This is a genomic window from Acidimicrobiales bacterium, from assembly GCA_035316325.1.
GTDB lineage: Bacteria > Actinomycetota > Acidimicrobiia > Acidimicrobiales > VFJN01 > DASXTK01.
The window spans coordinates 1-57671 of the sequence record DATHJB010000075.1 but is presented as its reverse complement, the minus strand read 5'-3'; the positions used below and the strand labels follow the sequence as shown (position 1 = coordinate 57671).

At 71.8% G+C, this 57671-nt stretch carries 55 protein-coding genes; 20 read left to right on the top strand and 35 right to left on the bottom strand.

Annotated elements, in window-relative coordinates:
- Positions 1–91: 91 nt before the first annotated feature.
- The gene (locus tag VK611_10655) at positions 92–853 is read right to left on the bottom strand and encodes an SDR family NAD(P)-dependent oxidoreductase (GenBank protein ID HMG41783.1); all 762 of its coding nucleotides are present in this window, start codon (positions 851–853) and stop codon (positions 92–94) included.
- Positions 854–1130: 277 nt separating this feature from the next.
- Between VK611_10655 and VK611_10650 the strand changes: the two genes are divergently transcribed.
- Positions 1131–1982 (top strand): helix-turn-helix domain-containing protein, encoded by an 852-nt coding sequence (locus tag VK611_10650; GenBank protein HMG41782.1) that lies wholly within the window; start codon positions 1131–1133, stop codon positions 1980–1982.
- 36 nt (positions 1983–2018) lie between these two features.
- On the opposite strand, the gene VK611_10645 is transcribed toward VK611_10650, so the two are convergent.
- From VK611_10645 to VK611_10620, 6 genes are all read right to left on the bottom strand, one after another.
- The gene (locus VK611_10645) at positions 2019–2912 is read right to left on the bottom strand and encodes a TauD/TfdA family dioxygenase (protein ID HMG41781.1); all 894 of its coding nucleotides are present in this window, start codon (positions 2910–2912) and stop codon (positions 2019–2021) included.
- Complete coding sequence (locus VK611_10640; GenBank protein HMG41780.1) at positions 2890–3414, bottom strand: nuclear transport factor 2 family protein; 525 nt, start codon at positions 3412–3414, stop codon at positions 2890–2892. Before VK611_10640 ends, VK611_10645 begins: the two co-directional genes overlap by 23 nt.
- Positions 3411–4535, bottom strand: coding sequence for a hypothetical protein (locus VK611_10635; protein HMG41779.1), 1125 nt, complete (start codon positions 4533–4535; stop codon positions 3411–3413). The genes VK611_10640 and VK611_10635 overlap by 4 nt, the downstream gene beginning before the upstream one ends.
- Before the next feature lie 83 nt (positions 4536–4618).
- Entirely contained in the window at positions 4619–5350 is a 732-nt protein-coding gene (locus VK611_10630) for a class II aldolase/adducin family protein (GenBank protein HMG41778.1), read from the bottom strand.
- On the bottom strand, positions 5338–6771 hold the full coding sequence (locus tag VK611_10625; GenBank protein HMG41777.1) for an aldehyde dehydrogenase family protein: 1434 nt from the start codon (positions 6769–6771) through the stop codon (positions 5338–5340). Before VK611_10625 ends, VK611_10630 begins: the two co-directional genes overlap by 13 nt.
- Positions 6772–6867: 96 nt before the next feature.
- Positions 6868–8145 (bottom strand): amidohydrolase family protein, encoded by a 1278-nt coding sequence (locus VK611_10620; GenBank protein ID HMG41776.1) that lies wholly within the window; start codon positions 8143–8145, stop codon positions 6868–6870.
- A 70-nt stretch (positions 8146–8215) separates the two neighbouring features.
- Between VK611_10620 and VK611_10615 the strand changes: the two genes are divergently transcribed.
- Positions 8216–9223 carry a ketoacyl-ACP synthase III family protein gene (locus tag VK611_10615; GenBank protein ID HMG41775.1) on the top strand — a complete coding sequence of 336 codons (1008 nt, stop codon included), beginning with the start codon at positions 8216–8218 and terminating at the stop codon, positions 9221–9223.
- Between the two features lie 53 nt (positions 9224–9276).
- On the opposite strand, the gene VK611_10610 is transcribed toward VK611_10615, so the two are convergent.
- From VK611_10610 to rsmD, 11 genes are all read right to left on the bottom strand, one after another.
- On the bottom strand, positions 9277–9975 hold the full coding sequence (locus VK611_10610) for a GH25 family lysozyme (protein ID HMG41774.1): 699 nt from the start codon (positions 9973–9975) through the stop codon (positions 9277–9279).
- 1 nt (position 9976) lies between these two features.
- The gene (locus tag VK611_10605) at positions 9977–13690 is read right to left on the bottom strand and encodes an AAA family ATPase (protein HMG41773.1); all 3714 of its coding nucleotides are present in this window, start codon (positions 13688–13690) and stop codon (positions 9977–9979) included.
- Positions 13691–13762: 72 nt separating this feature from the next.
- On the bottom strand, positions 13763–14605 hold the full coding sequence (gene mutM / locus VK611_10600; GenBank protein HMG41772.1) for a bifunctional DNA-formamidopyrimidine glycosylase/DNA-(apurinic or apyrimidinic site) lyase: 843 nt from the start codon (positions 14603–14605) through the stop codon (positions 13763–13765).
- The gene (gene rnc / locus VK611_10595; protein ID HMG41771.1) at positions 14598–15314 is read right to left on the bottom strand and encodes a ribonuclease III; all 717 of its coding nucleotides are present in this window, start codon (positions 15312–15314) and stop codon (positions 14598–14600) included. The genes mutM and rnc overlap by 8 nt, the downstream gene beginning before the upstream one ends.
- Positions 15315–15325: 11 nt before the next feature.
- Positions 15326–15613 (bottom strand): phosphopantetheine-binding protein, encoded by a 288-nt coding sequence (locus VK611_10590; protein ID HMG41770.1) that lies wholly within the window; start codon positions 15611–15613, stop codon positions 15326–15328.
- 92 nt (positions 15614–15705) lie between these two features.
- A complete protein-coding gene (gene plsX, locus VK611_10585; protein ID HMG41769.1) occupies positions 15706–16692 on the bottom strand; it encodes a phosphate acyltransferase PlsX in 987 nt (328 codons plus the stop codon).
- A gap of 42 nt (positions 16693–16734) precedes the next feature.
- The gene (gene rpmF, locus VK611_10580) at positions 16735–16914 is read right to left on the bottom strand and encodes a 50S ribosomal protein L32 (protein ID HMG41768.1); all 180 of its coding nucleotides are present in this window, start codon (positions 16912–16914) and stop codon (positions 16735–16737) included.
- A 96-nt stretch (positions 16915–17010) separates the two neighbouring features.
- Positions 17011–17514, bottom strand: a complete 504-nt coding sequence (locus tag VK611_10575; protein HMG41767.1) for a YceD family protein — start codon at positions 17512–17514, stop codon at positions 17011–17013.
- Positions 17511–18164, bottom strand: coding sequence for a hypothetical protein (locus VK611_10570; GenBank protein HMG41766.1), 654 nt, complete (start codon positions 18162–18164; stop codon positions 17511–17513). The genes VK611_10575 and VK611_10570 overlap by 4 nt, the downstream gene beginning before the upstream one ends.
- 17 nt (positions 18165–18181) lie before the next feature.
- The gene (gene coaD, locus VK611_10565) at positions 18182–18658 is read right to left on the bottom strand and encodes a pantetheine-phosphate adenylyltransferase (protein HMG41765.1); all 477 of its coding nucleotides are present in this window, start codon (positions 18656–18658) and stop codon (positions 18182–18184) included.
- 10 nt (positions 18659–18668) lie between these two features.
- The gene (rsmD, locus tag VK611_10560) at positions 18669–19208 is read right to left on the bottom strand and encodes a 16S rRNA (guanine(966)-N(2))-methyltransferase RsmD (GenBank protein ID HMG41764.1); all 540 of its coding nucleotides are present in this window, start codon (positions 19206–19208) and stop codon (positions 18669–18671) included.
- Positions 19209–19250: 42 nt separating this feature from the next.
- On the opposite strand from rsmD, the gene VK611_10555 reads away from it, so the two are divergent.
- Entirely contained in the window at positions 19251–20768 is a 1518-nt protein-coding gene (locus VK611_10555) for a carotenoid oxygenase family protein (protein HMG41763.1), read from the top strand.
- Positions 20769–20788: 20 nt separating this feature from the next.
- On the opposite strand, the gene VK611_10550 is transcribed toward VK611_10555, so the two are convergent.
- On the bottom strand, positions 20789–21637 hold the full coding sequence (locus tag VK611_10550) for an NAD(P)H-binding protein (protein HMG41762.1): 849 nt from the start codon (positions 21635–21637) through the stop codon (positions 20789–20791).
- A 114-nt stretch (positions 21638–21751) separates the two neighbouring features.
- Between VK611_10550 and VK611_10545 the strand changes: the two genes are divergently transcribed.
- Positions 21752–21943, top strand: a complete 192-nt coding sequence (locus VK611_10545; protein ID HMG41761.1) for a hypothetical protein — start codon at positions 21752–21754, stop codon at positions 21941–21943.
- A gap of 63 nt (positions 21944–22006) precedes the next feature.
- Here VK611_10545 and recG read toward each other — a convergent pair whose 3' ends face one another.
- Positions 22007–24136 carry an ATP-dependent DNA helicase RecG gene (recG, locus tag VK611_10540; protein HMG41760.1) on the bottom strand — a complete coding sequence of 710 codons (2130 nt, stop codon included), beginning with the start codon at positions 24134–24136 and terminating at the stop codon, positions 22007–22009.
- A 10-nt stretch (positions 24137–24146) separates the two neighbouring features.
- Complete coding sequence (locus tag VK611_10535; protein HMG41759.1) at positions 24147–25826, bottom strand: DAK2 domain-containing protein; 1680 nt, start codon at positions 25824–25826, stop codon at positions 24147–24149.
- A gap of 196 nt (positions 25827–26022) precedes the next feature.
- Between VK611_10535 and rpmB the strand changes: the two genes are divergently transcribed.
- The 5 genes from rpmB to VK611_10510 all read left to right on the top strand — a co-directional run bounded on the left by rpmB (position 26023) and on the right by VK611_10510 (position 30962).
- Positions 26023–26217, top strand: a complete 195-nt coding sequence (gene rpmB, locus VK611_10530) for a 50S ribosomal protein L28 (protein HMG41758.1) — start codon at positions 26023–26025, stop codon at positions 26215–26217.
- Between the two features lie 181 nt (positions 26218–26398).
- On the top strand, positions 26399–26665 hold the full coding sequence (locus VK611_10525) for a hypothetical protein (GenBank protein HMG41757.1): 267 nt from the start codon (positions 26399–26401) through the stop codon (positions 26663–26665).
- 36 nt (positions 26666–26701) lie between these two features.
- Positions 26702–28510 carry a phosphoenolpyruvate carboxykinase (GTP) gene (locus VK611_10520; protein HMG41756.1) on the top strand — a complete coding sequence of 603 codons (1809 nt, stop codon included), beginning with the start codon at positions 26702–26704 and terminating at the stop codon, positions 28508–28510.
- 100 nt (positions 28511–28610) lie between these two features.
- Positions 28611–30716, top strand: coding sequence for a hypothetical protein (locus tag VK611_10515; protein HMG41755.1), 2106 nt, complete (start codon positions 28611–28613; stop codon positions 30714–30716).
- A gap of 9 nt (positions 30717–30725) precedes the next feature.
- Complete coding sequence (locus VK611_10510) at positions 30726–30962, top strand: Lrp/AsnC ligand binding domain-containing protein (protein HMG41754.1); 237 nt, start codon at positions 30726–30728, stop codon at positions 30960–30962.
- Here VK611_10510 and VK611_10505 read toward each other — a convergent pair whose 3' ends face one another.
- Genes VK611_10505 through VK611_10490 form a run of 4 tightly spaced genes read right to left on the bottom strand, consistent with a single transcriptional unit; the run spans position 30963 to position 33798 of the window.
- Positions 30963–31334, bottom strand: a complete 372-nt coding sequence (locus VK611_10505) for a hypothetical protein (protein HMG41753.1) — start codon at positions 31332–31334, stop codon at positions 30963–30965. It abuts the gene before it with no gap.
- Positions 31331–31672 carry an antibiotic biosynthesis monooxygenase gene (locus tag VK611_10500; GenBank protein HMG41752.1) on the bottom strand — a complete coding sequence of 114 codons (342 nt, stop codon included), beginning with the start codon at positions 31670–31672 and terminating at the stop codon, positions 31331–31333. Before VK611_10500 ends, VK611_10505 begins: the two co-directional genes overlap by 4 nt.
- A 30-nt stretch (positions 31673–31702) precedes the next feature.
- Positions 31703–32845, bottom strand: coding sequence for a CaiB/BaiF CoA-transferase family protein (locus tag VK611_10495; protein HMG41751.1), 1143 nt, complete (start codon positions 32843–32845; stop codon positions 31703–31705).
- Positions 32846–32901: 56 nt separating this feature from the next.
- Positions 32902–33798, bottom strand: coding sequence for an alpha/beta hydrolase (locus VK611_10490; protein ID HMG41750.1), 897 nt, complete (start codon positions 33796–33798; stop codon positions 32902–32904).
- A 90-nt stretch (positions 33799–33888) separates the two neighbouring features.
- Here VK611_10490 and VK611_10485 point away from each other — a divergent pair, with 90 nt between their 5' ends.
- Positions 33889–34806: a TIGR03560 family F420-dependent LLM class oxidoreductase gene (locus tag VK611_10485; protein ID HMG41749.1), complete on the top strand. Its 918-nt coding sequence runs from the start codon at positions 33889–33891 to the stop codon at positions 34804–34806.
- Positions 34803–35816, top strand: coding sequence for a galactokinase family protein (locus tag VK611_10480; GenBank protein ID HMG41748.1), 1014 nt, complete (start codon positions 34803–34805; stop codon positions 35814–35816). The genes VK611_10485 and VK611_10480 overlap by 4 nt, the downstream gene beginning before the upstream one ends.
- 12 nt (positions 35817–35828) lie before the next feature.
- Here VK611_10480 and VK611_10475 read toward each other — a convergent pair whose 3' ends face one another.
- Positions 35829–36470 (bottom strand): TetR/AcrR family transcriptional regulator, encoded by a 642-nt coding sequence (locus VK611_10475; protein ID HMG41747.1) that lies wholly within the window; start codon positions 36468–36470, stop codon positions 35829–35831.
- 125 nt (positions 36471–36595) lie between these two features.
- Between VK611_10475 and VK611_10470 the strand changes: the two genes are divergently transcribed.
- The 3 genes from VK611_10470 (at position 36596) to VK611_10460 (ending at position 41124) form a co-directional block, all read left to right on the top strand.
- Positions 36596–38368, top strand: a complete 1773-nt coding sequence (locus tag VK611_10470) for an ATP-binding protein (GenBank protein HMG41746.1) — start codon at positions 36596–36598, stop codon at positions 38366–38368.
- Positions 38369–38563: 195 nt separating this feature from the next.
- Positions 38564–39805: a DUF6801 domain-containing protein gene (locus tag VK611_10465; GenBank protein ID HMG41745.1), complete on the top strand. Its 1242-nt coding sequence runs from the start codon at positions 38564–38566 to the stop codon at positions 39803–39805.
- A 77-nt stretch (positions 39806–39882) separates the two neighbouring features.
- Positions 39883–41124 (top strand): lipase family protein, encoded by a 1242-nt coding sequence (locus tag VK611_10460; GenBank protein HMG41744.1) that lies wholly within the window; start codon positions 39883–39885, stop codon positions 41122–41124.
- 65 nt (positions 41125–41189) lie between these two features.
- Here VK611_10460 and VK611_10455 read toward each other — a convergent pair whose 3' ends face one another.
- Both VK611_10455 and VK611_10450 read right to left on the bottom strand, forming a co-directional pair.
- Complete coding sequence (locus VK611_10455; protein HMG41743.1) at positions 41190–41843, bottom strand: PH domain-containing protein; 654 nt, start codon at positions 41841–41843, stop codon at positions 41190–41192.
- A gap of 41 nt (positions 41844–41884) precedes the next feature.
- On the bottom strand, positions 41885–42238 hold the full coding sequence (locus tag VK611_10450) for a metallopeptidase family protein (protein ID HMG41742.1): 354 nt from the start codon (positions 42236–42238) through the stop codon (positions 41885–41887).
- 30 nt (positions 42239–42268) lie between these two features.
- Between VK611_10450 and VK611_10445 the strand changes: the two genes are divergently transcribed.
- From VK611_10445 to VK611_10435, 3 genes are all read left to right on the top strand, one after another.
- Complete coding sequence (locus tag VK611_10445; protein ID HMG41741.1) at positions 42269–44302, top strand: ATP-dependent DNA helicase UvrD2; 2034 nt, start codon at positions 42269–42271, stop codon at positions 44300–44302.
- A gap of 31 nt (positions 44303–44333) precedes the next feature.
- Positions 44334–44648, top strand: a complete 315-nt coding sequence (locus tag VK611_10440) for a sigma factor-like helix-turn-helix DNA-binding protein (protein HMG41740.1) — start codon at positions 44334–44336, stop codon at positions 44646–44648.
- A 63-nt stretch (positions 44649–44711) separates the two neighbouring features.
- A complete protein-coding gene (locus VK611_10435) occupies positions 44712–45806 on the top strand; it encodes an S-(hydroxymethyl)mycothiol dehydrogenase (protein ID HMG41739.1) in 1095 nt (364 codons plus the stop codon).
- Between the two features lie 25 nt (positions 45807–45831).
- Here the strand turns inward: VK611_10435 and VK611_10430 are convergent, their stop codons facing one another.
- The 4 genes from VK611_10430 to VK611_10415 form a co-directional block, all read right to left on the bottom strand.
- Positions 45832–48846 carry a BTAD domain-containing putative transcriptional regulator gene (locus VK611_10430; protein HMG41738.1) on the bottom strand — a complete coding sequence of 1005 codons (3015 nt, stop codon included), beginning with the start codon at positions 48844–48846 and terminating at the stop codon, positions 45832–45834.
- A 125-nt stretch (positions 48847–48971) separates the two neighbouring features.
- Positions 48972–49682 (bottom strand): hotdog domain-containing protein, encoded by a 711-nt coding sequence (locus tag VK611_10425; GenBank protein HMG41737.1) that lies wholly within the window; start codon positions 49680–49682, stop codon positions 48972–48974.
- Positions 49683–49692: 10 nt separating this feature from the next.
- A complete protein-coding gene (locus tag VK611_10420) occupies positions 49693–50508 on the bottom strand; it encodes an exodeoxyribonuclease III (protein HMG41736.1) in 816 nt (271 codons plus the stop codon).
- Between the two features lie 6 nt (positions 50509–50514).
- Positions 50515–51657, bottom strand: coding sequence for a S1 RNA-binding domain-containing protein (locus VK611_10415; GenBank protein ID HMG41735.1), 1143 nt, complete (start codon positions 51655–51657; stop codon positions 50515–50517).
- Positions 51658–51776: 119 nt separating this feature from the next.
- On the opposite strand from VK611_10415, the gene VK611_10410 reads away from it, so the two are divergent.
- The gene (locus tag VK611_10410; GenBank protein HMG41734.1) at positions 51777–53126 is read left to right on the top strand and encodes a M20/M25/M40 family metallo-hydrolase; all 1350 of its coding nucleotides are present in this window, start codon (positions 51777–51779) and stop codon (positions 53124–53126) included.
- Positions 53127–53152: 26 nt separating this feature from the next.
- Here the strand turns inward: VK611_10410 and VK611_10405 are convergent, their stop codons facing one another.
- Entirely contained in the window at positions 53153–54037 is an 885-nt protein-coding gene (locus VK611_10405) for a hypothetical protein (protein ID HMG41733.1), read from the bottom strand.
- A gap of 40 nt (positions 54038–54077) precedes the next feature.
- Here VK611_10405 and VK611_10400 point away from each other — a divergent pair, with 40 nt between their 5' ends.
- Complete coding sequence (locus tag VK611_10400; GenBank protein ID HMG41732.1) at positions 54078–54704, top strand: HAD-IA family hydrolase; 627 nt, start codon at positions 54078–54080, stop codon at positions 54702–54704.
- 7 nt (positions 54705–54711) lie between these two features.
- Here VK611_10400 and VK611_10395 read toward each other — a convergent pair whose 3' ends face one another.
- Together VK611_10395 and VK611_10390 are read right to left on the bottom strand one after the other, a co-directional pair.
- Positions 54712–55830, bottom strand: coding sequence for a ferritin-like domain-containing protein (locus VK611_10395; protein HMG41731.1), 1119 nt, complete (start codon positions 55828–55830; stop codon positions 54712–54714).
- Between the two features lie 97 nt (positions 55831–55927).
- On the bottom strand, positions 55928–56995 hold the full coding sequence (locus tag VK611_10390; GenBank protein ID HMG41730.1) for a 4Fe-4S binding protein: 1068 nt from the start codon (positions 56993–56995) through the stop codon (positions 55928–55930).
- Positions 56996–57021: 26 nt separating this feature from the next.
- On the opposite strand from VK611_10390, the gene VK611_10385 reads away from it, so the two are divergent.
- A complete protein-coding gene (locus tag VK611_10385) occupies positions 57022–57498 on the top strand; it encodes a helix-turn-helix domain-containing protein (GenBank protein ID HMG41729.1) in 477 nt (158 codons plus the stop codon).
- Positions 57499–57671 lie beyond the last annotated feature (173 nt).

The window sequence follows — 57671 nt, the reverse complement described above, 5'->3', positions numbered from 1 at the left end:
CCCGGGTTCTGACACATCGTCAGATCTGAAGATGCCCCCCATCTGACAGGTCGTCAAGCCGGAGGTGTGATGACCCCGTCAGGTTCTGGTGTCAGGGCCGTGCATCGCCCGTCGGTCGGAGCAGGGTCTGGCTGTAGGACGCGTGTCGAGGGGCCGTCACCGCCGTTGCGACCGCGTCGGCCACGTCGGCGGGACGCAGCGGTTCCCACGGGCCTGCGTCCCTCTTCAGCTCCTGCAGGACCGCGGGCCGCGTGTGCCGGTTCAACGTGGTGTCCACGGCACCGGCTTCGATCGTGGAGATGCGCACGCTGCGGCCCGACACCTCCTGCCGGAGTGCTTCGAAGAAGGCGTTGACCCCGGCCTTGGTCGCGCTGTAGGCGGCTGCGTACTTGCGCGGCCGACGGGCTGCCACCGAGCTGATGGCCACGACGTCGGCCACCCTGCGGCTGCCGGTGGTGGCCGCGAGGAGCAGATGTGGGAGCGCGGCGTGTGTGCACTCCATGGCCGCCCCCAGGTTCGTCTCCAGCATCGTCCGCCACGCCGCCGGGTCCCCGTCCTCGACGGGTTCCAGGACGGACACACCGGCGTTGTTGACGAGGATGTCGACACCGCCTCGATGCTGCACGACCTGGTCGATGACGGCGGCTCCTGCGCCAGGCGCCGACAGGTCGGCGACGAGCGACGAACAGCACGATCCGAGGCTCGCCTCGACGCGACCGAGCGCGTCAGCGTCTCGGCCGACGAGGACGACGTGAGATCCCAGGCCGTGGAGCCGGACGGCCGTCGCCGCCCCGATCCCCCGGGAGGCGCCGGTGACCACCGCCAGCGTCCCGGTCAGCGGCAAGGTGCTCACCGCCGACGCCGCCCGACGCCGCGGTCCCCGCCCGGACGTGCCGGACCTCGCTCACTCACGTCAACACTCCCCCCTCGGTCGATTATTTGACCGGGTGTACGTATAACACTCCGACGAAGCTGCGGTCAACGAGTACGGGGATGTCCGCTGGCCTGCGGTGATCGGCGGATCGCGGCAGTACGATCGCCAAATCGCCATGGATGTGAAGCGCCAAACCCCGACGACCGAAGCCACACAGTGGTGGGCCGACTCACCGTCGAACCCGACCGTCCGGGTGGTGACGATCATCGAGCACCTCGCCCGGTACCCGGACCGGAGCTTCGGCGCCTCGGAGCTGGCTCGGACGCTCGCGATGACGAAGAGCACCTGCCTGGCGATCCTCATCACGCTGACCCAGGCCGGCTACCTCATCCAGCATCCGACCCGGAGGGACTTCCGATTGGGGCCGGCCTTCGTGACCGCGAGCCGGGCGGCTCAGGCCCGCTTCCCCGATCTCGAACCTGCCCACGACACCATCCGTCGCGTAGCGGCGCAGATCGGATCCCCCATCAACGTGACGACGGTGATCGAGGACCAGATCGTCATCCTCGACGTGATCGGACAGACCAACCTGTTCGGCGGCGTCCTGCGCGTGGGCGTGCGGGTGCCCTTCAACCCCCCGTACGGGGCAGTGCACGTGGCCTGGACCGACGCCTCGCAGTGGGACGCCTGGCTCCGATCGGCCAACCCGCCCCTCACGCCGGATGCGCTCCGCACCATGCAGCGCGTCGTGGAAGGTGCACGCCGACGCGGGTACATCGTGACGCTCGATCTCCCGAGCGGCCACGAGCTGGAACCCGTCCAGAACAAGCTGCGCGGGTCCGCACGGGTGGTCGATCCGACCGACCACAAGCGCCTGGCAGCGGCCCGACTCAACGACGTGCCGTACTTCCTCGAGGAGGTGAAGCCCCGGCACCGGTACCAGGTCGGGCAGATCCAGGCGCCGGTCCTCTCGGCGCCGCTGCGCGAACCGCTGGCCCTCTCCGCGAACTGGACGGGCGACACGCTCACCGGCGCCGAGGTGGTGGAGGCCGCGGAGTGCCTCCAGTCAGCCGCCGCGGCGGTCGCCACCGAGGTGCGCCGCCGCTGAACCGGGGCAGCGTCGTGCGGCTGCCGCCGGTGGCTCTCAGGGCGTTCCACCACCGATCACGGCCTTGGCGCCGAACCCGTCAGGGACGACGATGTCGGCCATGATCTCGGCGAACGTCAGCGGCGAGCAGGTGACTCGCCGGAGGAGGCGGTGCCGGGCGACGGGAAAGGCGGCCCGTCCGTGCTGGACCGCCAGGTTGTCCCAGATCACCAGGTCGTCGGGCTCCCAGCGGTGGACGTAGGTGAACCGATCGCTGTACATGTGCTCGAACAGCTCGGCGATGACGGCTTCGCTCTCGCACTCGTCGAGCCCGTCGATGTGGCTCGACTGCTGCTCGGAGACCCGGAGGTAGGCGACCTCGAGCCGGGGGTGCCGACCCAGCACCGGGTACGACCCCCGTGGGTAGGTGGACGGATCGGCGTCCTCCCCGATGTCGGCCAGCCGCAGCCGGTGGTCGCGGTCGTAGGAGATGTCGAAGCTGTACATCTGGGTCACGGTGAGCTCGGCCACCTTGGCGCGCGTCGGCTCGTCGAGGGCGGCGGCCGCGGCGACGGTGTCGGCGAAGAACGTGTCGGCCCCGGGAACGACGTGGATGCCGTACAGGGAGAGGGCCCAGAGGGGCTCCGGGGTGAAGCCGAAGTCGGAGTGGAACGGGAAGCGGTTGTCGCCCCGCACGAGAGCATCGGGGTCGGCGTTGGACACGAAGCTGTGGAGGCTGCCGTCGGCGCGCTCGTCGAGCACCGGGCCCGATGCGGCCTCCATGATCCGGACCTGGTCCGCGGGCTGGAGGCCCTGGCCACGCAGCACCAGCAGGTGGTGGGTGCCGAGCGCATCGCGCAGGGCCTCGGCGGTCGGGACGTCGAGCGGGCCTCGGAGGTCGGCGTCGACGATCTGGGCCCCGAAGGCCTCACCGATGGGGACGAAGTGCATGAGCGCTCCAAGGTCGGGGCCCGTCCGGGTCGGGCCGATCGGGTGGGCTGGTCAGGCGGTACTCGGTCCAGTCGGTGACGAGGTGTCGACGGCGGATCCGCCACCGGTCCGTGCGCTCGAAGCGGTCCAGGTAGCGCAGCACCATCACCCGGGCGACGCCGGGAGCGTCGACGTCGAGGTGGTGGGCGTGGCAGTAGGACTCGGCCGTCGCCACGTCGCCGTCGCCGTCGACGTCGATCGAGATCTGCCCGAGCAGGTGTGAGGTGGCGACGCATCTCCGGTGGCCTGCTCGGATGGCGTCGGTGATCCGATCGGCTCCGGCGATGGTGACCAGTGGTGCCCCGGCCACCTCCACGACGAGCTCCGCTTCGTCGCTGAGCAGGGTGCCCAGGTGGTCGTAGTCACGCCGGTCGACATCGTGGGCGTAGGCCCGGATGATGCGGGCGATCTCTCTCCGGTGGCGGTGTGCGATCTCGAGCGCGGGATCGTCGGTGGCGTTCATCGCCGGCCTCGGGTGACCGTCACGATGGGTTGCATCGCCCGGGTGCCGATCGCGTTCGGCGACAGGGGCGGATCGCCGACGAAGTCGATCTGCCAGGCGCCGCCGAGCAGGAACTGCAGGCTCGCCTCCACTTCGGCGGCACCCAGGAACCGACCGACGCAGCGGTGGTGCCCACCCCCGAAGACGGTGTGGCTCGACAGCGGCAGGTTCCGGCCGTCCGGCACCGGCACGGCGAGGTACACGAGGGTGCCCTGCTCGACGTCGATCTCACCCAGCTGGACGGACGTCGACGCGTACCGGAACGCTCCGGCCAGGGGCGGCTCGGCGCTGACCGCCGCGGCGATCTCATCGACCGTCGGCGGCACCCGCCGGGAGCTGTCCGGGCTGGTTCGCAGGACGGCCCAGGCGTTGGTGATGCCCGCCGCGGTCGTCTCGAACCCGCCGAGGAGCACCTGTTCGAGGACCGTGTGCTCGACCTCGGAGCCCATGGCCGCCACCAGCTCGTGGTAGCGCCGGATGCCGGCACTGATGGCCTCGTGCTCCCTGCCCACCCGAAACGTGAAGGAGGCGTTGAGCCACGGCATCACGTCCGCGAGCCCGTCGGCGTGGCCCGTGTCGAGGACCAGGAACCGGCAGGCGGCGGCAGCCACGGAAGGGAGCACGACCTCGGGGTAGAGGCCGATGGGCTGCGACGAGTCGGCGGCGGACGAGAGCCGTTGGTCCAGCTCGTCCACGATGGCGTCCACACCGCCGGCCGCCATGTCGGCCACGACCTTCGAGAGCTTGGAGCGGCCTGCACGGTGCACGCTGCCCGACCGCGGGGAGATGAGGGAGTCGTGGAAGGCCGTGATCGTGTCGAACTGGTGGCCGACGAAGCCGAGATCGGGGAGGCTCGGAACCCGGAGGCGCTCGTCCCGGAAGCCGGCCGCGATCAGGTCCTCGTCGAACACGGCCAGCCAGCCCCGGCCGACGGCGTAGCGCCCCCCGAGTGAGCGGACCTGCCCGAGCACCCGCATCGGATCCGACAGGTAGGTGGAGCCGTAGAGGTCGAACCCGGCGGTCAAGCCGTCGTGGTCGACGTCGAGCTCACCGAGAACGGATGACGGACCCTTGGTGGACATTCGCGAACCGCCTCTGGTCGACTATTAGTCCATGCAGGCGAATAGCCGCCCTAGGGCGATAGTGCTCGGCGGAGCAGGTCGTGTCAAGGGAGGCCGTCGCCGAACAGGTCCGGATCGGTCCGGCGGAGGCGTCGCAGGTTCGCCGCCCACATGTGCGGCAGGTAGTAGCGCTCGTACTCCGGTCGGGTGAGCGCCACGTAGGCGGACGTGAGCTCCTCACCGCCCACCGACCTCGCTTCGAGGTCATAGCGCGCGGTCTCCTCGAGTGTGATCGCCTCGATCGCGGCTCGCTCGACCGACTGCGAGGCGATAATCGCCCCGTGGTTGCGGATGATCAGCACCCGCCGGTCACCGAGCAGCTTCGCGAGTCGCGGCCCGTGGACCGGTGGCGTCGAGCCGTCGTCCTCGACGAAGACCTGGTCGTCATCGAAGAGGACGGCCCCGACGTTGTAGAGGCCGACCGTCCGCCCGGTCGTCGCCAGCACCGACACCCAATGGGAGTGGGTGTGGATGACGGACCGGACGTCGGGACGGGCCCGGTAGATCGCGGCGTGGAACTCGACGGCAGGCGACGGATCCCGATCGCCGGCGACCCTCTCGAGGTCGAAGGACGACTTCACGAGGGTCTCGGGGCGCGTCTCGTCGCAGTACTCGAAGGCCGAGACCCAGAAGGCATCCTCTCCGTCGACGCGGGCCGACACGTGGCCTGCCACCCCGCTGTCGCACCCGGAACGGCCCAGCATCCTCCGGGCGGCGGCGACCGTGAACCGGAGCGACTCCTCGTCGGCGGGCGCCTGCACCGTCACGACACCCACGTGAGCGACTGCAGCTCGCTGTAGGCCGTCATCGCGAAGTCGCCGCAGTCGCGCCCGATCCCCGAGCGCTTGAACCCGCCGAAAGGCGCCTCCATGTGCCGGACCGCACTGTTGATCTGCACCCCGCCGGCGCGCAGCCGACGGCCGATCCGCTGCGCCCGTCGGACGTCGGCGCTCCACACGTAGTCGATCAACCCGTAGTCGGAGTCGTTGGCGACGCCGATCGCCTCCTCGTCGCCGTCCACGGCGATGACGACGACGACGGGCCCGAAGACCTCTTCCCGAGCGATCGCCATGTCGTTCGTGACGTCCACGAACAGCGTCGGCGCCACGTAGAAGCCCCGCTCGAGCTGGGGACGGGCACCGCCGGCGACGAGGCTCGCCCCTTCCTCGCGGCCGAGCCGGACGAAGCGCTCCACCCGCTCACGATGAGCAGCCGAGATGACCGGCCCGACGTCGTTCGCCGAGTCGCGGGGGTCGCCGACACCGAGCTCGGCCGCCCGCTTCGCCAGCCGCTCGACGAGCTCGCCGGCCACGGCCCTGTCCGCCACCACCCGGGTCGGTGCCGTGCAGATCTGCCCGCTGTAGAACGTCCACACCGTCTCGATGCCCCGCACAGCCGAGGCCAGGTCGGCGTCGTCGGTGACGATGGCCGCCCCCTTCCCGCCGAGCTCCATGAGCTGCCGCTTCATCTGGGGCCCGGCGTTCCCGGCGATGCGGGCGCCCACCTCGGAGCTGCCGGTGAAGGAGACCATGTCCACGTCGGCGTCCACGAGTGCGGCGCCCACCTCCGGCCCGGAGCCCGTGACGACGCTGCAGACCCCGGCGGGGAGTCCGGCCTCGGCAAGGAGGTCGGCGAGCATGAGCACGCACAGCGGATCCTGGGGAGCCGGCTTGACCACGACGGTGTTGCCCATCGCCAGCGCCGGCGCCAGCTTCCCCGCCGTGTTGGCCAGGGGGTTGTTGTACGAGGTGATCGCCCCGACGACGCCGACCGGCTGGCGCACCGTCACCGCCGACACGTAGCCGCCGGGACCGAGGATCGTGTCGGGCATCGAGATCGGATCGAGCACCCCGTCGAGCGGTTGGGTCGCGGCCCGGGCGTAGCGCCGGAAGCGGGCCGCTGTCGCCGCGACGTGCATGCCCCGGAACACCGGCTCGGTCGCGCCGGTCTCGGCACAGCCGAGCTCGACCAGCTCGTCCGTCCGCTCGACGAGCAGGTCCGCCGTCCGCTTCAGGATCCGGGATCGCTCGCCGGGTGACGTCGACGACCATGCACCCAACGCCTCCCGGGCGGCACCCACCGACTGGCGGACCTGGGTGGCGGAGGCCTCCGGCGCGTAGGCGAGGACCTCTTCGGTGGCGGGGTTCACCAGGGGGTAGTGCCCGTCGTCGGGCGCCACCCGCGATCCAGCGATCACCAAGTCGTGTCGGGGTGCTCCAGATCGGCTCATTGCCGGGCTCCTTGTCGTTGGGTCGGTCACAACGGGCCGACTGGACCGGTGTGGGGACGCACGTCAGGTGAGGAAGGCGTCGACCTGCGCCGGCGTCACCTCGTGCCGGAAGAGCGCGGCGGCGTTGCGCCAGGCGATCGCCTCCCTGGCATCGGGAGCGAGCCGACCCAGCTGGCCCCACATCACCGGCTGGGTGTCGGGCCACGTCGAGTCGAGGTGCGGGTAGTCCGACTCGACGAGGATCCGGTCCACGCCGACCGAGTCGGCTATCCGCAGGGTCATCGCGTCCTCGATGACGCAGAAGTAGAAGTTGCGCCGGAGGACCTCGAGGGGTGTCGGGCCGCGCCGGTCCCAGGACCCGAAGATCTGCTGGTAGCGCTCCATGTGCACCAGGCGGTCCATCAGCCCCGGCACCCAACCGAGGCCACCCTCCGCCATCACGATCCGCAGCCCCGGGAACCGGATGGGCACCTGCGAGAACAACCAGTCGACGGTGAAGAACATCGAGTAGCCGAAGAACAGCGCGGCGATGGTGTCGCCGGGTGCGTCCGGGGCGGTCGTGGGGATGGTCGACGACGACCCCACGTGGAGGCACACGACGGTCCCCGTCTCCTCACACGCCTCGAAGAACGGGTCCCAGTGCCCGCTGTGCAGGCTGGGCAGACCGAGCTCGTGCGGCCCTTCGGTGAAAGCGACGGCCTTGTAGCCCCGCGCCGCGTTGGCCCGGATCTCACTCGCGGCCACGTCGGGATCACCCAGCCACGGGAGCTGGCACGGGATGAACCGATCGGGGTGGCTCCCCGACCACTCCTCCAGGAACCAGCTGTTCCAGGCGCGCAGCACGGCCAGGCCCAATTCGGCATCGACCCCCAGCTGGAGGCGTTGGCCGGCGAAGCCGCACAGGGCCGACGCGAAGTTGACCGAGGCGTAGACCCCGTCGGTGTCCATGTCCGCCACGCGAGCAGTCGGATCCCACGCACCTCGGCGCATGTGCTCGAACCGGGTCGGCTCGTTGGTGCACTCCGAGATCGGGCGACCGGCGACCGCCGAGAGGCCCATCTGCGACTGCCGCGACCCCTCGTAGACCCACTCCTGATCCCCGGTATCGGTCTCCACGATCCGCGGCGCCCGGTCCGCCAGCGCCCGGGGCACACGCCCCTCGAAGAGGTGCGCCGGCTCGACGACGTGATCGTCGGCCGAGATCAACAGGTGCCACCGCTCCCGGCGCGCCGGCTCCGGGAGGAACGTCACCGACGTCCGCGAGTTGCCCGCCGCGATGTCGCGGATCGCCGCATCCGACGAACCGCCGTTCCTCAGCCCTGGTCGATTATTCGTCTGCATTCGTGATTATCCTTCCGGTCGATGGAGCATCGACGGAGACGGCCGCTGGTGTCAAGGGGACGGGAGCACAGTGCGCTGGGGTGACGTCTTCATCGCCGGCGCGGGGTCCTGGTTCCCTCCGCGGCGTCCCGTGGAGGAGGCGGTGGAGGCCGGGGTCGTGCAGCGGGCCCGCGCGGAGATCCTCGGCGTCACCCACCTCCCGGTCGCCGAGCACGAGCACCCACCCGAGATGGCGGTGGCCGCCGGGCTCGACGCCATCGACGACGCCGGGATCGACCCGACCTGCATCGACGTCGTCCTCCACGCGAGCGTGTGGTTCCAGGGTCACGACATGTGGACCCCTGCGGCCTACATCGGTTCACGGACGGCAGGGCCCTCCGCCGTGACCTTCGATGTCGACCAGCGATCCAACGGCGGGCTCGGAACCCTGCACCTGGCCGCCGCCCATGTGCGCGCCGCATCTCGACCGGCCTGGGTGCTGGTGACGACCGCGGACCGGTTTGCCGGCCCCCACATCGATCGATGGCACACCGAGCCCCAGTGCGTCCTCGGCGACGGAGCGTCGGCGCTCGTGGTGACCAACCAGCCGGCGAAGTGCCGCCTCCGGTCGAGCGCCTTTCGCTCCGACACCAGCTTCGAGTGGCTCGGCCGAGGATCGTCACCCTTCTCCGACGGACCAGCGCTGCGGCGACCGGCCCCCGGACTCGACCGCTACCAGGCCGCCATGGAGCTCCGACCCGAGGCCGACTTCGACGTGCTGTCCGAGCACGTCCGAGCGGTCCTGAGCGAAGCCCTCGACGACGCCGACGCTGCGCTCGACGACCTCGCCAAGGTGTCCCTCCCCTTCATGCAACGAGGCGGCGGCCAGGAGGAGATGTTCGACATGATCGGGGTGGAGCGGGAGCGCACCACCTGGGACGATCTCGGCCGGGTGACCGGCCACCTCGGGGCCGGCGACCAGGCCGCCGGCCTCGACCACCTGCTCAGAACCGGCCAGATCGGACCCGGGGACCTCGTCCTGCTCATCGCTGCCGGCGTCGGCTACACCTTCTCCGCTGCCGTGGTCGAATGCTGCTGAAGCCCAGCGGGTCGCCTCGCTCAGCCCTGCCCTCTCGTCCGGCTACACCCGCATCAGGGACGCTCGCCGCGCATGACGTTGAGGTCGGCGTCGCCGCCGATGCCGTCGATCGACGCCCGGTCGTGGAACTGCCAGATCCACCAGTCGGCGACGTCGGGGCGGAGGAGGATCCGGCGATGCCACACCGGGCGCGCCAGCTCGTCGCGGAGGTGGTAGCGGCCCTCGAAGTCGGCGCCGACGTAGAGGACGACCTCCTCGCCGGTCTCCGACTCGACGGCGCGCAGGAAGGTCCTCAGCTCCCGCTCGACCTCGGTCGAGGCCTGCCGCTCCGAGCAGTTGCCGGCCAGCTCCAGGTCGACCACCGGCGGCAGCGCCTCGGGGTCCGAAGGCACCGTGGCCAGGAAGTTCTCGGCCTGCTCGTCGCCCGGCCGGCACAAGGTGAAGAAGTGGTACGCCCCCCGGTCGAGCCCCGCCGCGTCGGCGCCGTGCCAGTTCCGCTCGAACGAGGCGTCGACGAAGTCACCGCCCTCGGTCGCCTTGATGTAGGCGAACCCGATGTCGTCGTCGGCCACCCGGGCCCAGTCGATCTCGCCCTGGTGGTGCGAGACGTCGACGCCGTAGCGCTCGCCGTCGCGCAGCGCCGGGCGGTACTCGGGTAGCCACCGGTACCGGCCCACGAGACCGACGACCAGCAGCACGGCCAGCACACCGGCCGCGACGAACAGCCAGCGACGACGACGAGGCCACGCCACGTCAGGCGCCGGCGGTGACCTTTTCGCTGATGACCTTGGAGGAACCCGCGGGCTGCATCGTGACGCCGTAGAGGCAGTCGGCGGCTTCCATCGTGCGCTTCTGGTGGCTGACGACCACCAGCTGCGCCTCCTGGCGGAACTCGGCGATGAGGTCGAGGAAGCGGTGCAGGTTGACGTCGTCGAGGGCGGCCTCGACCTCGTCCATCACGTAGAAGGGCGACGGGCGGCTGCGGAACACGGCGAACAGGAACGCCAGCGCCGTCAGCGACCGCTCGCCACCGGAGAGCAGCGACAGCTTCTTCACGTTCTTGCCCGACGGCTTGGCCTCGATCTCGATGCCGCAGTTGAGCAGGTCGTCCGGGTTGGTGAGCCGCAGCCCGCCCTGGCCCCCCGGGAACAGCATCTGGAACAGCTGCACGAAGTTCTCGCTCACGTCGGCGTAGGCGGCGGCGAAGACCCGCACGATCTCCTCGTCGACCGCCCGGATGACCTTCGCCAGCTCCCGCCGCGACGACTTCACGTCGTCGAGCTGCTCCTGCAGGAAGCCGTAGCGCTCCTGCAGAGCGTCGAACTCCTCCAGGGCCAGCGGGTTGATCGGGCCCATGAGCTTGAGGTCGCGCTCCAGCTCGCGGATGCGGGCCGCGGCGGGCACGCCGTCGGGCAGCTCGGGCGGCTCGGCGTTGATGGCGGCGTGGGGCTCGACGTCGAGCTGGGTGCGGCACAGCTCGGTGGCCTGCTCCAGCCGCAGCCGCACCTCGGCCTCCTCCAGCTCGGCTCGACGGCCCCGCTCCCGGGCGTTCTCGAGCGTGCGCTCCGACTCGATCCGCTGCCGGCGCGCGCCGTCGAGATGCGTCGTGAGGACCCGGTGGGCGTCGGTCTGCTTGCGGCGGCGCTCCTGCAGGTCGACGTGGTGCTCCTGCACCAGGGCGGCCCGCTCGGCGACGAAGGCGCTCAGCCGCTCCAGCACGGCCTGCGTGCGGTCCAGCTCGACCCGGCGCTCCTTGGCCTCGTTCCACGCCTCCGACGTGCGGGCCAGCCGCTCGCGCACCTCGGTGAGCCGCTGGCCCAGGAAGCCGCGGCGGTCGGTGATGGCAGCCCGGCGCACCTCGATGTCCTGGCGACGGGCGCCGAGCGCCGTGACCCGCTCCTCGAGCTGGCGCCGGGCCTGCGCCATGGCCTGGGCCCGCTGGGTGAGATCGGCCTCCTCGGCTTCCAGCGCCGGGAGCAGCAGCTCCAGCTCGCCGACGCGGCCGCCCTCGCGGGCGATCCGCTCGGTGGCTTCCTCCAGCTGGGACGACACCGACGCGGCCTCGGCACGGGCCTCGTCGCGGTCCTTGGTGGAGCGGGCGATCGTGTCGTTGTTCGTGGCCAGCTGGCGGCGGAGGTCCTCGAGCCGGCGGCGGGCGACGTCGTCGGCCTTGCGGGCCGCGTCCCGGGCGGCGTCGGCCTCCCTGCGGGCCGCGTCGCGGGCGGCGGTGGCGTCCTTGCGAACCTGATCGCGGGCGGCTTCGGCGTCCTTGCGGGCCGCGTCGCGGGCGGCGGTGGCCTCGCGCCGGCGGGCGGTGGCCTCGGCGGCGACGGCCCGGGTCTCCTCGGCCACGGCCCGCGCCGCCTCGGCCTTGGCGGTGGCCTCGTCGAGCGCGGCGCCCGTGGCGCCGGTGGTGGCGGTGACGGCCCGCCAGCCCTCGGCGGCGAAGCGGCCGCCCTCGCGGGTGACGACCACGGCGTCGGGGTGGGCCACGGCGGTCTCGATGGCACCCGCCCAGCCGCCGTCGACCACGACCGCCGTGCCCACCAGGGCGTCGAGCAGCGGAGCCACCTCGGGGCGACGGGGGTGCACGTGCGTACGGACCCGCTCGCCTCCCGCCGGGAGGTCGGCGCCGCGGGTGGGGCGGGCGGCCTCCAGCGCCAGCACGGCGCCCGGCAGGTCGCCCTGGGCCAGGATCTCGACAGCGGCGCGCCCGGCATCCACCGAGCCGACCACCACGGCGGCCAGGGCCTCACCGCAGGCGGCCTCGAAGGCGGGCTCCCAGCCCGGGTCGATCTCGACCAGGTCGAGCAGGGTGCCGACGACGCCGTCGACGCCGGCCAGGCGCTCGACACCGGCCCGGGTACGGGCGTCGTCGAGTGCCAGCGACAGGGCCTCGACCTTGGCCTCCCACTGGGTGCGCTCGGCCTGGGCGGCCCGGTCGGCCTCATCGGCGCCGGCCACCACCTCCTCGGCGGCGACGCAGGCCTGTTCGGCGCCGGCCACCGCCATCTCAGCGGCCTCCCCGGCGCCGGCCACGGCCATCTCGACGGCCTCCTCGGCGCCGGCCACTGCGTTCTCGGCGGCCTCCTCGGCCGTGGCGAGGGCCTTCTCGGCGGCCTCCCGAGCCACGACGACGTCGCCCTCGGAGGCCTCGGCCTCGGCGTTCTCACCGGTCAGGCGCTCGACCTCGGCGTCGAGGCGCTCGACCTTCTCGGCCAGGCGGTCGAGGCGCTGGCGGGCCCGGTCGAGCTCGGCCGTGCCCCGCTGGTGGGTCTTCCCGAGGGCGGTCAGCTCACCGCGGACCTCGGCCGCCTTGCCCGACGGGGTCGGGACGCCCTCGGCCCACGTCTCTTCGAACGTGCGGCGGGCCTCGTCCAGCGCGGTCTCGTCGCTCGCCAGCTCGTCGGCCTCGGGGGCGAGCTGCTGCTCGGTGCCGTCGAGGGCGCCCAGCTCGCCCTCCAGCCGGGCCGCGTCGGCCTCCAGGCTGGCGATCACGCCCTGGTCGACGAACGCCTCGCGCTCGCGCTCCAGACCCTTGAGCCGCTCGCCCAGCAGCGCCGTGAGGCCATGGGCCTTCTCCCGCAGCGCCTCCACCCGCGCCAGAGCGTCGCCCAGGTCGTCGCCGCCCAGCGCCGACAGCTCGGCCTCGGCGGCCAGCACCGTGGCGTCGAGCTCGCCGAGGCGCTGGCGGACCATGCGGTCCTCCCCCGCGGCCTCGGCCTTCGCCGCGGTCGCCTCGGCCAGGCGCCGTCGCAGCGTGGCCAGGTCGCGACCGGCGGCGTAGACCTGCAGCGCCCGCAGCTCGGTCACCACCGAACCGTGGCGGCGGGCCGCGTCGGCCTGCTTCTCCAGCGGGCGGAGCTGGCGGCGCACCTCGCGCTGCAGGTCCTGCAGGCGGACGAGGTTGCCCTCGGTGGCGGTGAGCCGGCGCTCGGAGCGCTCCTTGCGGCGCCGGTGCTTGAGCACGCCGGCAGCCTCCTCGATGACCGTGCGCCGGTCCTCGGGGCGGGCGTTGAGCACCGCGTCGATCTGGCCCTGCCCGACGATCACGTGCTGCTGGCGGCCCACGCCGGTGTCGCTGAACAGCTCCTGCACGTCGAGGAGACGGCAGGGCACGTTGTTGATGGCGTACTCGCTGTCGCCCGAGCGCCACAGCGTGCGGGTGACGGTGACCTCGTTGAAGTCGATCGGCAGCAGGCCGGCGGTGTTGTCGATGGTGATCGACACCTCGGCCCGGCCCAGCGCCGGTCGCTTGGTGGTGCCGGCGAAGATGACGTCGTCCATCTTCTGACTGCGCACGGCGGACGGCGCCTGGGCGCCCAGCACCCAGCCGATGGCGTCGACCACGTTCGACTTGCCCGATCCGTTGGGCCCCACGACGACGGTGACGCCGGGCTCGAAATCGAGAGTCGTGTTGTCGGCGAAGGACTTGAAGCCCTTGAGCGTCAGCGCCTTGAGGAACATCGCATGCAGGTTACGTAGGCCCGGCCGCCAGCACGGGGACTACCAGGCAGGAACCCAGAAACCCGGAAGAAGTCAGACCTGGCAGCTCGGACAGGCGAACGTCGTCCGACCGCCTACCCGGGACTTGCCCACGGTACCCCGACATCTCCGGCAGGCTTCGCCGGTCCGGCCCCAGACCTCGAGCTCGTCCTGGAACGAGCCCGGCTTGCCGTGGATGTCGACGAACGGGTGCAGGTCGTCGATCGACGTGCCGTGGTGCTTGGTCGCCTCGTGCAGGATCTCGACCAGCGACCGGTACAGGCGGCGGATCTCCATCGTCGACAGCGTCGCCACCTCGCGGTCGGCCCGCAGGCCGGCGTCGTAGAGGATCTCGTCGGTGTAGACCTCGCCCAGCCCGACCACGAAGCTCTGGTCCATCAGCAGGCCCTTGAGCTTGTCGCCGCGGCGGTTCACCAGGGCCTGGGCGAACGAGGTCCACGACACCGGCGACGCCACCGGGTCGAGGCCCAGGTCGCGCAGCTCGGGCACCTCGTCGAGCAGCCCGCCGGCGTCGACCACGAACACCTCGCTGAGGCCCTCCGGATCGATCACCCGCAGCTGCCCGCCCTGCGTGAACGACACGACCAGCTCGGTGCCGGGCTCCACCGGCTCCTTCGGCGCGGCCCGCAGTATCTGGCCCGACTCGCCCAGGTCGAACACCAGCAGGTCGGAGCTGTCGAGGTTGGCGACCAGCAACGAGCCCTTGCGGTCGACGCTCTTGAACTTCGTGCCCTCGAGGCGCGCCTGGAAGTTCTTCTTGGGCCCGTTGCGACGCACCAACTTGGTGGTGCGCACGTCGGCCGTCTTGACCCGTCGACCGACGGTCTCGCGTTCGAGGCCGCGGCGCACGGTCTCGATCTCGGGCAACTCAGGCATCTTGCTCCTCAAGCTCGGCCACGAGCGTGGCGTAGGCGTCCCGCGCTGCGACCTGCTCGGCCTGCTTCTTGGATCGTCCGTCGCCGCTGCCGCGGGGCAGCCCCACGACGGACACAGTGGTGTGGAACCGCCGGGCGTGATCGGGGCCCTCGGCATCGGTGTGGTAGCGGGGCGGTTCGTCGAAGTGCCGGGCCACCAGCTCCTGGAGGCGGCTCTTGTAGTCCTGGCCGCCGGGACCGCCGGCGTGCGCCTCGGCGACGCGGCTGCCCAGCAGCCGCAGCACCAGGCTGTTGGCCTCGGGCATGCCGGCGGCGATGTAGACGACGCCGATCACGGCTTCGAGGGCGTCGGCCAGGATCGACGGCTTCTCCCGTCCCCCCGACTGCTCCTCGCCCTTCCCCAGCAGCAGGTGGTCACCCAGGCTGAGCTCGTCGGCCACCTCGGCCAACGTCACCGCGTTGACGACGGCCTTGCGCACGTCGGTCAGCTCGCCCTCGCTCAGCTCCGGGTACTCCCGGAACGAGAAGTCGGTGATGATCACGCCCAGCACGGCGTCGCCGAGGAACTCGAGACGCTCGTTGGAGTCGTGGCCGGGGTTCTCCGCGCACCACGACCGATGGACGAGCGCGGTCGCCAAGGTCTCCGTCGCAGGTAGTTCTACACCGAGGCGCGCTGCGAGCTTGTCGAGCGCTGGGACTGGGAGCTGGATGATCTAATCCTTCAAACGCGAGCGAGCACGTAGTCGACCGCGTCACGGACGGTCTTGATGTCTTCGAGATCCTCGTCTTCGATGCGGAAGCCGACGGTCCGCTCGCTGAGCTCCTCCTCCAAGGCCTCGGCCAACTCGATCAGAGCGAGTGAATCGGCCTCGAGGTCGTCGCTGAACGAATCGCCCTCGTTGATGGCCGTGGGCTCGACTTCGAGGATGTCGGCCAAACGATCGCGGATCAGCTCGAACACCTGCTGGCGGTCGAGCGGACCACGTTCGACATGGGTCTCGGCGGGCACGCTTTTTCTCCTGTTGTCGGCAGAACCGGCCGCAGTGTACCGGGGAGCGCGATTGTGCGCTTGTGAACGCGGGCGGTGGTGGATGGTGCGGCTCAGCCGGCCGCCACGACCGCCCGCAGGTGCTCCACGAGACCGGCTTCCACCAGATCACGGGCCACCCGTACTGCGTTCACGATCGCCGTCGCCGACGACGAGCCGTGGCTGATGATGCACACGCCGTTCACGCCCAGCAACATCGCCCCGCCGTGCTGCTCGGGATCGACCTGCTGGTAGAGCGGCAGCAGGCCGTTGAGCGCCTTGTCGGCGCCCTCGGTGGTGCTCAGCGCCCCGACGACGGCGGTGACGAGGGCCTTCATCCCACCCTCGAGGGTCTTGAGGGCGACGTTGCCGGTGAAGCCGTCGGTGACGACCACGTCGACGTCGGAGGTCATGAGGTCGCGGCCCTCGACGTTGCCGACGAACCGCGCCCCGGCGTTGGCCAGGGCACCGTCGGCGACGAGCAGCTCGTGGGTCTCCTTCACCAGCGGGGTGCCCTTGGTCGACTCCTCGCCGATCGACAGCAGGCCCACCCGCGGCTCGGCGATGCCGTAGCGCTCCCGGGCGTACACCGCTCCCATCTGGGCGAACTGCACCAGCCACGCCGGCTGGCACTCGGCGTTGGCGCCCGCGTCCAGCAGGATCGTCGGCGTGGAGCCGAACACCGGGATCGGCGTGGCGATCGCCGGGCGGGCGACGCCCTTGATGCGGCCCATGCGCAGCAGCGCCGAGGCCATCGTCGCCCCGGTGTTGCCGGCCGAGACCATCGCCGACGCCTTGCCGTCGCGCACCAGCTCGGCGGAGCGCACCAGCGACGAGTCCTTCATGGTGCGCACGCTCGACGCCGGGTCGGCGTCCATGGCGATCACCTGGGAGGCGGGGAACAGCTCCAACCCGCCCCGCAGCCGCTCGACCACCTCGGGCTGGCCCACCAGCGTGATCGTGACACCCAGCTCGTGCACCGCCCGCTGGGCGCCGTCCACGATGGCGTCAGGGGCGTTGTCGCCCCCCATGGCATCGAGCGCGATCGGCAGCGTCGACATCGCCTGTCCCCCTCAGACTCTTGTTGTACAGGCCGGCGAACGTCAGTCGACGTCGATGGCCTGGCGACCGCCGTACCAACCGCAGTTGCCGCACACCACGTGGGGCAGCTTCACAGCGTTGCACTGCGGGCAGACGCTGCGCGACGGCTGGTCGAGGCGCCACGCGCTCGCACGGCGGCTGCGGCTCTTCGCCTTGGAGGTCTTCTTCTTGGGAACGGCCATGGCGGTGTCTTAGGTCTTCCTGGAGCAGACGGAGAGAGGGTCGCCCGGCCACGGAGGGCCGAGCGCACGAAGAGGAGAGGCTAGCGGAGGTTCGCCTCAGGAGTCGAAGCGCAGCTGGTCCAATGCGCCCCAGCGGGGGTCGGATGCCGGCGCGGTGCCGTCGGCGTCGTCCGCGGCGACCACCGGGTGGTCGTCCGGGTCGGGGCCGGGGCAGTCGTCACGGCACAGGGGCGCCAGCGGCAGGACCAGCGCCAGCAGCTCGCGGAGCACGACGCCCAGGTCGATCTGCTCGTTCTCGATGGGGTAGGTCTCGTCGTCGACGGGCGAGGGCTCGAACACCTCGCGCAGGTCGACCACCAGCTCGCCCGACGTCGCCTCCAGGCAGCGCCGGCACTCCCCCTCCCACGGCGCCCGGGCCGTGCCCTGCACCACCACCGTCTGGCCCAGCGCCTCGACGGTGCCGTCGAGGGTGACCACCGCGTCGTCCGGCACGCGGGCGCTGGACAGGGCGACCCCCGGCAGGTGGCCCTGCAGGTGCAGGTCGTGCTGGGCGCCCGGTGTCCGCAGCGCCTCCCCCAGGTGGACGACGAACGGGCTCACTCTCGATCCTGGTCGAAGAAGCCGTCTTCGGCCTCCTCGTCGCACTCGTCGTCCTCGTCGTCGTCACCACCGTCGGCCGTGCCGTCGCCGAACACGTCGCTGCCCACGTCGGCCGGCTGCGGGCGCAGCTTCTCGCGCCCCGCCGACACCGCCGCCATCGTCCGCTCCAGCACCGCCTCGAGCTGCACCAGGCGCTGGTCGCAGTAGTCGTCGCACTCGCTGCTCAGGCGCGCCGCGTCGGCCCGGGCCTGCTCGACGATGCGCCGGGCCTTCTGCTCCGCCGACCGCAACACCTCGGAGCGCTGCACCATGCGCTCCGCCTGACCGCGGGCCGCGACGAGGATCTCGTCGGCCTCGAGGTGGGTGCGCGCCAGGAACTCGTCGCGCTCCTTCAGCAGCCAGCGGGCGCCGCGGAGGTCCTCGGGCAGGCGCTCGATGGCCTGGTCGAGGATGTCGAGCACGACGTCGCGGTCGACTTTGACCGCGGTCGACAGCGGCGACGGCCGCGCCTGGTCGACCATCTCGTGCAGCTCGCGCAGCAGCATCTCGACGTCGCCCCCGGGCCTGCGCCGCGCGACGCGCTCCTCCAGGTCGCGCTCGGCATCGAGCTCGCTCTCGTAGCCCGCCTCATGGTCGACGTCCTCGATCATCAGGTCCTTCGTCAGTCCTAGTACTTCTCGCTGAGTCGCTTCGACACCGCCGCCGGCACCATCGAGCTGACATCGCCACCGAACCGGGCGATCTCCCGGATGAACTTCGACGCCACGTACGAGTGCGACGAGCCCGACGGGATGAACAGGGTGTCGACACCCGACACCTGATGGTTCATCTGGGCCTGCATCAGCTCCGACTCGAAGTCGGACACCACGCGCAGGCCCTTCACGATGAAGTCGGCCCCCACCTCGCGGGCCAGGTCGACCACGAGGCTGGAGAACGAGGTGATGCGGACGTTGTCGAGGTGCGCCGTCGACTCCTCGATCATCGCGCGGCGCTCGTCCAGGCTGAAGAGGGCCTCGCCCTTCTGCGGGTTGCGGACGGCGGCCACCACCACCTCGTCGAAGAGGCGCGACGCCACCTCGATGATCTCCAGATGACCGTTGTGGATGGGGTCGAACGATCCGGGATACAGCACCGTGGTCGTCATGTCGCCGAACTTACTCCCCACCACCCTCGCGGTTGAGACTCGCGCCGAACGTCACCCACGTCCGGCCGTACCTGGTGCACCTGATCACCTTCCAGTCCGAGGGGAGGGTCGGCTCGACGTCGGTCTCCATCACCACGAAGTCGGCGGGGAGCGCGGCGAGCAGGGCGTCCCAGCCGTCGAACGCGTAGGGCGGGTCGCAGATCGCCAGGTCGTACCGGCCCGGGTTCCGCTGGAGGAAGCGCTCGGCGCGGTCCGCCACGAGGTCGGCCCGGTCGGCCAGGCCCGTGGTGGCGAGGTTCTCGGCGATGGCCTTGCGGGCGTTGGCGTCGGTGTCGACGAAGGTGGCGTGGGCGGCGCCCCGTGACAGGGCCTCGATGCCGTTCGCCCCGCTGCCCGCGAACAGGTCGAGCACCCGGGCGTCGGCCACCAGGCCGCGGCTCCACAGGGCGTTGAAGATCGCCTCCCGCACCCGGTCGATGGTGGGCCGGGTGGTGTCACCGGGAGGGGCCACCAACCGCCGACCACGGGCGACTCCGCCGACCACACGCATCGCGGGGACGGTACCTTGCACGGAGCGAGGCGAGGGGGAGCTGTGGCTGCTGGACGTCGACCGATCCGTCATCCGGTGCTGCGGGAGATGGTGCTCGAGAGGCGGGACTTCCTCCGGGCCATGGGCGCCGCCGGGGTCACCCTCGGGTTGGCGGCGTGCAGCAGCGGCGGCAGCGACGACGACCGCGCCCGACCGCGGGCCGCCGACTCCGTCGAGCCCTACGACCCGGACCGGCGGTTCTGGGAGCAGGGCAACTACGTGTCGGTGGACGAGGCGGACCACACGTCGCTCGAGGTGACGGGCACCATCCCGTCGAGCCTCACCGGGGTGTACCTCCGCAACGGGTCGAACCCGCCGACCAGGACCGCGCCCTTCTGGTTCCTGGGCGACGGGATGATCCACGGGCTGCGCATCGAGCAGGGCAGGGCGGCCTGGTACCGCAGCCGCTACGTGCAGACCACCCCCCACCGGGAGGGCAAGATCCTCGGCGACTACGTGACCCCCGGCGGCGACGTCAACCAGTCGAACGTCGCCATCGCCTACCACGCCGGCAAGCTGCTGACCACGGGCGAGGTGGGCTGGCCGTACGAGCTGTCCGTCGACGACCTGTCGACCGTCGGGCCCTACGACTTCGCCGGGAAGCTCCGGACCTGGATGACCGCCCACCCGAAGATCGACCCGGACACCGGTCGCATGCACTTCTTCGGCTACTGGTTCGCCGACCCGTTCCTGTCGTACCACGTGGTGGAGCCCGACGGTCGCCTGGTGCACAGCGAGCCCGTCGACATCCCGGCCGCCACGATGATCCACGACTTCGCGATCACCGACCGCGACGTGATCTTCTGGCAGGCGCCGGTGATGTTCCGGCTCACCCCCGAGCTGCTGGCCACCGGGTTCCCCTTCGAGTGGGACGCCGAGGGGCCGTCGCAGGTGGGCATCATGCCGCTGGGCGGGCCGGCGTCGGAGATCCGTTGGGTCGACGTCGACCCGTTCATGGTGTTCCACGGCCTCAACGCCCACCGGGAGGGCGACGAGGTTGTGGTGCGGGTGCACAAGCAGACCTCGGCGTTCGGGCCGGAGGGCGACCTGCTGCCGTCGTTCCTGACGGAGTGGCGGATCGACACGTCCGGCCCCGACCTGCGCCTCCGGGAGACGCAGGTGAGCGACGTGTACATGGACATGCCCACCATCGACCGGCGCCGGCTGGGGCGGCCGGTGCGCCACGGCTGGTGCACCACCGTCGACGGCAAGGGGCCCTACGGCTTCGAGTTCGCGGGGCTCGACCACGTCGATCTCCAGACCGGGACGCACGACCGCTGGGAGCCCGGCGAGATGGAGCGGGCCGGCGAGGGGTTCTTCGTACCCGACAGCGATTCGGCGGGCGAGGACGAGGGCTGGGTGCTCAGCTTCCTCTACGACCGCACGACCGACCGCTCGTCGCTGGGGATCTTCGACGCGTCGGCGATCGGCGACGGCCCGGTCGCCCGCGTCCACCTGCCGGTGCGGGTGCCCTACGGCTTCCACGGCCTGTGGGTGCCCGACGGCGCCCAGGCGGTCTAGCGCCTCCCAGGGGCTGGTCCCTAGCGCCTCCAGGCCGGCGCGGCCCGGGCGGCGAAGTCGGCGAACGACGTGGCCGGGCGGCCGGTGACCTGCTCCACGTGGTCGGTGACGGTGGCGCCCTCACCGCGGCGGATCGCCGCCAGGTGGCCGAGCAGCATCGCGGCGTAGTCGTCGGGCACGCCGTCGGCGCGCAGCGCATCGGCCAGGGCGTCGGGAGCGATGTCGTGGTGCGCGACCGGTCGCCCGGCTGCCGCCGAGATCGTCGCCGCGACCTCGGCGTAGGTGAGCGCCTCGGGGCCGGTGAGCCGGTACTCGGCCTTGGCGTGGCCGTCCTCGGTGAGCGCCGCGGCGGCCACCGCGGCGATGTCGTCGGCGTCGACGAACCCGACCGCGCCCTCGCCGGTCGGGGCGACCACGGCGTCGTGGTGGAGGATCCCCGGCAGCTGGAAGCCCTCGGAGAGGTTCTGGGCGATGGCGGAGGGCCGCAGGGTGGTCCACTCCAACCCGGTGGCCATCACCTGGCGCTCCACCTTGCGGTGGCCGGGCTCGGGGCCGCCCACGTCGAGCTCGACGCCGAGGGCCGACAGCGCCACGACCCGGGATGCACCGGCGTCGACGGCCAGCTCGAGGAAGGGGCCGGCCAGCGGCGAGTGGTCCTCCACCAGCTCGGGGCCGACCAGGAACACCGCGTCGGCGCCGGCCAGGGCGGGGCGGTGCGTCTGGGGCCGGTGCCAGTCGAACAGCACGTCGCCCTCGCGAGCGGGCCGGCGGGTGGCGGACCGGACGGTCGCGCCCCGGTCGACGAGCCGGGGGACGAGACGGCGGCCGGTCTTCCCGGTGGCGCCGAGGACGAGGACGGTGGGCGGCATGGTGGCTCCTGAACGACTGTGAGTGCCCGCGCGGCCACCATAAGTGGGAGTGAGGTTCCGGTAAAGAGGGTCCGGCGGTCAGTGCTCAGCCTCGCTCGGCATAGCGTCGGCGGCATGGAGCCCGACCCCACCATCACCTGCGTCGACTGCGGCGAGACAGCCCACCTGCTGACGCACCCCCCGGAGGACGGGCAGTGGCAGCCGGGCGACGTGGTGGTCTACCGCTGCTCGGCCTGCAACGACCGCTGGGACATCGTCCTCCCGGGCGAGGACGGCGAGGACCCCACCGACGACGAGGACTGGTAGCCAGGGGTGTCTTTGAAGGGAAACGACCTCAATGGGGTCGTTTCCCTTCAAAGACGAGGGACTTCACCCCTTCAGGAGGAAGTCGCGCTCGTCGTCGTCGAGGAAGAGGGCCAGCTCGGCGACCAGCTCGGGATGGGCGCCCAGACCACCGGTGCCGTCGATGATCTCGAAGGCGACCTCCCGGGCGTGCGCCACCCACTCGGCGTCCTTCCGCAGCGACGCCAGCTTGAGGTCGTTGCGGCCCTTCTGCCGCTCCCCCATGATCGTGCCCTCGCCCCGCAGCTCGAGGTCGACCTCGGCCAGCTCGAACCCGTCGGTGCTCTTCACCAGGGCCCCCAGCCGGATCTCGGCCTCGGGCGTGTCGGACTCGCTCACCAGGTAGCACCACGACCGGTCGCTCCCCCGGCCGACCCGGCCCCGCAGCTGGTGGAGCTGGGCGATGCCGAAGCGGTCGGCGTCGAGGATCACCATCACCGTGGCGTTGGGGACGTCGACGCCCACCTCGATCACCGTGGTCGCCACCAGCACGTCGAGCTGCCCCTCCCGGAACCGCTGCATGGTGGCGTCCTTCTCCGCCGGGTTGAGGCGGCCGTGCAGGAGGCCCAGGCGCAGGCCCTGCAGCTCGTCGGCCGCCAGCCGGGCGTAGGTGTCCTCCGCCGAGCGGGCCTCCAGCTTCTCGGACTCCTCGATCACCGGGCACACGACGTAGGCCTGGCGCCCGGCGTCGACCTCGCGCCGCACCGCGGCCCACACCTCCGCCTCGTCGCCCTCGGTGCGGGCCCACGACGTGCTGATCGGCTGCCGGCCGGCGGGCCGCGACTTGATGACCGTCACGTCGAGGTCGCCGTAGACGGTCATCGCCGCGGTGCGCGGGATGGGCGTGGCGGTCATGACCAGCACGTCGGGCACGGCCTCGCCGCCGGACTTGTCGCGCAGGGCGGCCCGCTGCTCCACGCCGAAGCGGTGCTGCTCGTCGATCACCACGACGCCCAGCGACGCGAACTCGACGGCGTCCTGGATCAGGGCATGGGTGCCGATGACGAGGTCGACCTGCCCGGCGGCCAGGTCGGCGAGGATGCGGCGACGGTCGGCCGCGGCCACCCGGTTGGTGAGCAGCTCCACCCGCAGCGGCCGGGCGCCGAACAGGGTGGCGCCCGAGTCGCCCACCTCCATGCCGTCGACCAGCGCCCGGATGCCGGCGGCGTGCTGCTCGGCCAGCACCTCGGTGGGCGCCATGAACGCCCCCTGGTGCCCGCCCTCCACGGCGACGAGCAGCGCGGCGACGCCCACGATCGTCTTGCCGCTGCCCACGTCGCCCTGCAGCAGGCGGTGCATGGGGAAGGGCTTCGACAGGTCGGCGGCGATCTCGTCGACGGCCGCAACCTGGTCGGGGGTCCGCTCGAACGGCAGCCGCTCCCAGAACTGCGCTACCAGCTCGCCTGGCGCGGCGTGGGCGATGCCCGGCGTGGTCCGCTCCAGGTGCCGCTTGCGCTCGACCAGGGCGAGCTGCACCCGCAGCAGCTCGTCGAGCACCAGGCGTCGCCGGGCCTCGTCCTTCTCCTGGATCGACGCCGGGGCGTGGATGCCGTGGAACGCCGCGGTGCGGTCGATCATGTCGAAGCGGTCGAGCACCCAGTCGGGCACGGGGTCGACGAAGTCGCCGGCGCGCACCAGCGCCTCCTCGATCCAGCGGGCCAGGTCCCAGGTGTAGATGCGGGCCTTGTCGGACTGGGCGTACACGGGGACGATCCGACCGGTGCGGTTGCCCACCAGGTCGACCACCGGGTTCGTCATCTGCTTCTTGCCCTGGTAGGTGTCGACCTTGCCGAAGAAGATGGCCTCGGTGCCGGCGCTCAGCTGCTTCGCCCGCCACCCCTGGTTGAAGAAGGTGATCCGCAGGCCGCCGGTGCCGTCGGTGACATCCGCGGTGACCATGATCTTGGGTGGGCGACCGCGGGTGCGGCGGCTGTCGACGCGCTTGACCTCGCCGAGGACCATCGCCTGCTCGCCGACCTGCAGGTCGCGGATGTGCGCCTGGTGCGTGCGGTCGATCCAGCGGCGCGGGTAGTGCGTGAGCAGGTCGAGGACGCTGCGGATCTCGAACTGCTCCTCCAGGGAGCTCGCCTTGTCGTCGCTGATGCCCTTGAGCTCGGTGGGCTTGATGCCGGCCAGCTGGGCAAGTTGTCGCGCCACGACGGATCGGCTACTCGACGCCGAAGAGGTACGGGTACAGCGGCTGGCCGCCGTGGTGCACCTCCTGCTCGACGCCCGGGCGGTGCTCGCCGAGCCACTCGGTGATGCGGCGGGTGTCGGCGGCCGACGCCCCCTCGCCCTCGATGATCGTGACGATCTCGTGCCCGTCGGCCACCAGCACCTCCAGCAGGGTGACGGCCGCCTCGGCGACGGTGGGCGACACGGCCCGGATGCCGTCGCGGGCGATGCCGAGGAAGTCGCCCTTGGTGATCGGTCCGACGTCGCAGGTGGAGTCGCGCACCGCCTGCGTCACCTCCCCCGCCACCACGCTGGCGGCGAGGTCGGTCATCTCCTTGGCGTTGTCCTCGACCGGCGCCTCGGGGTCGTAGCCGATCAGCGCCGCGAACCCCTCGGCGATGCCCCGGGTGGGCACGACGCGCACGGTCTTGTCGGTGAGGGCGTCGACCTGCTCGGCCACCGGGATGATGTTCTTGTTGTTGGGCAGGATCACCACCTGGTCGGCGTTGACGCCCTGCACCATGTCGAGCAGCTCGGCGGTCGACGGGTTCATCGACTGGCCGCCGGCCACGATGGCCTGGGCGCCGAGGCTGTGGAAGATCCGTTTGACGCCCTGCCCGGCGGCGACGGCGACGACCGCGGTGGTGACCGGGTCGCGCACGATCTCCAGCTCGCCGGCATCCGCGCTGGTGGCGTCGCGCACCCAGCGCTCCTCCTCGACCTCTTCCATCAGATCGGTCACCCGGATCTGGCGGGGGCGCCCGGCATCGATGGCGGCCTCGATGGCGGCGCCGATGTCGTCGGTGTGGATGTGGCAGTTCCAGATGCCGTCGCCGCCGACCACCACGATCGAGTCGCCGATCCCTGCCCAGACGTCCTTGAACGCCGGGATCAGGGCGTCGGGCGCCTCCAGGAAGTACATGACCTCGTAGCGCAGGTCGCCGACGCCGTCGTGGGCGGCGTGGTCGTCGGCGGTGTGCTCGACGAGCGATGCGTCGGGGCGGACGGTGCCCTCCCCCACGGCCGGTGCCGGGATGTCGCGCCCGTCGACCACGTGCAGGAGGGAGTCGAGGAACAGGAGGTAGCCGGTGCCGCCGGCGTCGACCACGCCCGCCTCGGCGAGCACGGGGAGCTGCTCGGGTGTCTTCTCCAGCGCCAGCGCCGCGGCCTCACGGATGGCGGTCAGCAGGGTCGCCAGGTCGACGTCGGCGCCGGAGCCGGCCAGCTCGGCCTCCGCGGCCTCCGCCGAGGTGCGCACCACCGTGAGGATCGTCCCCTCCACCGGCCGCATGACCGCCTGGTAGGCGGCGTCGGACGCGGCCCGCAGCGCCTGGGCCAGGACGGGACCGTCGAGTCGACCCACCTCGGCGACCACGCCGACGAACCCCCGCAGCACCTGCGACAGGATCACGCCCGAGTTGCCCCGGGCCCCCATCAGCGAGCCGTGGCTGATCGCCTTGCACACCGCGCCCAGGTCGTCGGGATCGCCGACGCCCTCCACCTCGTCGCCGACCGACCTCAGCGTGAGCGACATGTTGGTGCCCGTGTCGCCGTCGGGCACCGGGTAGACGTTCAGGCGGTTGATCGGCTCGCGATGGGCGGCCAAAGCGTCGCGGTACGCCTCGATCACTCCGCGCAGCTCTGCCGCACCCAGGTGGTCGAGGGTGCTCACGGGTGCGATGGTATGTGACAGCGAAGGCGAAGCCGTTCGCCGCTGGGGGCGGCGGCGGGGTGGTCGGTGGGGTGACGGCTGACCCAACGCCCGATGACGCGTCACCCCTGCGACCTACCCATCCCTGGTTGTTCCCGTACCTGCCCGCTGAGTACAGTTGTTCGGTCGTAGTCGCCCGAGCACGAGGTCAACAGTCATGGCAGCCGTCTGCCAGGTTTGCGGCAAGCACCCCTCCTGGGGCATGTCGGTGAGCCACTCCCATCGCCGCACGAAGCGCCGTTGGAACCCGAACATCCAGCGTGTGCGCGCCCTCGTCAACGGGGCGCCCAAGCGGGTCCACGTCTGCACCGGCTGCATCAAGGCCGGCAAGGTGCAGAAGCTGGTCCACTAGCCCCCACACGCATCACGAGATCTCACACGGGGACCGGACGCCCAGAGCGCCGGTCCCTCGTCGCGTCCGGCCACACCTGGTGATGTTTCGTGCTCGCTTTGCCCAGCGGAACCTGCGATCCGTACGGTGGAAGCACCCATTGCGGGCAGTCCGAAACGAGGAGCGGCCTCCGTTGCAAGGTGTGATCAAGTCGTACGACCCGGGTACCCGAGACGGGATCGTCGTGCGCGATACCGACCTCGGTGAGGTCGATCTTGCGGCAGATGCGTTGGTCGGCACGGTCTTTCGGCTCCTGCGCCCTGGGCAGCGCGTGATCTTCGACCTCAACGGCGAGGGTCGAGCCACGCACCTGCGTCTGGGGTCGGAGGTGGACATGGGCACGCCGGGCTTCGATCCTGAGCCCGGCCCGATTGAAGGCCTCGACGACGGCCCAGCCACCACCGCGTAACCACCACTGCGGGGACATCGCCGCCAGGAGGATCATTTGGCTTCAACCACCACCAATCAGAAGCTGAAGGACTGGGTCGAGCACTGGGCAGGCATCTTCCAACCGGACCACGTCGAATGGTGTGACGGCTCCCAGGACGAGTGGGACCGACTCACCGAGCGCCTCGTGGACGCCGGCACGTTCGAGCGTCTCGACGGGACGCTCCGCCCGAACAGCTTCCTGGCGCTCTCCGACCCGGGTGACGTGGCCCGCGTCGAGGACCGCACCTTCATCTGCTCCGAGGACGAGGCCGACGCCGGCCCGACCAACAACTGGAAGGCTCCCGCCGAGATGCGGGCGGAGCTGCTGGAGCACTACACCGGCGCCATGCGGGGTCGCACCATGTACGTGGTGCCGTTCTCGATGGGGCCGATGGGCTCGCGCATCGCCCACATCGGTGTGCAGCTCACCGATTCGTCGTACGTCGCGGTGAACATGCGGATCATGACCCGCATGGGTCAGGGGCCGCTCGACGTGCTGGGCGACGACGGCGAGTTCGTCCCGTGCCTGCACTCCATCGGCTACCCGCTGGCGGATGCCGAAGGAACACCGCGTGACGACCTTCCCTGGCCTTGTGATTCCGAGAACAAGTACATCGTCCACTTCCCCGAGACCCGGGAGATCTGGTCGTACGGCTCGGGCTACGGCGGCAACGCGCTGCTCGGCAAGAAGTGCTTCGCCCTGCGCATCGCCTCGACCATGGCGCGCGACGACGGCTGGATGGCCGAGCACATGCTCATCCTCGGCATCACGCCGCCGGGGGGCGAGAAGCGCTACATCGCGGCGGCCTTCCCGTCGGCCTGCGGCAAGACCAACATGGCCATGATGATCCCGACCATCCCGGGGTGGAAGGTCGAGACCATCGGTGACGACATCGCCTGGATGAAGTTCGGCGACGACGGCCGCCTCTACGCCATCAACCCGGAGGCCGGGTTCTTCGGCGTGGCCCCCGGCACCGGCGACGACACCAACCCGAACGCCATCGCCACCCTCTCGGGCAACTCCATCTTCACCAACGTCGCCAAGACCGACGAGGGCGACGTGTGGTGGGAGGGGATGTCGGAGCCGCCGGCCCACCTGGTCGACTGGCGGGGCGACGACTGGACGCCCGCGTCCGACGCCCCGGCAGCCCACCCGAACGCCCGGTTCACCGCCCCGGCCGCGCAGTGCCCGTCGATCGCCCCCGAGTGGGAGGACCCGTTGGGCGTGCCCATCTCGGCGATCCTCTTCGGCGGGCGCCGCGCCACCAACGTGCCGCTGGTGACCGAGTCGTTCGACTGGGACCACGGCGTGTTCCTGGGGTCGATCATGAGCTCCGAGACCACCGCCGCCCAGGCGGGTGCGGTGGGCAAGCTGCGCTTCGACCCGTTCGCGATGCTGCCGTTCTGTGGCTACAACATGGGCGACTACTTCGCCCACTGGCTGGAGATCGGCGACGCCACCGAGGCCGACAAGCTGCCCCGGCTGTTCTGGGTCAACTGGTTCCGGCGCGGCGAGGACGGCTCGTTCCTGTGGCCGGGCTTCGGCGACAACAGCCGGGTGCTGAAGTGGGTGGTCGAGCGGCTCGACGGCTCGGCCGCGGCGGTCGACACGCCGATCGGCCGGGTCCCCACCGCCGCTGCCGTCGACACCGGCGGCCTCGACCTGGCACCGGACGTCCTCGAGCAGCTGTTGCGGGTCGACAACGACTCGTGGCGCGCCGAGCTGCCGCAGCTCGACGAGCACTACCGGGGGCTGGGCGAACGGGTGCCCACCACCCTGAAGGAGCAGCTGGAGACGCTGGAGAAGCGCCTCAGCGAAACCTGACCGACGACCGACGTCGATCCGGGGACGCCCCTTCCGGGCGTCCCCGATCGCGTCGGAACTAATGTGGGCCGACCATCTCAGCTGGGGGAAACGGACGAGCGTGTCGATCGATACGGGTGTTGCCGAGCCGGCAGCCGGGACAACAGAAGACGGCCCGATCTCCGACGGCGGAGACGAGCCGGCGCCCCTCGGGGGCGTCCTGTCGCCGCGGCTGCGGCTGTTCTCGCTGACGTTCCTGATGCTGTTCGTGGAGCTGGCGCTGATCCGCTGGCTCGGGGCGAACGTCGTCTACATGTCCTACTACTCGAACTTCGTGCTGCTGGGCAGCTTCCTCGGGTTCGGGTTGGGGTTCCTGTGGGTGGGCCGGTCGCCGCGGTCGCTGTTCCCCTACGTCCCCGTGCTGCTGGGCGCCCTGGTGGCGTTCGTGTACGTGTTCGAGGTGCCACTGAAGTGGACCACCCGCGAGGTGATCTTCTTCGAGACCATCGAGCCGGAGAGCCCGTTCCCCCGCTGGATCGTGCTGGTGGTCCTGTTCGTGGCGGTGGCGCTGGTGATGGCGGCCATCGGCGACGGCGTGGCCCGCACGTTCGGCCGCTTCGAGCCACTGGAGGCCTACCGGCTCGACCTGCTCGGCAGCGTCGCCGGCATCGCCGCCTTCAGCGCCCTCTCGTTCCTGGGTGCGCGGCCGCTGGTGTGGGGCCTGATCATCCTGCTGGTGCTGGGGCTGACCCTGCCGCTGCGCATCGACGTGGCGCGGCGGGCGTTCGTCCCCCTGGTGCTCGCCGGGGTGGGCGGCCTGCTGCTGGTGGTCCCGCTGGTGGTCGAGGCCGGCGACGACGACGTGATCTGGTCGCCGTACTACCGGATCACCCACCACATCAACGACGCCGGCGGCATCGGCACGAAGGTCAACCAGAGCCCCCACTGGGAGCAGATCCCCTCCGACGGCAGCCCCCTCTACGAGACCGTCTACCAGCGCACCACCCGCCCCGACGGCGGTGACGTGCTGGTCATCGGCGCCGGCTCCGGCAACGACGTGGCGGTGGCGCTGGAGCGCGACGCCGAGCACATCGACGCCGTCGAGATCGACCAGCGGCTGATGGACCTGGCCAAGACCGGCCACCCCGACGAGCCCTACGCCGACCCCCGGGTCGACGTGCACATCGACGACGGCCGGGCCTTCCTCGAGCGCGCCGACAAGAAGTGGGACCGCATCCTGCTGGCGCTGCCCGACTCGCTGGCGCTGGTGCAGGGCCAGTCGGCGATCCGCCTGGAGAGCTACCTGTTCACGGTCGAGGCCCTGGAGGCCGCCAAGGAGCACCTCAAGCCGGGTGGCAGCTTCGCCATGTACAACTACTACCGCCAGGACTGGCTGGTGGACCGCTACGCCAACACCATGGCCTCGGTGTTCGACCAGCCGCCGTGCGTCAGCCGCTGGCCGGTGTTCAGCCTGGCCGTGCTGACCGCGTCCGACGACGCCTCGGCGCTCGACTGCCCCGACGAGGAGGTGTGGGCGAGTGCGAGCGGCGACGACCCGGTGCGCGACGACCGGCCCTTCCCCTACCTCCGCAACCGGGCGATCCCGACGGACTACCTGCTCGCCGGCGGGGCGATGCTGGGCCTCTCGGTCGTCGCCGTCATCGCCATCCTGGGGGTCGGCCGTCAGCTGACCTCGGCGGTGCAGTACGCCGACCTGTTCTTCATGGGCGTCGCGTTCATGCTGCTGGAGACCAAGAGCGTCACCCAGTTCGCCCTCCTGTTCGGCACCACGTGGTTCGTGAACTCCCTGGTGTTCCTGGGGGTTCTGCTCAGCGTTCTCGTCGCCGTGGCGGTGTCGCGCCGCGTCACGTTCCGGCGGCCCGCGCTCCTGTACGGGGTGTTGCTGGCGGCGTTGGCGCTGGCGTTCGTGGTGCCGCCGTCGTCACTGCTCGAGCTGGCCGTCGTGCCCCGGTTCGTGGCCGCCGTGATGTTGGCGTTCTTCCCGATCTTCACCGCCAACCTGGTGTTCACCCAACGCTTCAAGGCCACGTCCAGCTCGACGGTGGCGTTCGGCGTCAACCTCCTGGGGGCGATGGTGGGCGGCCTGATGGAGTACACCGCGCTGATCACCGGGTTCCGGGGGCTGCTGGTGCTGGTGGCGATCGCCTACGGCCTGGCCTTCCTCACGGGAAGAAAACACCTCGTCGCGGTGCCCGCAGCTGGTTGAATCTGTTCCATGTCTGTCACCGCGTACATCCTCATCCAGACCGAGGTCGGCAAGGCCGCCCAGGTCGCCACGGCCACGGGCGGCATCGAGGGGATCGTCTCGGCGGAGGACGTGACCGGCCCGTACGACGTGATCGCCCGAGCCGAGGCCGAGAGCGTCGACGAGCTCGGTCAGATGGTGGTCAGCCGGGTGCAGATGATCGAGGGCATCACCCGCACGCTCACCTGCCCGGTGGTGCACCTCTAGCTAGGTGCGGGCGCCGCCGATGAACATGTTGCGGATGCCGAGGCCCATGATGAACAGGCCCCCCAGCCCGTAGAGCAGGTACTTCTTCTCCGCGAGCTGCTGGCGGTAGCTGTAGATGATCCCGACGGCCACGATCCCGGAGAAGCCGTAGAGAGCGTGGAGGTCGTCGACCTCGACGTCGTCGGCTCGCATCACGCCCACGCCCAGGAACACCTGGACGAAGACCGTGAGCTCCGCCGCCAGGGTCGCCCACCACAGGGCGGGCTTCCGGAGATCCTCCCGGTAGTGGGCCGCGAGGGCCCACAGGCCGACGGCGGCGTTGGAGAGGACGACGACCCAGGAGAAGCCCTCGTGGATCCCGAGCAGGGTCACCCGGCTGCGTTGCCGGCCGAGCCGGTGCTCACCTCGTAGGACCACAGCTCGCTGGAGACCGTGACCGGCCCGCCGGTGTGCGGGTTCGGCCGGTCGGTGCCCTGGTGGCCGTGCCCGAACGCCGGGCTGTTCACCCAGGCCTGGAACGACTCCTCGTCACGCCAGCGGGTGACCACCAGCCAGACGCTGCGATCGTCGGTGGGCTTGAGCAGCTCGAAGCCCTCGAAGCCGTCCTGTCCGTCGACCGCGCCGGCGCGGGCGGCGAAGCGCTGCCCCAGCTCGTCGCCCGAGCCCTCGGGCACGGTGATGGCGTTGATCTTGACGACGGGTGTACTCACGGGTGCTCCTGAGTTCGAGGGATCCCGACGCTACGCGATCGCGCCGGAGGCCTTGAGCTTGGCGATGCGGTCGGCGTCGAAGCCGGCCTCGTCGAGGATCTCGTCGGTGTGCTGGCCGGCGTGCGGGGGCGGGGCCGAGATGGCGGCGGGCGTGCGATCGAAGCGCGGGGCCGGAGCGGGCTGCGGGATGCCCGCGACCTCGACGAACGTCTGGCGCTGCACGTTGTGGGGGTGCTCCAGCGCCTCGGGGATGCTCAGCACGGGGGCGACGCAGGCGTCGGTGCCCTCGAAGATCGCCATCCACTCGTCGCGGGTCTTCGTCTTGACGATCTCCGCGAACTGGGTCTTCAGCGCCGGCCACTGCGACCGGTCGTGCTGGTGGGGCAGGTCCCCGATGTCGAGGCCGAAGCCGGCGAGCAGGGCGTCGTAGAACTGCGGCTCGATCGACCCGACCGACAGGTACAGGCCGTCGGCGGTCTCGTAGACGTCGTAGAAGTGGGCGCCGGTGTCGAGCATGTTGGTGCCGCGCTCGTCCTGCCAGATGCCCATGGCCCGGAAGCTGTGGGTCATGGTCATGAGCAGGGCCGATCCGTCGACCATCGCCGCGTCGATCACCTGCCCCTCCCCCGAGCGCTGGGCCTCGAAGACCCCGGCCAGCACACCGAAGGCGAGCAGCATGCCGCCGCCGCCGAAGTCGCCGATGAGGTTGATGGGCGGCAGCGGGGGCTCACCGGCCCGGCCGATCGGCTCGAGGGCGCCGGCGAGGGCGATGTAGTTGATGTCGTGGCCGGCGGTCGGTGCGTAGGGCCCGTCCTGGCCCCAGCCGGTCATGCGGCCGTAGACGAGGCGGGGGTTGCGGGCCCGGCAGTCGTCCGGGCCGATGCCGAGCCGCTCGGCGACGCCCGGCCGGAAGCCCTCGATGAGCACGTCGGCCTGCTCGACCAGGTCGAGCACCACGGCCACCCCCTCGGGGCTCTTCAGGTCGACGCCGATGGAGCGACGGCCGCGGGCGAGCAGGTCGCCGGGCGGGAGGGCAGGGTCGCCGCCGTCCACGTTCTGCGCCCGGTCGACGCGGACGACCTCGGCGCCCAGGTCGGCCAGCATCATCCCGCAGAACGGTCCCGGGCCGATGCCCGCGATCTCGACGACCTTCAAGCCGGTGAGCGGTCCCATGTGCGTCGGTTCCCCTTCGTCGGGCCGTGGTCGCACGGCCTCGGGTCGGTGTGGTGTCAGCGCGGCGGGTGCTGCGCGGCGTGTGCGGTGATGGCGTCGACGAGGCGGGGCCACAGGACCCGCGGCAGGTCGTGGCCCATGCCCTCCACCAGCATCAGCTTGGCGTCGGGGACGACCTCGGCGGTGCGCTCGCCGCCCGACGGCCCGACCAGGTTGTCGATGGTGCCGTGGATGACGAGGGTCGGGATGTCGAGGTGGCGGAGCCGCTCGGTGCGGCTGCCGGAGGCGAGGATGGCGACGAGCTGGCGGGCCACGCCGGTGGCGTCGTGCTTGCGGTCCCACGCCTCGGCGGCCCGGGCACGCACGGTCGGCTCGTCCCAGAGGCCGGTGCTGCCGAAGGCGTGCGCGGAGGCGACGCGGCGGTCCTGCATCTGCTCGCGGGTCTGCGGCGGCGGGGTGAGCAGCACGCCGAGGGCCTCGGGCGTGGGCTGGCCGACGTCGGGATCGCCGGTGGTCGACATGATCGACGTGAGCGACGCCACCCGCTCGGGGTGCTCGATGGCGACGGTCTGGGCGATCATCCCGCCGAGCGACGCCCCGACGACGTGCGCCCGGCCGACGCCGAGGTGGTCGAGCAGGCCGACGGTGTCGCGGGCCATGTCGGCGAGCAGGTACGGCACCGTCGGCGTCTCGCCGGCGCCGATCCGCTGGATGACGTCGAACACCTCGACCGCCTGGGGTATGTAGGTCGACAGGCCGGCGTCGCGGTTGTCGAAGCGCACGACGTGGAAGCCGTGGCCGGCGAGCTGCTCGCAGAACCCGGGCTCCCAGGAGACCATCTGGGCGCCCAGCCCCATGACCAGCAGGAGCGTCGGGTTCGACGGATCGCCGAACGTGTCGTAGCAGAGGGTGATGCCGTCACCTACGTCGGCGTACGTGTCCGTCGCGCTCATATGGGACGACATCGTGTTCGGGTGGCAGTTGCTGTCGCAAGTGCAAGTTGCCGGGCGGGTAGTGAGGAGGTCCGGCTTAACGTGTGCGCCATGTCACCGAGATTCGGCATCCATGCGGGGTTGCAGAACACGTCGGTCGCCGAGTTGCAGGCGATCTGGCAGCAGGCGGACACGTCGGGGTTCGACTGGGTGTCGGTCTGGGACCACTTCTACGCGGCGTCGACGTTCGACGGCACGCCCGGGAGCTACGAGAACCACGAGGCCGTGGCGATGCACGCCGCCCTCGCCTGCTCCACGTCGAACGTGCGCTGCGGCTGCCTCGTCTACAGCGCCGGCTACCGGCACCCGGGCGTGCTGGCCAAGGCCATCGCCACCATCGACCACCTGTCGGGCGGCCGCGCCGAGATCGGGCTGGGCGGCGGCTGGTCGCAGGCCGAGTACGCCGCCTACGGGTTCCCGTTCCCGTCGGCCGGCGAGCGGCTCGACCTGCTGGAGGAGTCGGCGGCGTGCGTCCGCAGCCTGCTGCGCAACGAGGTGACCAACTTCTCCGGGAAGCACTTCCAGTTCACCGATGCCTGGCTGCAGCCGCGGCCGCTGCAGGCCGAGCTGCCCATCTGGATCGGTGGCGGGGGCGAGCGGCGGACGCTGCGGATCGTGGCCCGCCACGCCGACGGCTGGAACGTGCCGTTCATCCCGCCCGAGGAGTTCGCCCGCAAGCGCTCGGTCCTGGCCGCGCACTGCGAGGCCGAGGGTCGGGACCCGGCGACGATCCGCTGTGCGATCAACGTGGGCATCTGCGCCGACGAGGAGTCGCTGCAGGCCCAGTTCGGGGCGCTCGCCCAGTTCGTGCGGCCGGGGGTCCTGGTGGGGCGGGGGCAGGAGCTGGTCGACCGGATCGGCGAGTACGTCGACGCCGGGGCCGACCAGGTCAACTTCGCCCTGCGCGCCCCGTGGGACCCGGGGCTGCTCGACCTGGCCACCGAGGCCGTCGAGGCCTATCGCGGGTGACGGTGACGGCCTGGGCGCCGGGGCGGGTCAACCTGGTCGGCGACCACACGGACTACACGGGCGGTCTCGCCCTGCCGTTGGCGATCGGGCTGGGCGTCGAGGTGCGGGGCGACCGGGGCAGCGACTGGGTGATGCTGGGGTCCTCGGCGATGGAGGGCGTCGCCGAGCTGCCGTTGGTGGTGTCCGACGTCGGGGCCGTCGAACCGGCGTGGGCCCGGTACGTGGCGGGCGTCGTCGCCGAGCTGGGGCCGGACGACGGGCTGTCGGGCACGATCGACTCCACGCTGCCGCTCGGGCGGGGGCTGTCGTCGAGCGCGGCGCTGGAGGTGGCCGTGGCGTTGGCGCTGGGCGCGTCGGTGGCCAACCCGTTGGCGCTGGCGCAGCTGTGCCAGCGGGCGGAGCACCGGGCGACCGGGGTGCCGTCGGGGATCATGGACCAGCTCACCGTGTTGGCGGCCGTCGAGGACTCGCTGCTGCGGCTCGACTGCCGGTCGCTGTCGGTCACGCCGCTGGCGCTGCCGGCCGGCGTGGAGGTGGTGGTGGCCGACTCGGGGACCGAGCGGACGCTGGTGGGCTCGGCGTACGGCGAGCGGGTGGCGGAGTGCGCGCGGGTGGAGGCGGAGCTGGGGCCGCTGCGGGACGCCACGCCGCAGGACGCCGAACGGGTGGCCGACCCCGTGCTGCGGCGCCGGGCCCGGCACGTCACGACCGAGAACGCCCGGGTCGACGCCGTGGTCGCCGCTCTGGGGTCGGGCGACCTGCGGCACGCCGGTGCGCTGATGGTGGCCAGCCACGCCAGCCTGCGTGACGACTACGAGGTGTCGACCCCGGCCCTGGACGCCCTGGTGCAGGAGCTGCGGGGGACACCCGGGGTCTACGGCTCCCGCCTCACCGGCGCCGGCTTCGGCGGCTGTGTCGTGGCCCTGTGCGACGCCTCGGCAGCCCTCGATGTACCGGTCGTCTGGCGCGGCCGCCCCACCGGCCCCGCCACCCTGCGACGGCACACGTAGAGCTCCTGGTCCCTAGCCCTCGTCGGGGCGCGTGGACTCCGGCGATCCGATCGGGGCCGCGCAGAACAGGCACGTCACCTTCCAGGCGTGCTCCGGTTCGAGGCGGCCGGCGAGGCACAGCTCCACGTTGGCGAGGGCGAAGCCGAGGATCCCGACGCTGGCGGCGACCACGTCGTCGGGCGGCAGCGACGATCCCGCCAGCAGCTTGGCCAGCTCCGAGGCGATCTGGGCCCGGATCGAGGTGGCGGTGGACGCGAACGCCGGGTCGTGCGAGAAGGCGGGGTCGCCGAAGAGCAGCCGGTAGGTGTCGGGGTTCTCGTCGAAGAAGGTGAAGATGGCGCTGAGCAGGTGGGTCAGCCGGGCCTGGGGCGAGAAGGGCACCCGGGCCGCGTGGCGCAGCTCCCGGAGGAGCTCCTCCAGCAGCTCCTCGGCCACGCAGACGACCAGCTCCGCCCGCCCACCCGGGAAGTAGTGGTAGAGCAGGCCCTTCGACACGTTGGCGGCGACGGCCACCTCGGCCAGGCCGGTGTCGACGTAGCCCCGGGAGGCGAAGACCTCGCGGGCCCCGGCGACGATCTCGGCCCGCCGGTCCTCGGGCCGCATGCGCGCCCGCTTGGCAGGCGGCGGGGCGTCTGCGGAGCTCGCGGCGGTCACATCCGCACCTTAGTTGACAGAGACTTCAACAAGTCGGCGCCTTCCACCGCCACGACGACCGGACGAGTCGGCTCCGAGTCATTAAGCTGACACACGGTCAACAGTCTGGGGAGGGGGCCGCGACGGTGTTGTCCGCTGCGTTCGAGTGGGGACGGCGTCGGCTCCTCCGGGAGGGGCCGGCCGACGGGATGTTCCCAGCGGTCGCCGGCCGGCTGGGGATCGTGTGGGTCGGCGTCTCCGTGCCGTTCACCACGGCGGTCGCCTTCCTCGCCGACACGCCCGACAGCTACCTGTTCGTGTGGGTGTACATGGCCAGCGGCGCCTACACCGCGCCCGCCCTGGTGGCCGGATGGCTCCAGGTGCGCCGGGCGCCGGCCCACGACCGGACGGCCTACGCGCTGCTCTACGCCGGCCTGGTGTCCGTGTTCGGCATCGGCGTGGCCATCCTGCTGGGCCTGGTGGTGGGGCGGCGCGGTGCCCCCTGGATGGGCATGTCGGCCGTGGCGCTGAGCGGTGCGCTCCACTGCGCCGGCCTCCTGGTGCTGATGCGGCGGCGGTCGGGCCGGCTCCGGCTGTCGATCGACGTCATGGAGGCGGCCGCCGCGACGGTGGCCCTCGGCGCTCCCTTCGTGGTGCTGGCGGCGCCGGCGATCGCCGACGCCGAGGCCCGGTGGTTCGCCCTGTCGGCCGCCGCGAGCGTGCCGTTCGTCACCTGGGGCGTCTACTGCGGCCTGTTGCTGCTGGTGCGCCTCGGCCGGCGGCACGGCACCTTCGAGGCGTGCATCTGCGCACTGGTCCTGAGCGGCGGCGTCAACGCCGTGCTGCAGACGGCCCAGGGCGTGACCGGCTTCGGACTGCCGGCTCCTCCGCTGATCGCCCTCCATGCCGTGTGCATGAGCATGTACCTGCTCATACCGCTCAACGTGCCTCTCATCATCCGGCCCGGCCTCGGCGAGCTCCCGCCGCAGAGCCAGGTGCGCGGCGGCCGGATGGCAGCGTTCTTCGTGCTGATCGGGCTGGTGGCGCTGCTGGTGAGCACGGTCGCCGTCGCCGACGAGCACCCCTGGACCGTGCCCTTCTCGCTGGCCGCCGTGTCGGTGCTGCTCCTGCTGGCGCTCCTGCGCCAGACCGCCGCGGGCGGCGAGACCCGCCGGCTGTACCGGCAGGTCGAGGAGGCATCCGACCAGCGGCGTCGCCTGGTCGCCCAGCTGCTCGAGCGGGCGGAGCACGAGCGCCGCCACTTCGCCGACCAGCTCTACGAGCAGGCGCTGGCGGCCTACACGTCGTTCAGCGTGATGGCCGGCAGCGACGGGCGGGAGCGGGGGTCCCCCTCGCTGGCGGCGGAGATCTCGGCCCGGGTCGGGGGCGACTTCGCCCGGACGGCCCAGTCGGTCCACGAGCTCGTGCTCGCCATCCGGCCGCTGGAGGGCGAGCCCACGGAGCGCGAGCGGCTGGGGGTGCCGATCCGGGCCTACCTGGCCGACATCTACGGCGACCGCACCGCGCCCCGGCTGACCGTCGACGTGGCCGAGACCCTGTCGCCCGACTGGATGACCGAGACCGTCGTGCTGCAGATCGTGCAGGAGGCCCTGCACAACGTGCGCCGGCACAGCCGGGCCACGTCGGTCGACGTGGTGATGGATGCCGACGGGGACGCGGTGCGGCTGCAGGTGACCGACGACGGCGTCGGGTTCGATCCGGTGTCGGTGCCGGAGGGCTCGGGGATCGCCACGATGCGGGCGTCCGCGGCTGTCGTGCGGGGTGCGCTCATCGTCGAGTCCCACCCCGGTGGCGGCACGGTGATCACGGCTCGGCTGGGGTCCGGCCGGGCCGACGACGAGCCACCGGCGCCGGCGGCCATCCCCACGCTGCGCCTGGTCCCCGATCCGAGCGACTGAGCGACTGAGCGACTGAGCGACGGCGGCGGGGAGCGGACGCTCCGATCCCCTGGTTTCGACGCGCCCACGTTGCTGACCGCACCAACCCACCAGAGCCGGAGATCCCCCGTCTTGTTGATCTTGAGTCAATAAAAGCGTATGTTGCTGACCCAGCCCAACAAGCAGATCTTCGGGGGGAGAATCCTCATGGAAGTCATGAGAAGGCGCGGGCGGATCACGCTCGCCGCCGCCATCGTCACCGTCATCGGACTCGGCGCCTGCAGCAGCACGACGCTCGCCGGCAGCGGTGACACCAGCGAGGACGACGTCGGCGCCGCCGCACTGGCGTCGCTGACCTTGAACTACAGCTGCGTCTTCCCGCTCATCGGGGCGCAGCCGCTGTCCGTCGAGATCAGCTCCGACATCCCGACCGAGGTCACGCCCGGCGTGCCGACGGGGGCGTTCGAGATCGACGCCATCTCGACCGTCAACGACGCGGCCCGGGTCGGGCTCCGGACCGTCGGAGCCACCACGCTCGAGGGCACGGTCAAGGCCGACGCCCACCTGGCGGCGCCGAGCCTCGACCTGCCGCTCGTCGTCGACATGGCGATCCCGCAGGCACCCATCCCCGCCACCGCCGGCGCCTTCACCGTGAACGCCGACGGCGCGACGCCGTCGCTCACGTTCACGGCCCAGAACGCCGGCACCGGCACCATCACCGTCGGCGATCTGGTGCTGACCATGACGCCCCGGGACGCGAACGGCAACCCGACCGGGCTCGGCACGTTCGACGCCGACTGCACCGCGGCGCCGGGCCAGGACCAGGTCCTGCACACGTTCACGATCACCGGAGGCAGTGGGACCACCACCACGTCGGTGCCGGGCTCGACCACGTCGACGACCCTGCCCTCGACCACCACCACGACGGTCCCGCAGCCGCTCGAGTTCGCGTTCGACCTGACCGGCAGCTCGTTCATCCAGGCCGCCAACGGCACGACGCCGCTCACCGGCGGGATCGTCGCCCAGTTCGACCTGGCCACCGGCACCCACACGTCGGAGCTCACGCTCGCCCCGACCACGGGCAGCTTCACGATCCTCGGGATCCTCCCGGTCACGGCCAGCATCGAGTTCGTGCAGGCCGGGCCCACCACGGGCTCGCTGGTCGACGGACGGCTGACATCGCGGTCGGAGATGTTCGTGCGGCTCACGAACGTGCTGGCCTTCGGGTACCTGCCCATCGGCGGCGGCCCCACCTGCCAGACCACGACCCCGGCCGTCGTCGACCTGGCCACACCGGCGGGTGAGCTGTTCGACCCGCTGGCGGGCGGGAACCTCGAGGGCACCTACACGCTGCCCGGGCTGGCCGCCGGCAGCTGCGGCTTCCTGGGCGACCTCATCAGCCTGTTCACGGCGGGTCCCAACAACACCATCGACCTGGCCCTCACCGCCACGGACTGACCACAGCCACATCCCACCCTGGAGCCGGGCCCCTGCCGTCGAGGCGGGGGCCCGCTCCCTTCCACGGAGGTCTCAACGTGTCCGATCGAACTCGCCCGTGGGTGCGGAGCGCCGTCGCCGTGGTGCTGGTCGCCGCGTCCGCCGGACTGGCCGTCGGCGGTCCCGGCCCCCGCCCGGCCTCGGCCCGGCCGGTGCAGGCGGCCCCCGACGACGCCTTCTTCACCCCGCCCGCCCCGCTGCCCGCCGGCTCCCCCGGCGACGTCATGCGCTCCCGCCCGTCGCCGGCCGGCCCCCGGTCGACCCGGGCCCTGGCCGACGCCTGGCAGGTCATGTACCTGTCCACCGACGTCGCCGGCGCGCCCAATGCCGTGACCGGGACGATCCTCGTGCCCAAGGACGCCGACCCCGCCACGGCGCCGATCGTCGGCTTCGGGCCCGGCACCCACGGCCCCGCCTTCCGCTGCGCCCCCTCGCTGATGCTCGCCGACGGCGGGTTCTACGAGCAGCCGGCGGTCGACGACATGCTCGAACGGGGCTACGCCGTCGCCGTCACCGACTACGAGGGCTACCACCCGGACCCCGCCACCACGTACATGACCGGGCGCTCCATGGGGCACGCGCTCCTCGACGCCGTCCGGGCGGCCCAGCGCTTGCCCGAGGCCGGGCTGGCGGCCGACACACCGGTCGTGCTCCGGGGCTACTCGCAGGGCGGCGGGGCGGCCATGTGGGCCGGCCAGCAGCACCCGTCCTACGCCCCCGAGCTCGACCTCGTCGGCGTGGCGGGCGGCGGCGTGCCGGCCGATCTCGTCCAGGTGGGGATCCCGCTCGACGGTGCGGACGGCTTCGGGTTCTTCCTCTACACGCTGCTGGGCATCGACAACGCCTACGCGGACGTCTCCCTGGAACCGCACCTCAACGACGCCGGGCGGGCGGCCATCGCCCGGATGGAGGACGACGTGTGCGTGCTGGAGCTGATCCTGGAGCTGGGCGGCGGGACCATCGCCGGGCACACGGTCAGCAGCCCGCTCACCGCGGCGCTGTTGGGGCACATCGTGGAGAACGGGCTCGGCGGCCAGGCGATCGACGTGCCGGTGTTCCAGTACCACGAGCAGCAGGACGGGCTCGTCGCCTTCGGCCAGGCCCAGGCGCTGCGCGACGCCTACTGCTCGCTCGGCGTCCAGCACACGTGGCGGACGTACGACACCGGTGGGGCGACCGGGCTGATCCGCCACGTCAACCTGGTGTACCGGGCCAACGACGACGTCAACCGCTTCGTCGAGTCCCGCCTCGCGGGCGCCCCCGCCACCTCGACCTGCTGAGGTTCACCCGTCGGGCACGCCCGGAACACCAGGTGCGCCCGCTCGTACGACGGCGGCAACCGCGGCTACATGCGGTCGAGGAGCTGTTGCTTCTTCTGCTTGAACTCGTCCTCCGACACCACGCCCTGCTTGCGGAGCTCGTCGAGCTGGCGGATCTGCTCGGGGATCGACGCGCTGCCGCCACCGGTGTCGTCGCCCTCCTTGACCTCACGCCCGATGCGGTCGAACTTCCGGTTCTCGTTCTCCTCCATCTGCTTGTAGATCTCGTTCTGCACCGCAGACGGATGCCGCACGTTGGAGAAGGCCTGGCGCCCGCCCTCACCGGCGGACTCGATCACGAGGTCGCCGGTGCGCAGGATGCGCTCGAAGATCGACTGGCCGAAGAACACCGTGTTCACCCGCTCCAGCGGGATCTCGATGCCGTGCTTGGCGAGGACCCCGTGGCGGTAGATGAGGCGGTCGGTGGTGACCACGAAGTTGGTGGTGACCCACTGGGCGTAGCGGGAGGCGAACAGGATCAGGAACGCGAGGATGACCAGCGCGGTGACGATCCCGGCCGCCTGGCCGGGCGTGCCGTCGGGGTTCCAGACAGCGACGAGCACGCCCACCACCACGCCGCCGAGCAGACCGACCAGTTCCTTGGCGAAGAACCACCAGTGCGGATGCAGGTCCAGCACGACGTCTTCGCCCTCGTTGAGGAGCTTGCGAGGGAAAGGCACGGCCGGAGGATAACGCTGGTGGGAGCGGTGGTGTGGCCCGCTCAGGCCCAGCCGAGCTCGTCGAGGCGATCGTCGTCGATGCCGAAGTGGTGGGCCAGCTCGTGCACCACCGTGATGCCCACCTGGCGGACGACCTCGTCCTCGTCGTCGGCCATGGCGCAGATCGGCCGCCGGAAGATCGTCACCCGGTCGGGCATCACGAGCTCGCCGGTGCCGTACCAGCCGTCGCGATCGGTCAGCGGGATGCCGTCGTAGCGGCCCAGCAGGGTGCCGTCGACCGGCCCGTCCTCCACGACGACCACCACGTTGTCGACGAGCCGGGCCAGCTCGTCGGGGATGCCGTCGAGGGCGTCGGCCACCAGCTCCTCGAACCGGTCCACCGGCACGTCGATCACGACCCGGCACTCTAGGGACCACGTAGGGTCATGGAGCAGATGGTGGAGAGCGGCACAGGCGACGACCTCCTGTACGACCTCGACGCCTCGCAGCGCCGGGCCGTCGTGTCGCCGGCGCGCCCGCTGGCGATCCTGGCGCCGGCGGGGTCGGGCAAGACCCGGGTGCTCACCCGGCGGATCGCCTGGCGCATCGCCACCGAGGACGCCGAGGCCAGCCATGTCCTCGCCCTCACCTTCACCCGCAAGGCGGCCGGCGAGCTGCGCGACCGGCTGCGGCGGCTCGGCCTTCGCGACGGCGTGGCGGCCGGCACCTTCCACGCCATCGCCTACGCCCAGCTGCGCTCCCACTGGAGCGACCACAACCGCCGCGCCCCCGACCTGCTCACCCGCAAGGCCCGGCTCCTGGGCCCGGTGCTGCGGGGTCGCACCGGCGAGCTGAGCCCCGTGGCGCTGGCGGGCGAGATCGAGTGGGCCAAGGCCCGGCTGCTGGGCCCTGGAGAGTACGCCGAGGGCGTCGTGGCCGCCCGCCGTCGCACGCCCGCCACGCCCGAGAAGGTGGCGGGCCACTACGCCCGCTACGAGGAGCTGAAGCACGAGCAGAACCTGGTCGACTTCGACGACCTGCTGAAGCTGTGCGGCGACGCCCTCCTCGGCGACGCCACGTTCGCGGCGGCGCAGCGCTGGCGGTTCCGGCACCTGTTCGTCGACGAGTTCCAGGACGTCAACCCGCTGCAGCTGCGGCTGCTCGACGCCTGGAGGGGCAGCCACCTCGACCTCACCGTCGTCGGCGACCCGCAGCAGGCGATCTACGGCTGGAACGGCGCCGACGCCGGCTTCCTGGAGGACTTCCAGGGCCGCTACGCGTCGGCCGAGGTGATCGCCCTGGGCCACAACTACCGGTCGACGCCGCAGATCCTGGCCGCGGCGGCGTCGGTGCTGCGGGCGGCCAAGCTCGACGGCCGCCCGGTGCACGCCACCCAGGGCGAGGGAGCGGCGCCCCGGCTGGTCCGCTACCCCAACGACGTCGACGAGGCCAAGGGGGTCGCCCGGGCGCTGCGCGACAGCCGGGCGCCGCACACGGCCTGGTCCGACCAGGCGGTGCTGGTCCGCACCCACGCCCAGGTCGCGCTGATCACCGAGGGGCTCCGGGCCGTCGGCATCCCCTACCAGGTGAGGGGCGGCGACGCGCTCCTGAAGAAGCCCGCCACGCAGACCGCGCTCGACTTCCTCCGGGTGAACGCTCGACCCCTGGTGGCCTGCCTGCCGGACCTGGAGGCGATGGTGGACGACCACCGCGTCGGCCCCGACTCCGGCTCCGGCTCGGGCAACGACGGCGGCGACGTCGACCCGACGCAGGTGGACATCGTCCAGCTCGCCCGAGACCACCTCCGCCTCGACCCCATGGCCTCGGCCTCGGGGTTCTTCACCTGGCTGATCGCCACCCTGCAGTCCGAGGGGGGTGAGTCCCGCCGCGACGCCGTCACCGTCGCCACCTTCCACGCCGCCAAGGGCCTGGAGTGGCCGGTGGTGCACCTGGCCGGTCTGGAGGACGGGTTCGTGCCCATCACCCACGCCCGCACCACCGCTCAGCGGGCCGAGGAGGCACGGCTGCTGTACGTCGCCATGACCCGGGCCGTCGACGTGCTGCACTGCAGCTGGGCGGGCCAGCGGACGTTCAACGCCAAGGTGCTCGATCGCCGGGTGTCCCCGTGGGTGGGCGACCTGGCGAGCGGTGCGGCGGCTCCCGAGACGGCGCAGAAGCCCGACTGGCGGACGCACCTGGCGGAGCAGAAGGCGCTGCTGCAGGACCGCCGCCGCGTGGCCGACCCGGTGTTGACCGCGCTCCAGGACTGGCGCGAGGAGGCGGCCCGTGCCGCCCGGGTGAGCCCCACCGCCGTGCTGGACGACCACGTGCTCGCCGCCGTCGCCGCCGCCCGGCCCGGCGACCAGGAGGAGCTGGCGGCCGTCCTGGGCGTCGGCGGGATGTTCGCCACCAGCCGGGTGGGCGAGGGCCTGCTGACCGCGCTCGCCGCCCTGCACCATGCGAACTCTCGTTCCGCTTGACCCTGGCGGTGTGAAGCGCGACACATGGTCCATGGGTGACCCACTGTCCTTCATGAGCGAAGACGGCTGGCCTTACCCGGACGACGACGATGTCGCCGAGCAGGTCGAACCCGTCGATCTGCGTTACGAAGCCGACGACGACCTGGTGGCGCTGCACGCGCTCCCCCGCCACGTCGTCCTCGACCTCACCGACGACGAGCGGGCCGTGATCGTCCGCCGGTTCGGGTTCGACGGCCAACCGCCGTGCTCGCTCACCGAGATCCACGACCAGCTCGGCAGGCCGCGCCGCGAGATCCGCGAGATCCTCCTCGGCGGCATCACCAAGCTCCGCACCGAGCTCGGCTGACCTTCGGGGCGACCACGTAACCTTCCCGCCAGGCGGGTGAACGCGAGCGAGAGGGGGCGTGCGATGCCGTACGAGGTGCGTGGAGTGGTCGCCCGGGCCAAGGGTGAGCCGGTGGCGGTCGAGATGATCCTGGTGCCGGACCCCGGGCCGGGCGAGGCCCTCGTCGACGTCGCCGCCTGCGGCGTGTGCCACACCGACCTGCACTACCGCGAGGGCGGCATCAACGACGACTTCCCCTTCCTGCTGGGCCACGAGGCGTCCGGCGTGGTGGCCGCGGTGGGCGACGGCGTGACCGACGTGGCACCCGGCGACTTCGTCGTCCTCAACTGGCGGGCCGTCTGCGGCCAGTGCCGGGCCTGCCTGAGGAGCAGGCCGCACCTGTGCTTCGCCACCCACAACGCCACGCAGAAGATGACGCTGGCCGACGGCACGCCGCTGTCGCCGGCGCTGGGCATCGGGGCGTTCGCCGACAAGACGCTGGTCGCCGCCGGCCAGTGCACGAAGGTCGACCCGACGGTGTCCCCGAGTGTGGCGGGCCTGCTGGGCTGCGGCGTGATGGCCGGCCTCGGCGCCGCCCTGCACACGGGCAACGTGCAGCGGGGCGACTCGGTGGCCGTGTTCGGCTGCGGCGGGGTGGGCGATGCCGCCATCGCCGGGGCCAAGCTGGCCGGCGCCACCACGATCGTCGCCGTCGACCGCGACCCCCGGAAGCTCGAGTGGGCGAAGGCCTTCGGCGCCACCCACCTGGTCGACGCCTCCAGCGAGGACGCGGTCGCCGCCGTGCAGGAGGCGACCGGCGGCTTCGGCGCCGACGTGTGCATCGAGGCCGTGGGCCACCCGTCGGTGCTGGAGCAGGCCTTCTACGCCCGCGACCTGGCCGGCACCGTCGTCCAGGTGGGCGTCCCCACGCCCGACATGCGCTTCCCCGACATCCCGATGATCGACTTCTTCGGCCGGGGCGGCGCCCTGAAGCCGAGCTGGTACGGCGACTGCCTGCCCAGCCGCGACTTCCCGCTCCTCGTCGACCTGCACCTGCAGGGCCGCCTGCCGCTCGACGCCTTCGTGAGCGAGACGCTCGGGCTCGGCGACGTCGAGGCGGCGTTCGCCAAGATGGAGCGCGGCGAGGTCCTCCGCAGCGTCGTGGTGCTGTCGGACTAGGACCTGGAGACGGACGCCGGCCGGCTCAGGCGGTGTCGCTGGCGGGGAGGGACTCGAGGAGGCGCTCGACCATGAGGGTGGCCTGGTCGGGGGTCAGGCCCAGCTCGCCGATCGCCTCCCGGTAGCGGCGCAGCGCCCGCTGGGCGGACAGACCGAAGCCCGCGGCCCGGTGGGCGGCGACGACCAGGCGGTGCGCGGCCTCCAGCCACGGGTCGATGGCCAGCGCCTGCTCGGCCAGCACCTGCGCCTCGTCGAAGCGGCCCCGGGCCATCAGCAGCTCGCCCGCCCGCGTCGCCACGGTGGTGAAGCGCCGCCGTCGCTGCTCGAAGGCGGCGACGGCCCACTGGTCGGAGAGCAGCTCCGTGGGCTCGCCCCGCCACAGCTCGACCGCGTGCAGGGCGCGGTCGAGGGCCACCGCCGGCGAACCCCGCTGGTCGGCCTGGGCCGACGCCCGGCACAGGTCGTCGAACTCCCACAGGTCGACGGTCAGCCAGTCGCCGGCGTGGAGGCTGACGTTGCCACCGTGCTGGCGGACGAAGAACGAGGCGTCGCGCGGCCCGCGCTCGGGCTCCAACACCCGCAACAGGTACGTGAGGGTCACCCGCAGGTTGCGGGACTGCGCATCGGGGTCGAGTGCGGGCCACAGGTCGTCGGCGAGCTGGCCCCGGCTGACCGTCCCCTGCACGGCGAGGTAGGCCAGCAGCGAGCGCACCCGCTCACGCCGCCACGCCGGGGAGCGGACCGGGGCGTCGTCCTCGTGGAGCTCGACGGCGCCGAGCAGGCGCAGCCGGCGCACGACGGTCGGCGGCAGGGGGAGGTGGCCGAGCACCTCCCGGGCGGTCTTGCGCAGCTGCCCCTTGCCCCGACGCTGCGCCAGCGCGGCGACGGTGCCACGAGCGTCGGGCCAGGTGGCGTCGAGCAGCCCCCAGCCGTCGGCGCGGCCCTCCGCGAGGGCGGCGACACCCAGCTCGGCAGCCCACGCCGGCGGCAGGTGGGCCCGGACGACCGCTGCGTCCTCCAGCGACGGCGTGCCGGGCGGGAGGCGACGACCCTCGCGCACCGCGACCACCGCCTGCGCCAGGCTGCGGCCGAGCTGCCAGGCCGGCCCGAGCTCGGCGTCGTCCCACGTCGGCCGGGTGGCGGGCACCAGCACGTAGAGCAGGGCGACGTGGCGCCGCTGCGCCGCGACCGGGAGGCCCACGCCGATCGGGTACCGGTCGACGAGCTCGGTGAGGGTGGCCGACGCCGCCGCCTCGTCGTCGCGGGCCACGGCGACGGTGGCCTCGGCGACCGACAGGTTGGTGTCGACCAGCGGGGCACCGCGCAGCAGGGTGGCCGTCGTCCGGACCTGGTCGAGGAAGCGCTCCGCCCGGTCGACGTCGCCGTTGAGGGCGTGGACCATGCTGCACTGCGCCCCGATGAGCGCCGTGCTGTTGCGGTAGCCCGACTCGCTCACGACCTCCAGCAGGCCGGGCAGGGCCTCGACCACCTCGTCGAGGCGCCCCTGGTACCAGAGGGCCTGCAGGCGGGTGCCCTCGGCGAGCGGCGCGTGCAGCGACCCGGTGTAGGTCAGCGCCTTCTCCGACGCCGCCTCCGCCTCGGCGGCGTGGCCGAGCTGCAGGTGGGCGATGGCCCGGGTCCAGTTGACCAGGCCCTGCCAGGGCTCGTTCAGCGACCCGGCGGGGATGCGGTCGAGCTCGGTGAGCGTGTTGCGGCTGTCGTCGGCGATGTCGTAGATGAGCGCCCGGCCGAGCGACGCGAACGGCACGGCTGCGTCGACGCCCTCGGCCTCGAGCTCGAAGGCCCGCGACGCCACCGTGGCGAGCCGCGCCGGGTCGTCCGACCACCAGGCCACCTGGCCGAGCTGCACGAGGCAGGCCAGCTCGCCGGTGGTCTCACCCTGCTCGCGGAAGGCGGCGGCACAGTCGGCGAAGTCCTCCCAGGCGCCGCCCAGGTCGCCCTCGACGGCGGCGACCGCGGCCAGCAGGCGCCCGCTGGGCCGCGCCCGGACGTCGGGCGGCAGCAGCTTGAACCACTCCTCCAGAACGTCACGGGCCACCGGCGGGTGCGCCGCCCCGAGCGCCTCGACGATGGCGTGACCGACGTCGTCCCACGCCTCGGCGTCGACCAGGAGCCGGACGGCGCCGTCGATCCGCCCGCTCTCCAGGAAGCCGAGGCCCGCCCGACGCCGGGCGTCGGCGACCTCGCCGGGCGTCGCCTCGTTGGCCAGCAGCGACCGCAGGAGGCCGTGGAGTGAGTGCTCGCCGTCGGCCAGGCGGCTGACCAGCGGCAGACCCTCCACGAGCGCCGCGGCGTCGGCGTCGGGGCCGAGGACGGCCCGGGCCAGCTCGTCGTCGAACGGCCCGAGGTGCGAGAGCAGGGCCAGGTCGTGGCGGCGCTGGGGCGACAGCTCGGCCAGCACCTCCTGGCCGATGTAGTCGCCGGCGGTGTTCGAGCGGGCGTCGACCGACAGCTCGGCGAGCGCCGGCCAGCCTCCGCTGCCGGCCACCTTCGCGGGGCTGACGTGGCGCAGGGTGGCGAACTCGGTCAGCTCGGCCTCGGTGAACGTCAGCTCGTCCTCGCCGACGCGGGTCACGCGGCCCTCGACCTCCATGCGCGCGAGCGGCAGCGGCGGCGGCGTGCGGCCCGCCAGCACCACGTGGGCGTTCTCGGGCAGGAGGCTCACGACGCTGGCCAGCAGCGAGGCCGCGTCCGAGCCGGGGAGCAGCTCGTGCACGTCGTCGAGCACCAGGGCGACCTGTTGGGGCGACCGGCGCCACAGGGCCTCGACGACCGCGGTGGCCACGTCGGTGGTGTGCGTGGTGGCGTCCACCGACCGGCAGAGGGCCTCACCCAGCGCCGACACGGTGGCGAGGCCCGGCTCGCACGTCAGCCAGCAGTCGATCCCCATCGGCGCCTCGGCGTTCTCCGCCACCGCCTGCGCCAGCAGGGTGGTCTTCCCGTAGCCCGCCGGGGCCGTCACGACGGTCACGGGGACGAACCAGCGCTGTCGCAGCTGGTGGAGGAGCCTTCCCCGCACGAACGTCGCACGGTCCGCCACGGGTGGTGCCAACCGACGGTCAGACCACACCGGACCGAGCATAGGCATACCCTCTCCCACCCGTTCACGACCGCCGCCCTCGGGGACCTGCAGCACGGACGGGATCACTCGAAGCGGCGCTCGCGCTCCTTGCGGAGCTCCATCATCTTCTCGAAGTCGATGGCGATGAAGAGGCCCTCGGCCTCGGCGCAGAGGCGGTCGTCGGCGTGGACGGTTCCGTGGGTGAAGGTCTTGCGGCCCGACACCTCGACGACCCGGCCGGCGAACCGCAGCTCCTGGCGCAACGGCGTGGGGCTGCGGTAGCTGACCGTGAGGCGGCCGGTCATCCCGGGTCGGCCGCCGAGCGACTGGGCGGAGCCCAGCACCTCGTCGAACGCCGCGGCGACGAACCCGCCGTGGACGCAGCCCGGCGGGCCCTCGTAGGCGTCCCCGAACGTGGCCCGGCCGTGCATCACCGTGTCCTCCGCCCACAGCTCGATCGGCGGCGCCATGGGGTTGGCGCGGCCCAGCATCGGGCTGTGGTCGAAGAAGGCGTGCGGATCGCCGCCACCCAGCGGCGACTCGCCGAAGCCCTCGTACATCGTGCCGGCGGTCAGGTTGTCGACCTGGTCGGCCAGGGCTTCCAGCTGGTCGGCGACTGCGGCGAGCTCCTCCGCCCCGGCCCGGCTGCCGTGGAGCCGGTGGACGATCCGCCGCAGCGCGTCACCCGTGCGGTGCAGCTCCGCCCGTCGCTCCGACGGCGCCGTGGTGGCGTAGGCGTTCAGCATGCTGGTCCACTGGGCGTTGCCGGGATCGGGCCCTTGCTCGTCGTCCACGTCGCGATTCCTACTGCGTGCCCGCGCTCGCCGTCGCATCGGGCGCGCCGACGGTGAAGTCGGCCAGCACGGGCGCGTGGTCGCTGGGTTTCACGCCCTTGCGGGCGTTGCGGTCGACCACCGCCCACGTGACCTTGTCGGCCAGCGACCGGGTGGCCAGGATCAGATCGATCCGCATGCCCTGGCGCTTGTGGAAGCGGCCGGCCCGGTAGTCCCACCAGCTGTAGAGGCCCTCGACGTCCGGGTACTCGTCCCGCAGCACGTCGTGCAGGCCCCAGTCCTCCAGGGCGGCGATGGCGGCCCGCTCCTCCGGCGACACGTGGGTCTCGCCCTCGAACGCCACCGGGTCCCACAGGTCGATGTCGGTGGGCGCCACGTTCACGTCGCCGCACACCACCAGGTCGTCGTCGGGCGACGCCGTGGCCTTCAGGTGGGCCACCATCCGGCCCAGCCAGCTCAGCTTGTAGTGGTAGTGCTCGTGGCCGAGCGCCCGCCCGTTGGGGACGTACACCGAGCTCACCCGCACGCCCCCGCAGGTGGCGCTGATCAGGCGGGCCTCGGCGTCGGGCGGCTCACCGTCGGCGAAGCCGTTGAGCGGATCCTCCAGCCCGACCCGGCTGAGGATGGCGACGCCGTTCCAGCGGCCCTCACCGAAGTGGGCGCTCTCGTAGCCCCGGGCGAGCAGGTCGAGCGCCGGGAAGGCGTCGTCGCTGAGCTTGGTCTCCTGGAGGCACAGCACGTCGGGCTGGGCGTAGGTGAGGAAGTCGTGCAGGCGGTCTTGGCGTTCGGCCGTGAGCGCGGCGAGGTTCCAGGTGGCGATGCGCACAGCGGTTCAACCTACCGAGCGTTTCGCGGCCGTGGCCTTCTTGGCGGCTTTCTTGGGGACCGCCTGCTTCTTGGCAGCTTTCTTCGCAGCCGGCGCCTTGGCGGGCGCCGCCTTCTTCCGCGCCGCGGCCTTCTTCTTCGGTGGCGGGTCGACCGGCGCGGGTGCCTCGATCGGACCACCGGCGCCGTCGGCCTGGGTCGGCAGCTCGACGCCGAGGACGGCGAGGTCGACGCCGCGGCGGGTGGCGTCGACCGAGACCACCACGAAGTCGCGGGTCTCCCCCAGCCGCAGCACCTGCTTGGCGCTGCGGGGCGCCGGGTTGGCGAGGTACTTCAACGGCAGGTACGCCTGCACCGGGCCGACCCGGGCGTAGGCGCCGTGGGAGCTGAACTGCTCGACCACGGCCTGGACCAGGCTGCCGACGGGGTGGGCGCCGACGAACTCGATGAACGGCAGGGCGTCGTTGGCCGGCGCCGGCGTGCCCACGGCGGGCGCCTTGACCGGCCCGTTCTCCGCGCCGCGCGCCCGCTTGGGCGCCGGCGTCGGCGCCGGGGACTCGGCCCTCGCCGCCTTGGAGGCCTTCGTCGCCTTGGCGGCCTTGGGCTTGTCGTCCTTCGGCGGCTTGTCGGCCTTGGTGTCCTTGGTCGCCTTCGTCGCCCGCTTCGTGGCCTTGGCGACGTCAGGGGTGTCACCGGACCGCTTGGCGGCGCTGACCGAGCGGCGGCTCAGCGGTCCCCGCACCGGCGAGCGGTCCATGAACACCCAGCCGACGTGGGGCACGGGCTTGCCGCCCACCAGGCGCCCCGGGTCGAACAGCCAGTCGAACTGGCCGTGGAACTCCTGGAAGGAGTCGTTGGACAGGATGGTGGCGTCGGCCCGGTCGGCGATCTGGAGGATGAACGCGTCGCCCCGCCCGATCGCGCCGGCCGGGGGCGTGATGATCTCGCCGGCGACCGCCGCGGCCTCGTACACGTCGCGCTCGTTGCGGGCGATGCGGTTGGGGAAGGTGGCGTCGACCACCACCGTGACGATCTCGGGCCCGTACTCGCGCATGTACGCCTGCACGGCCTCGTCGAGCTGCGACAGGCTCGGGGCATCGCGACCCTCGGTGGCGATGTTCGACCCGTCGACGACTACGTGGCGTCGCACTCGGGGGGACGCATCGTGCGGCTGTTCACGTGCAGGTCGGGGCGCCATCTCGCAAGCATTGAACCAGACGGGCCGGCACGAACGGCGGACTCGCCCACCTGCGCAGTACCGTCCGCCGAATGGCTGACGTGACGACCGACGTGAGCGGCGAGGTCACCGACCTGCTGCAGCATCTGATCCGCAACGCCTGTGTGAACGACGGGACGGTCGCCAGCGGGCACGAGGTGCGCAGCGCCGACCTCCTGGCCGACTACTTCGCCGGCAGTGGGATCGACCTCGAGCGCTACGAACCGGAGCCCGGCCGGGGCAGCCTGGTCGCCCGCATCGAGGGCAGCCGCCCCGACGCGCCGGGCCTGCTGCTGATGGGCCACACCGACGTGGTCCCCGCCAACGCCGACCGCTGGCGCCACGACCCGTTCGGCGGTGACCTGATCGACGGCGAGGTCTGGGGCCGGGGCGCGGTCGACATGCTGAACCTCACCGCCTCCATGGCCGTCGCCACCCGCCGCCTCGCCGCGTCGGGCTGGAAGCCCGAGGGCACGCTGACGTACCTGGCGGTCGCCGACGAGGAGGCCCTGGGCACCTACGGCGCCGAGCACCTGGCCCGCCACGAGCTCGACGCGGTGGGCTCCGACTTCGTGATCACCGAGTCGGGCGGCATCCCCATCCGGGGCGGCGGCGGCGAGACCCGGCTGCCGGTGCTGGTGGGTGAGAAGGGCTCGTGCTGGTGCACGTTGCGGGTGAAGGGCACGCCGGGCCACGCGTCGCTCCCCTGGGCAACCGACAACGCCCTGGTCACGGCGGCCGAGGTGGTGCGCCGCATCGCCGCGTACCGCCCCGCCACCCGCATCCACGAGACCTGGCGGCGCTTCCTCGACGGCATGGACCTGCCCGACGAGATGACCGCTCCCCTGCTCGACCCCGACCGCTTCGTCGACAGCCTCGAGGGCCTGCCGGTGGGCATGGCCCGCCAGTTCCACGCCTGCACCCACGCCACGTTCGCCCCGACCGTGGCCCACGGCGGCACCAAGACCAACGTGATCCCCGACCAGGTCGACCTGCAGGTCGACATCCGCACGCTGCCCGGGCAGACGCTCCCCGACGTGCAGGCGATGCTCGACGAGGCGCTGGGCGACCTGGCGGACCGGGTGGAGATGGTGGAGTCGCACGACGACCCGTCCACCAGCTCGTCGGCCGACACGCCGCTGTGGGACACGCTCGACCGGGTCAGCAAGGTCTTCTACTCGGGCAGCCACCTGGTGCCGATGCTGAGCGTCGGGGCGACCGACGCCCGCTTCTTCCGCCGGCTGGGTGCCACCGCCTACGGCTTCGGGCTGTTCAGCGAGAAGGTGACCTTCGAGGAGTTCGGCAAGATGTTCCACGGCGACGACGAGCGCGTCGACGTGGAGTCGCTGCGCCTCTCCACCGAGCTGTGGGAGGCCGTGGCCCGCGACTTCGTGGGCGGCTGAGCCCGCCACGACCGGTCGGCGACGTCTCAGCCGGTGACCTCGAACGACGAGGCGATCTCGTCGAACTCGGCGGTGTGGCTGTCGGAGTCCGCGCTGGCGAAGTTGACCACCCACAGCTGGTCGTCGATGACCGCCGAGTACTGGACGCCCGAGGCGCCCAGCGACGGGTCGTAGTCGAACTCCACCCGCACGCCGTCGGTGCCGGCGAGCGTGAACGGCTCGTCGGCGGTGACCGTGGCCCCGATGGTGCCGATCCCCTGCTTCACCTGGGACGAGAACTCGTCGTAGCTGAGGTCGCCGGCGCCGGGCGTGCTCGTCACGTTGACGTTGACGTTGGTGACGAAGGCGTCGCCGACCTCGTCGGCGACCACGCCGTAGAAGATGATCGCCCGCGGCAGCGCCGAGGCGGACTGCTGCGCAAGGTCGGCCTTGGCCGGGTCGTCGGGGAACATCTGGCTGCCGACCTGGCTCAGGTCGCCGTGCAGCGAGCTGTACGCCCAGGAGTCGGGCATGGTGACGGAGTAGCCGCCCTCGTCGTCGACGAAGGCGCCCGGGTCGCTGGGCTCGTCGGGTTCGTCGGGGTCCTCCTCCGTCGTGTCGGAGGATTCCGTGGTCTCGGTCGTGTCGTCGGTGGCCGTGTCGTCGCCGCTGTCGGACGTGACGACCACGCCGACGATGGCGGCCACCAGTAGGACCACGGCGCCGACGAGGGCGACGATCGGCCAGCTCCGCTGGGGCGGCGGGGGCGGCGGCTCCGGGCCTCCGTAGCCCGGCTGGCCCCAGCTCGCTCCCGACGGGGAGGCTGGCGGTGGTTGCGGCGGCGGTTGCGGTGGTTGCGGCGGCGGAGCGCCGTACGGACCGCTGCCCGACGGCGGCTCACCGCCGGGGTACTGCCAACCTGAATCTGTCATCTCGGGGTCCCACTCCTGTCCGCCCGTAGGCTCGGATCCTATGTCGATTCGTGCGGTGGTCTTCGACTTCGGTGGCGTGATCGTCACCAGCCCGTTCGAGGCGTTCGCCCGCTACGAGGCCGAGAACTCCCTGCCCACGGGGCACATCCGCCGCTTGAACGCTACCAACCCGGACACCAACGCCTGGGCGCGGCTGGAGCGCAGCGAGGTCGACCTCGAGGGCTTCGTGGAGCTGTTCGAGGCCGAGGCGGAGGCCGCCGGCCACCCGGTCGACGGCCACGCCGTGCTGGGCGCCCTGTCGGGCCGGCTGCGCCCCGAGATGGTGGAGGCGCTGCGCCGCTGCCACGAGCACCTCGCCACCGCCCTGCTCACCAACAACTTCGTCCTGGGCGACCGCGGTGACGCGCCCGGACCGTTCGCCGACGTGCTCGCCCACTTCGACGTGATCGTCGAGTCGAGCCAGGTGGGCCTGCGCAAGCCCGACCCGGCCATCTACGGGCTGGTGTGCGACAAGCTGGGCGTCGACCCGACCGAGGCCGTGTTCCTCGACGACCTCGGCATCAACCTGAAGCCGGCGCGGGCCCTGGGGATGACCACCATCAAGGTGGTCGACCCCCACGAGGCGCTGCGGGAGCTGGAAGCGGTGGTCGGCTTCGACCTCGGCTGAGCCCGGGCTAGCTGGCCGGGAGCTCGACCTGGAGCTTCTCGTACTCCTCGCCGGTGTCCTCCCAGGTCTCGAACTGGATCACGCCCATCTCCTCGAACCGCCGTCGCAGCCAGGCGTCGCCGGCGTCGATCAGGCCGAGCTTGCGGCAGTTGGGCACGATCTTCGAGAACAGCATCTGCTGGAAGAGCTGGCGGCCCGGGTCGGCCTGGACCAGCGGGAGGACGTCGCGGGGGTTGATCTCCATCCGCTCCCACACCTCCTGCTGGAGGAACCGGTCGCGCATCCGGATCGCCGCCTCGAAGGCGAACTCCTGGCGCTCCCGGATCTCGGGCGTGGACAGCTCGTTGTAGAACTCCTTGAGCGACAGCACCCCGAAGGCGACGTGACGGGCCTCGTCGGCCATCACGTAGCGCAGCAGCTGCTTGAGCAGCGGGTCGGGCGTCATCTGCTGCATGAAGCCGAACGCCGCCAGGGCCAGGCCCTCGACCATGATCTGCATGCCCAGGTAGGTCATGTCCCAGCGGCTGTCGTTGATGATGTCGTCGAGCAGCATCTTCAGGTGGGCGTTGATCGGGTAGTGGCCCTCGTGCTTCTCGTCGAGGTACTTGGCGAACACCTCGACGTGCCGGGCCTCGTCCATCACCTGCGTGGCCGCGTAGTACTTCGCGTCGATCCACGGCACCGTCTCCACGATCTTCGCCGTGCACAGCAGCGCACCCTGCTCGCCGTGCATGAACTGGCTCAGGGTCCAGTTGTCGGACTCGATCGAGAAGTCGTTGAACTGCTCGTCGGTGAAGTTCTCGAACGGCGAGCCGGTGAGGTCGCCGCGCATGTCGGCGAACTGGAGCCGCTGCAGCTCGGCGTTCTTGAGCAGGTCGACCTCGGTGTCCCAGGGGAGGTCGGTCTCGCCGTTCCACTGGGAGTGCTTGGCCTTCTCGTAGAGCTTGTTGAGGGCCGGACGCTGGCCCTTCTCGTAGTCCCACGTGAAGATCGCGTCGGCGTTGTCCTGCACCGCGTGGATGGCTTCGTTCACGTCGGTGTTCGAGACCGAGAGGATCGCTTCGAGGTCGTTGATCTCGTCGCGACCAATCAGGTCCTTGTTGGTGGCGTGCTCGTCGACCGACATGGTTCCCCCGGAAGGTCCGTTGCTGCTGATAACAGCCATTATCCACGACCACGAGCAGCGTTGAAAGGGCAGTGCCCGCCTGGTTACGTGACCTTGGTCACTCAGCCGGGGGCGCGTCACCCGTCCGGGACGGCGGCGGCACGAGCCCCGGGTCGACCACCTTCACCTGCTTGCGGGGGAAGTGGCGGGCGACGTGGGCACCGGCGGGGCTGTCGGCGGTGACGTAGATCGTCTCCTCCTTGTGCTGCAGCGGCCGGACCACGTCGGCCATGTGAGCGCGACGGTCGCGGAGCCAGGGGCCGATCACGTCCTCGCCCGCGGGGCACACCGCCATGCAGTAGGCCGCCTTGTAGTCGGCCTTGAAGGAGAGGCTCTGCCACATCGACACCGTCTCGGCGTCGGTGACCCGGCTGCGGTAGTCGGCGGCGTCGTCGCTGTCGGCCACCGTCTGCACCCAGTCGACGAAGCCGCTCATGAACTCGCGGCAGTTGTGGTTGTAGCAGGCGAAGAAGTCGAACGACCCGTCGTCGGCGATGGCGCCGACCGGGCACACCGCCACGCACAGCTTGCACTCCAGGCAGGGGTTGAAGTCGATGGGGGCGTCGTAGTGCGACACCTCGGCCCGGGTGGCGACGGTGCCGAGCACGACGAAGTTGCCGAAGCGCGGGTGGATCACGTTGCGGTGGATGCCCATCTGGCCCAGCCCGGCGGCGACGGCCACCCGCTTGTGCGGTATCGACCAGGCGTGGTCGGGGAAGCGGTGCATCTCCTGCGGGAAGCCGGCCGCGGGGTTGGCCGCCCGGATGCCGCGCTTCTGCAGCGCCCGGGCGATGCGCCGGCCGACGTGGTCGACGGCGTCGTACGACGTGTGGAACTCCAGGTTGGCGGTGGCGCGGGCGGGGCTGCGCAGGTTGTCGACGTTGGAGCGCACCACGAAGCCGACGAGCGTGCGGATGCCGGGCATCAGCTCGTCGATGTAACGGCGCTCCTCGGCGAGGTCGGGGTGATCGATCGACACGAAGCCGACGTCGTCGGCGCCCGCGTCGAGGCACACCTGCCGCAGCCAGCCGGCGTCGACTGGACCGGCCTCCCCGCCCGCCGCGCCCCGCTCGCGGACCTTGCGCACGGTCGGGTGGTCGTCGTACCGGCCAGTCCGTTCCATCATAGAACGTAGGGTACTACAGTGTCGCCGTGCGCAGGAAGAGCTTCCACGACGTCAACTGCTCGATCGCCCAGTGCCTGGAGGCCGTCGGCGACTGGTGGAGCATGCTGATCGTGCGCGACGCGCTGCTGGGCGTGTCCCGCTTCGACGACTTCCAGCGACGCCTCGACATCTCCCGCAACATCCTCAACCAGCGCCTCGGCCACCTCGTCGACCAGGGCGTGCTCGAGCGGGTCGCCTACAGCGAGCACCCGCCCCGCTACGACTACCAACCCACCGCCAAGGGCCGCGACCTGTGGAACGTCACCAACGCCATGCGCCAGTGGGGCGACCGCTGGGCCGCGCCGAACGGCGCCCCGGTCGACCTGCTCCACACGACCTGCGGCCACCGCACGGAGCTGGTGCCCCACTGCGCATCCTGCGGCGAGCGGGTCCTGGGCCCCGACGTCGAGCCCCTCCCCGGCCCCGGCGCCACCGACCCCGACTTCGTCCCGGTTCGCGAGTGAGTCTCGGCGCCGGGAGCGACCTGCTCGCGCCCGCCGCCGACAGCACGACGCTGCGGGCGCTGGCGCCGGTCAGCTGAGGTCGGCGGGCGCGAGCACCCCGTCGGCCAGCGGGTTGCGCCCTCCGAGGGAACCCGAGACCGCGTAGGGGCGGAGGCGCACGAACGACCCGGCGT

Coding starts and splice junctions, on each gene's coding strand:
- VK611_10645 (HMG41781.1), bottom strand. CDS start 2,912: ATGCACTTCGTCCCCATCGGTGAGGCCTTCGGGGCCCAGATCGTCGAC.
- VK611_10640 (HMG41780.1), bottom strand. CDS start 3,414: ATGAACGCCACCGACGATCCCGCGCTCGAGATCGCACACCGCCACCGG.
- VK611_10635 (HMG41779.1), bottom strand. CDS start 4,535: ATGTCCACCAAGGGTCCGTCATCCGTTCTCGGTGAGCTCGACGTCGAC.
- VK611_10620 (HMG41776.1), bottom strand. CDS start 8,145: ATGCAGACGAATAATCGACCAGGGCTGAGGAACGGCGGTTCGTCGGAT.
- VK611_10605 (HMG41773.1), bottom strand. CDS start 13,690: ATGTTCCTCAAGGCGCTGACGCTCAAGGGCTTCAAGTCCTTCGCCGAC.
- mutM (HMG41772.1), bottom strand. CDS start 14,605: ATGCCTGAGTTGCCCGAGATCGAGACCGTGCGCCGCGGCCTCGAACGC.
- plsX (HMG41769.1), bottom strand. CDS start 16,692: ATGTCGACGCTGCCGATCGCGCTCGATGCCATGGGGGGCGACAACGCC.
- rpmF (HMG41768.1), bottom strand. CDS start 16,914: ATGGCCGTTCCCAAGAAGAAGACCTCCAAGGCGAAGAGCCGCAGCCGC.
- VK611_10570 (HMG41766.1), bottom strand. CDS start 18,164: ATGATCGAGGACGTCGACCATGAGGCGGGCTACGAGAGCGAGCTCGAT.
- coaD (HMG41765.1), bottom strand. CDS start 18,658: ATGACGACCACGGTGCTGTATCCCGGATCGTTCGACCCCATCCACAAC.
- rsmD (HMG41764.1), bottom strand. CDS start 19,208: ATGCGTGTGGTCGGCGGAGTCGCCCGTGGTCGGCGGTTGGTGGCCCCT.
- VK611_10550 (HMG41762.1), bottom strand. CDS start 21,637: ATGCCGCCCACCGTCCTCGTCCTCGGCGCCACCGGGAAGACCGGCCGC.
- VK611_10545 (HMG41761.1), top strand. CDS start 21,752: ATGGAGCCCGACCCCACCATCACCTGCGTCGACTGCGGCGAGACAGCC.
- rpmB (HMG41758.1), top strand. CDS start 26,023: ATGGCAGCCGTCTGCCAGGTTTGCGGCAAGCACCCCTCCTGGGGCATG.
- VK611_10510 (HMG41754.1), top strand. CDS start 30,726: ATGTCTGTCACCGCGTACATCCTCATCCAGACCGAGGTCGGCAAGGCC.
- VK611_10495 (HMG41751.1), bottom strand. CDS start 32,845: ATGGGACCGCTCACCGGCTTGAAGGTCGTCGAGATCGCGGGCATCGGC.
- VK611_10490 (HMG41750.1), bottom strand. CDS start 33,798: ATGAGCGCGACGGACACGTACGCCGACGTAGGTGACGGCATCACCCTC.
- VK611_10485 (HMG41749.1), top strand. CDS start 33,889: ATGTCACCGAGATTCGGCATCCATGCGGGGTTGCAGAACACGTCGGTC.
- VK611_10465 (HMG41745.1), top strand. CDS start 38,564: ATGAGAAGGCGCGGGCGGATCACGCTCGCCGCCGCCATCGTCACCGTC.
- VK611_10445 (HMG41741.1), top strand. CDS start 42,269: ATGGAGCAGATGGTGGAGAGCGGCACAGGCGACGACCTCCTGTACGAC.
- VK611_10440 (HMG41740.1), top strand. CDS start 44,334: ATGGGTGACCCACTGTCCTTCATGAGCGAAGACGGCTGGCCTTACCCG.
- VK611_10435 (HMG41739.1), top strand. CDS start 44,712: ATGCCGTACGAGGTGCGTGGAGTGGTCGCCCGGGCCAAGGGTGAGCCG.
- VK611_10410 (HMG41734.1), top strand. CDS start 51,777: ATGGCTGACGTGACGACCGACGTGAGCGGCGAGGTCACCGACCTGCTG.
- VK611_10405 (HMG41733.1), bottom strand. CDS start 54,037: ATGACAGATTCAGGTTGGCAGTACCCCGGCGGTGAGCCGCCGTCGGGC.
- VK611_10400 (HMG41732.1), top strand. CDS start 54,078: ATGTCGATTCGTGCGGTGGTCTTCGACTTCGGTGGCGTGATCGTCACC.
- VK611_10395 (HMG41731.1), bottom strand. CDS start 55,830: ATGTCGGTCGACGAGCACGCCACCAACAAGGACCTGATTGGTCGCGAC.
- VK611_10390 (HMG41730.1), bottom strand. CDS start 56,995: ATGATGGAACGGACTGGCCGGTACGACGACCACCCGACCGTGCGCAAG.